This window comes from Sporosarcina sp. P13 (assembly GCF_002743055.1).
GTDB lineage: Bacteria > Bacillota > Bacilli > Bacillales_A > Planococcaceae > Sporosarcina.
Map to the genome: position 1 here is coordinate 1 of NZ_PDYM01000009.1, position 57,671 is coordinate 57,671.

Genomic DNA, 57,671 nt, shown 5'->3' on the forward strand with positions numbered 1-57,671 from the left:
AGGCGTACTTCGTTTCTGGCTCATTGCGGGAGCCATCCGCCAGCGCCGAAGTGGGTACAGTGATGATTACTTAACAAAATTCAGAAGCGGATCAAAGTGTCTAGAAATTACTGAATTCCTTACTAACTTCAACGTACTAAGCCACTTACTTCACCTCACCAAACGTAGGCGCCTTACAAGCGGTAGGCGGAGCAATAAGACGGATAGGCGTACTTCCTATCTGGCTTATTGCGGGAGCCATCCGCCAGCGCCGAAGTGGGTACAGTGACGAATTACTTCTTTACATACAGAAACGGACTGAAGTGTTTAGAACAAGGGACGGATATTCAACTCATTTTCAAGTTTTCCTTATTTCAGCTATACTAAGTACAGAAGGAACTTGAAGATAGGATGTGCCAAGATGAGTCAAGTAGTGATTGAGAAGTTAACCAAAACGGTTGGAGATAAAACATTATTTAAAAACGTGCAATTTACGATTTCTAGTGGAGAGAAAGTCGGATTAATTGGTATTAATGGTACAGGTAAATCAACTTTATTATCGATACTGGCAGGACAAGAAGATGCAGATACGCTTTCAATGGATCATCCAAATAAATATAGAATTGCTTTCTTGCCGCAGGAACCTGTTGTGAACCCTGAGTTAACCGTAATGGAAACGGTGTTTGAAAGTGATGCGCCGATTATTAAGCTAAACCTTGCGTATGAACATGCGCTCCAGGAACTTACAGTAAATTCTTCTGATCCACAATATCAAGAACGTTTCTCGCGTTTGCAAAATGAAATGGATGCGACGGACGGCTGGGATTTGAATGCGCAAGCTCGTACGATTCTGATGAAGCTTGGAATTGATATGTTTGACCGCAAGATGGGCGAACTTTCAGGTGGACAGAAAAAACGAGTGGCGCTTGCAAAAGTATTGATTGAGCCAGCGGATTTATTATTATTAGATGAGCCTACGAACCATCTCGATGTAGAATCGATTCGTTGGCTACAAGATTTTTTACTAAACGTACAAGGTGCTGTGATGTTCATCACGCATGATCGTTACTTTTTAGATCAAGTAGCTACCCATATATACGAGCTAGCGGATAAAACATTGTATTCGCATACTGGAAACTACGCGGATTATCTAGAATCTAAAGCGATGCGTTTAGAAATGGCTGCTTCATCTGAACAGAAAGACCGTAATCGTTACCGTAATGAGTTGAAGTGGATACGACGTGGTGCAAAAGCGCGTTCGACTAAACAAAAAGCTAGAATTGGTCGTTTTGAAGATCTTGAGGAAAAAGTGAAGCAGTCAGGCGATTCATTAGATTTCGAAATGGATTTGCAAACGACTCGTCTCGGCAAGAAAGTTCTGGAAATCCAAAATATTACGAAACGTTTTGGCGAGAAAGTCATATTGCATCCGTTCTCTGCGATTTTACAAGCGAAGGATCGTATTGCGATTATTGGACCGAATGGTGTCGGTAAAACGACGCTTCTCCACATGTTAGAAGGCTCGCTTACGCCTGATTCAGGTGAAATAGATACGGGATCGACTGTGAGAATTGCCCATTTCCATCAGCACACTCCGATTATGGATGAGAATAAGCGGATCATTGAATACATTCGTGAAACGTCCAATGATATAGAGACAGGTGCTGGTGAGCGTCTGTCTGCCACGCAAATGTTGGAGAGGTTTTTATTTCCATCCTCAGCCCACGGAACACCTATCGGGAAGCTCTCAGGTGGTGAACGGAAACGACTGTATTTATTGAAGCTATTAATGGAACAACCGAACGTGTTATTACTAGATGAGCCGACAAATGACTTGGACTTAGAGACGTTGTCTGTTCTTGAAGCATTCATTGATACATTTGCAGGTGTTGTCGTGACAATTTCACACGATCGCTTCTTCCTGGATCGTATTTCACGCAAACTTTGGGTGCTCGATGGATCGGGTGACGTACAAGTCTGGCTCGGTTTGTATTCGGATTTCTTAGAAGAAGCACCACAAAAGGAGCAGAAAGCAGCACCAATAGTTGAAGAGCAACCAGTGGAACAGCCGAAGCAGAAAAAGAAAATGACGTATGCTGAGAAAAAACAGTGGGAAACGATTGAAGCAGATATAGAAGCGATGGAAACAAAAATCTCGGAAACTGAGGAAGAAATGGCAGGCACAGGATCTGACTATGACCGACTTAGAGTGCTCGATGAACAGCTTGCAGAATTGAACAAAAAATATGAAGAACTAATTGAACATTGGTCTTATTTACAGGAACTAGCTGACTAACCTATTGGAGGAGATTTTCTTGAAAATAAAAATGATTGAACCTACACCAAGTCCGAACTCGATGAAAATCATTTTAGAAACAGCATTGCCTGACGGTACAAGTCATAATTATAAAAAGATAGATCAAGACCAAGCTTCTGAGCCTATTCGTTCGTTACTAGCCATCCAAGGCATAAAAGGCATTTACCATGTAATGGATTTCATGGCAGTAGAGCGAATCGGCAATGTCCCTTGGGAGTCCATTCTTGCTGAAGTGCGCGCTATTCTAAATGAAGAAGTCACTGAAGCAGAGACATCCGAAGAAATCCTACTAGATGAACATTACGGTGAAGTTTATGTTCATGTGCAAACGTACAAAGAAATACCGCTACAAGTAAAAGTGTTTAGCAGTGATTCGGAAAAGCGTTTCGGATTAAGCGAACGTTTTATCCAGGCAATGGAAATGGTTCATCATTCCGAGGTAGAAAACTATATTCTACTCAGAAAATGGGCAGACTACGGCATCCGTTATGGTGAACTGCAAGAAGTAGGAGAGCAAGTCGTGCAGGAACTAGAAGCCGCTTATCCAGAAAAACGGCTACACGAATTAGTAGAAAAAGCTGAACAAGCAGCTGACCAAACAAAAGTAAAAGGTCAGAAAGTGACACTTGATGAATTTGCGGTACCGGAATGGGAAAAACGATTCCAGTTACTAGACCAAATGCCAGACCCAGATGTTTCCGATTATCCTGTACTCACTCTTGCGCTTGAAGACGAAAAAATGTCGATCCGCAGATTGGCGACGGTATACCTTGGAATGATAGAAGACGAATCAGTCATTCCGTTTATCGAAAAAGCATTAGAAGACAAAAGTTGGGCAGTGCGTCGAACAGCAGCTGATTGCATGAGCGACCTCGGCTATGTAGGATTTGAATCAGCGGCTATTCGTATGCTGCAAGACAAAAACAAACTAGTCCGCTGGCGTGCGGCGATGTTCCTATACGAAACCGGAACAGAAAGCGCACTACCAGCCCTACACGCTGCTGAAAACGATAATGAATTCGAGGTCAAGCTTCAAGTGCGAATGGCTATCGCACGTATCGAAGAAGGCGAAGAAGCAAAAGGGTCCATCTGGCGTCAAATGACCGAGAGAAGTAAATAATCGTAGACAATAGACAATAGAAAGTACGTATAGGTGATTAACGAAGCGAAACAGTATCATCAATCTTTTTCATTTACTTTCACTATAAATTAAACAAAAAGAAACCTTTGAATCTAAAAAGATTCAAAGGTTTCTTTTATAATTCTTTTAATTTCGACATAAAGGATTGACAGAGTATAAGTACGGGTTTAGAATGAAGATAGAAATTCGGAAACGCATTCCGTTATTCGTAAAAGTGTAACTGCCACGATGGGGGTAGAAGAATGGAGGATGTTTGTGATGGTCAACAAAGTTATTATAAATACCGATGCACTTAGACCGGCATCTGAAGTAATGCAAATCCAAAGACTTGGCGTCATGCGCTCTACAAGTCTCAGCTTTTTACGTATTTTATGTCGCAAGATGATGCGTGAAGCCTGGAAGATTGAGCAGACCGCATTTGATTTAGACAAAGAAGGTTATGGAGAGGCTTTATATACTATTACTACCCCAAAAGGACAGTACACATTCGTTGCATTGTCCCGAGAAATTAGCGATGAGAATCGAAACGATCGCGTAATTTCAGAAAAGTGGGACGTTACATTTGCACTTTGCGAAGGAGATATTTCCGATAAAAAACTAAAACGAATGAAACAAGAACTACCAAAGCAAGAAATGGGTCGCGGAGATGTAACGGATCTCGTATGGTCCCGTGCAAATAAGAGTGAGCGTGTTTTTAACCACGTCGTGGAAGCGTTGTCAAAAGGCGAGCAACCAGAGTTAGAAATGCTTTATGATATCGGCTATTTATATAGAACGACTGCTGTTTACGGAAACGGCAAATTCGGTATCGCTCCTTATGAAAAGATGAAAGATAATCATACATTCAGCGGTGCGTTTTTAGCGCAAATGTTTGCAGTTTATATGCTACGTCATTTCAGTTTTGAAATGGTTGAACATATCGCACGTAACCGAAATCCACAAGCAGCTACATTGAACCCAGAAGTTAAAAAGCTATTGGGGACAGGGAATGCAACTGGACTTGGAATGGTACCTTACTTGATTTCGCATCCAAAGCTTTTGAATCAGTGGATTTGGATTCGTGAAGTAGCATTGGCACGTGCGAAGAAAAAGCATCCTTCAGTAGAAGACTGTCAGCGTTTAGTTGAAAATCTACAGCAAGTAGATACATTCTTTGAAGATGCACCGATTCCGAACATGCAAGTGTTTGAAAATCCAAGAGATTTGGCAAAAGAAATTGAAGAAATTTCAAGCCTAGTTCAGGAAGTTTGTTCAACTATCAACAATACCGAACAGCAAGAAAGAAGCGTTTGGTTCGACTTTACTGATAAAGTTCAAGAACGCTTTACTATAGAAGCACAGGAACTTATCAATTCTCAACTAATAGAATTATATCCAGACGTCATCACAGACCTGGAGCATCAGACAAATGCGGATGATGGGCTTCATCTAATACCAGAAATGTCCATCGGTGCATTACGTGAAATTATTGAAAATCAATATAAATGGGCATTCCAATATGATTTCACAGAACCAGATGAAAGATACTACTTCTGGTATCGCTCAGTAGAAAAAGAAGAACCAAGAATTGGTGAGCGTAACGTAGATCCAGGTGATGAGCTAGCGATGCCAATGAATATTGCAGAGCAAGTCCAACAGTTAGCCACGGAATTACAAGAGTGCGAAGATCATCAATTGGTTGCAGCATTCTTACTAAAGAAACCTGAATTACGTGGAATCGTTAGAAGAATTCAATCACTAGACGGACTAGAATATGGTGAAGTCCAGACCAATTTAACCGGTAAAGACTTGCTGCCAATCTATTTATTGCGCTGCAAGTTAGCAGTCTTCGGTGCAGAGCGTTTTGATCCTAAATCGAATCGATGGGTACGTATTACGTTATTCCAAGGAGCGCCACTAGTTGAGGAAATTGGAACAACTTCATTCCAAGATGATTGGTTCTATCCATTATTACCGAAAGCGGAGGAGATCAAATGACTATAGATATGAAAGATATGATAGTAATAGATGCATTAGAATTAAGTAACTGGGACCGTGATTTTGTTTTGATGCTACAAAAAGGCGGTGTCACTTGTGTGCATGCTTGCGTAGGTTTGTGGGAAAATGCGCGTGAGACATTGACCAAAGTATCGGACTGGCATCGTTTTTTTGCAGAACATAGCGATTTGGTCATGCCTGTAAAAACGGGTGCAGACATCGAAACAGCGAAGCGTATTGGAAAACTAGGTATTATCCTTGGTGCACAAAATACGTCCGCTCTTGAAGATGAATTAGGTTTAGTATCTGTTTTCAATGAGCTAGGCGTAAAAATCATGCAATTGACATATAACAATCAGAACTTAGTCGGTAGCAGCTGCTATGAAGAAACAGATCCAGGTCTTTCACGCTTCGGTAAGAACGTCATCTCCGAGATGAATCGTGTAGGAATGGTAATCGATTTATCACATGTTGGCACGAAGACGTCACTTGATACGTTAGCTATTTCTAGTCGTCCTGTAGCGATTACACATGCGAATGCGGATTGGATCTATCCAACAAAACGTAATAAATCAGAAGAAATCTTATCTGCTTTACGTGAAAATAAAGGTGTACTTGGTGTTTGTGCATATCCACACTTAATCAATGGCGCCAATACTACACTTGAAGAGTTCTGTGATATGATTGCACGCACAGCGGATTTCATGGGAATTGACCACGTAGGAATTGGAACAGATTTAACTCATAATATGTCCGTTGACTTCCTTGCGTGGATGCGTATGGGAAGATGGACACATGAAATTGATTATGGTGCAGGATCTAAAGATAGCCCAGGTTGGCCGGATTGGCCGGAATGGTTCCAGACACCATTGGATTTCCCAAATATCGCCAACGGATTAGCTGCTCGCGGTATGACGTATGATGAAGTTTCTAAAATTATGGGCGGCAACTGGCACCGGTTCTTTGCAGAAGGATTTAAGGCTGAGAAGGAGTTGGAGAAATGCGTGTCTCTCACTTAGAATTATATACCCATTGTAAAAAGATCTTCCAAGCGTGTGGAGTCCCTTATGGCTACGCGGAAGAAGGAGCTGAAACCGTAGCAAATGCGGAGTTCCTCGGTCTTTACGGCTTACAGCAATTGTCAGATGAATTGCCGAACTTACAAAGTGAATTCGAAGAGTTGGAAATATTGAAAGAGTCCGATCGAGTAACTGTTATAGATGGTGGTAAGCAGAGTGGTATGTTGCTTGGTAAGGCTTGTGCGGATTATGTGATTGCACGCCTACAAGATCAACCTTCAGCAGCAGTCTGCGTACGTGATGCGAGACCTTCTCGTGTACTCGTGCAACAAGCTATGTATATATCACGTAAGGGACTCGGAAGCATCATTGTCTATAAAAAACCAAGTCATTCTTCACTAATTATTTCTTCACCAAATTCTTCTTTCCCAATCATGATTCATAAGCGAGATAACGAAGATATTATGGAAGGGATTAATGAGGAACTAGGGTTGACAGGTGATGACAAACTAAAGTTACCGGCAGTGACTACGAGATTCTGCATATTTGGAACGACAAACATAGAAAAAGTGGATGAATTAATGGATACATTCCAGGACACTATAGATACGTCTTATATTTTAACGACAACAGATGATTTCGAACAAAGATGGGAATCGTCTTGGCAGTTCGGAACAGAGGTCAGTCGCGAACTTTGGATAGATCTGAACGAAATAGGCAAGCGTATGTTAGTAGAATCAACCGATCAATCGCGCGAACGCGGCGCAGGCGAAATGGCGTAATAACGAAATATAATAGCTGGAGGAGATTGTAAATGATGACAGTTAAAAACGAAGTTAAAGTATTGAAGAACTATATCAACGGTGAATGGGTGGAAACTTCAGGCACAGATATCCTTGAAATCAAAAACCCTGCAAATACAGATGAACTAGTTGTAACGGTTAAACAATCCAATGAACAGGATGCACAAGCGGCACTTACAGCAGCTGAACAGGCATTCCCGGCATGGAGCAAAACACCATCACCAGTTCGCGGAGAGTACCTATTTAAAATCGCAGAAATCATGCAAGCGGAAGCAGAGGAAATTGCGCGTATCATTGTAAAAGAAGAAGGTAAAACATACGGAGATGCGTTAAAAGAAGTTAATTACGCAGCAGGAATCGTTAAGTTCTACGCTGGCGAAGGCCGTCGTATGACAGGCCGCATCGTTGAATCTGATATGCCAGGTGTACAAATTGAATTGCATAAAGAAGCTCTAGGTGTTGTGTTAGTCGTAACGCCTTGGAACTTCCCACTATCTATTCCAGCGTGGAAGATCGCACCTGCAATTTTAGCTGGTAACACAGTTGTTTTGAAAGCATCTTCAGAAACACCATTAACAGCACAAAAGTTTGTTGAAATCGTAGAACGTGCGGGCGTTCCTGCAGGTGTTGTGAACCAATTAGTAGGACCTGGTCGTCTAGTAACAGATATGATCAGCCATCCAGCGGTTAAAGCAATCACGTTCACGGGATCAAACCGTGTAGGTAACTTAATCTATAAAGAAGCAGCAAAAGATATGAAGCGCGTATTGCTTGAAATGGGCGGTAAAAACCCACTACTTGTAATGGAAGACGCAGATGTAGATGCAGCAGTTCAACTAGCAGTAGCAGGTGGATATGGTCAAACAGGCCAAGCATGTACAGCAACTAGCCGTGTCCTTGTCCATAAAGACATTCGTCAAGAATTCACGGACAAATTAGTAGCAGCTTCTAAATTAATTAAAATCGGTAACGGTATGGATGAAGGCGTAACGATGGGACCTCAAGTGAGTGGTCCAGAGCGTCAGTCCACATTAGACTTGATCGAAGTAGCAAGAGCTGAAGGCGGAGAAATCCTAACAGGTGGCGGTATTCCTGTATTTGAAGGTTCGGATAAAGGATTCTTCGTAGAGCCTACAGTTATTGGTGGCGTGACAACAGACATGAGAATTGCACAAGAAGAAGTATTCGGTCCAGTGATCAGCATTATCGAAATTGAGTCAATTGATGAAGCGATTGAAGTAGCTAATGATATCGCATTCGGTCTATCCGCAGCGATTTGTACACGTAACTTAACGTATATGAACCGTGCATTAAGCGAAATCCAAGCGGGTATCGTCAAAGTCAATATGACAACGACAGGAACGTTTTTCCAAGCACCATTTGGCGGTTACAAGCAGTCAAGTACAGGAACGTACAAAGAACTTGGTAGCGAAGCAGTCGAGTTCTACTGCCAGAACAAAACGCGTTATATCAACAGCAACTAAGAACCGAAAAGAGGAAAGCTTGATCTTTCCTCTTCTTTTTACATTAATATATAACGTTAGGGGAGAGGATTGTTATGAAAAAGATAGCGGGAAAAGCACCTGAAGTATCTTCTACAGTAGTGCGTGCGATATCCGTCATCAATTACCTTAACGATGTATCTGGTCCTCAAGGAGTCAGTGATATTAGCAAGGGTTTGGGATTGTCTACGACGATTGTGCATCGATTGTTGACGACATTAAAAATTGAAGGCATGGTATTCCAAGATCCGCGTTCGAAGCTCTATTCTTTGGGTGCTATATTCTTAGACTATGCCAATAAAATATTGACGGAAGTGCCGATCTCGCCAGTTATTGAACCTTGGCTCATGTCACTGCGAAATGATACAGGTGAAACCGTGGGATTCTATATGCCCACTGGCCAAATGAGAATTTGTGTAATGGAGTATGAAAGTCAGCAAGAGATTAGACGTTCAGTAGGAATGGGAAATCGATTGCCCATACATGTTGGAGCGAGTGGTCGAGCGATTCTTGCCTTTCAATCGGCAGAGCTACAAGGGCGGGTATTAGCTACGTTGCCGCTTGATGAAAGAAAACGGTTAGAACAGTTGCTTGAAGACACAAGAGCGCAAGGATACGCAATAAATGAAGAAGAGATTACATCTAATGTAGCCGCATTATCGGCTCCGGTATTTGATAAGAAACGACGCGTCATTGGTGCATTATCCATATCGGGTCCATTATTCAGATGGAACCGCGATACGATGGAATCACATATAGCCGAACTATTGTCGGCAACTGAAGAAATTACAAACTCACTTTAATACAAAGGATGATTACAATGAGACCAGAAGATAAATTGAAAGAGCTAGGGTTAGAACTACCAGAAAAACGTGCAAAAGGTGGAAACTACATATCTTGCGTACGTACAGGAAATCTATTGTTTTTATCAGGATCCCTTTCTTACGATGTAATCGGTAAAGTAGGCGATACGTTAACGATCGAAGAAGGATACGCTGCTTCAAGACAAGCGATTCTATTTGCGTTGTCTACGATTAAAGAAGAAGTCGGTGAGCTGTCGAAAGTAAAGAAATTCGTTAAATTGCTTGGTATGATTAATACGGCATTCGACTTTACAGGACAAGCTAAAGTGATGAATGGTGCTTCTGATTTATTAGTGGAAGTGTTTGGAGAAGATGTAGGAGCACACGCACGGACAGCAGTAGGAATGATGTTACCTCGCGGAGCCGCTGTAGAAATTGACGTTATCGTGGAAGTGGAGTAATTTCTCCCCTTCTTCATCCGTTAAAAAGTAAGCGTTTACAATAATTGTCTCATTTAGGAGGTATGAATATGGGTAGATATGAATCAAAAACGGATCGTCCTGTCTTGGTAATCAGTGGCGGATTATTGGTCGCTTTTGTAATTGCTTCATTCGTTAATCTAGGGTTTGTGTCGGATATGGTGGACAAATCATTCGCTTTTTCAGTGAAATATTTCGGTGCGTTTTGGCAAATCTTATTATTGGGCACATTTTTAATTGCACTATTTTTAGCATTTTCTAAATATGGCAAGATCCGTTTAGGGGGTATGGAAAAGCCGGAGGTAGGCTATTTTAAATGGTTAGCTATGATTATGACGACGTTGCTAGCAGGCGGTGGTGTATTTTGGGCAGCTGCTGAGCCAATGTATCATTTTCTTGATCGTCCACCAACGTTTCCAGATGTGGTTTCGGGTACTGAGAGTGCAATTATTCCGGCATTTGCACAATCGTATTTACATTGGGGCTTTCTTGCCTGGTCGATTCTAGGAACATTAGGAACTATTGTCTTGATGTACGCGCATTATCAAAAAGGAATGCCGATGAAACCTCGTACATTACTGTATCCTTTGCTTGGTGAGAAAATCATGCGTAAAAGTGCTTTAGGTACAATCATAGATGCATTTTCTGTAATAGCAGTAGCAGCGGGTACAATCGGGCCGATTGGCTTTCTTGGTTTGCAGGCTGCTTATGGAATGGAAGCATTATACGGTGTGCCCAATACATTATTTACACAAGTCATGATAATTGTTGGTGTAGTAGTGATAGCGACGGTTTCAGCTGTGACTGGCCTGCGTAAAGGAATTCAGTTTCTAAGTAATTTAAATGTAATCATTACGTTAATTTTAATGGTTGCTTTATTACTAGTAGGACCAGGTGGTTTTATTATTAATACATTTATTTCAGCTAGTGGAGTACATATTCAGGAATTTATTGGATTGAGTACATTCCGCGGAGATTCAGCTTGGCTTGGTTCATGGACAATCTTTTTCTGGGGTTGGTTCTTAGGTTATGGACCGATGATGGCAATTTTTATCGCAACGATTACACGCGGACGTACGATTCGTGATTTAGTGTTAGCGGTATCTATTACAGCTCCGGTCGTAACAGCATTTTGGTTTACTGTTGTAGGGGGCACGGGGATCTTTTACGAAGTGGGTCAGCCTGGGGTTATTTCGGAAGCACTTAATGTTTCAGGAATGCCTGCTGCGATGGTCGCTATAACACAGCAACTACCATTTAGTTGGATGATTGCGCCACTTTTCTTATTAGTAACCATTTTATTTGTCGTCACAACAGCTGATTCGATGGCGTATACCATTTCAGTAGCTATTACAGGAGATGGTCATCCACCGAAAGTGATGCGCGTCTTTTGGGCTGTCATCATGGGGGCAGTTGCAATTGTATTATTAATGATTAGTGAAGGTGGAGTACAAGCGATTCAATCCTTTATTGTTGTAACAGCGATCCCTGTTTCCCTTTTGCTATTTCCTACTTTCTGGGCGGCTCCAAAAGCTGCGAAAATTATGTATGAAGTCCAATTTGGGCCAGAGGCAGAAAAAGAGGTAGTAATGGGAGAAGCTTTAGTTCAGCAATCAAGCTCAACTGAAAATGTATAATAGATCAATGGATGAACCTTGTCACTTCTGGCAAGGTTCTTTCATTGTGCAAAACTACCGTTGACAAGTTTATTCCTTGTCAACGGTAGTTTTTTTGTTTAAAACGGTAAGTTCTTCACTACTTTTTAGCAACTCTATGAAGACTTGTAATGCTTTCGTTTGAAAGGGGGAGTTCGTAACAATGGAGAAATTTCGTTTGAAAGGAGTACCTTTTACTGGCAATAGTGCTAAATCGCCGTAGTGAAGTACTTTTTGAATTGCCCATTGTGAGACCAGACTGATGCCGAGTCCTGCTTCGACTGATTCCTTAATGGGCTGTGTGCTACTAAATTGCATAATACGTGAGGGATAGAAGCCGGATTGAGAAAAGAATAGTTCTGAGGCTTCACGAGTTCCTGAACCTTCTTCTCTTAGCAACCACATGTCATTGGCCAATTCATCGATAGATATCCTATGGTTTTTCTGAACTAATGGGTGGTTGCGAGAGGCTATGATATACATCGCATCTTCCGCGAAGTCTTCGTTTTGCAACGGTTCGGCTTCTTTAAAGTGGCCTTCAATTAGTCCAACATCTAGCTGATGATTAATGACTAGCTCAGCAATCTCTGCTGTATTACCAATGGTTACTTCGGGCTCGATCGATGGATAGTCTGATACGAGTTTGGACAATATATGTGGAAGTACATATTCGCCGAATGTGTAACTTGCGCCTATTTTTAATGGACCACTAGCTTTATTTGTTAAATCATCGACTAAGTTTTGCATCTTAGAATACAAACCAACGATTTCTTTCGCATGATGATAGACGATTTCTCCCGCTTGATTGAGTCGAACATATTTATTGGTACGCTCTAGTAAGCGCACACCGATAGATTCTTCAAGTGAACGAATGTATTGACTGACTGCTGGTTGTGTCATATGCAGTTCTTCCGCCGCCCTAGAAAAGTTCTTTCTTTCAGCCACTGTAATGAATACTAGTAGTTGGTGATCCACTGAAGCAACCCCTCTTCTCGTATATATATTTACTTATCATACCTATTATAAATAATTATTTTTCTTATAGCTAGACTTTTCATATACTAGATACAGGAGGTGTTGTCATCGTGGCTTCTTCAAACGTGACTTCAGAACAACGAAAATCTTATCAAATGCCAAAAGGAACAGCCTGGATTGGTGGGGTAGCTTTTACATTTTTCATCGCCTTATTAGGATTCTTTTTAGCAAAAGTACCAGGCTTCAACCATATAGGTCAGTTGGCATGCGCCATTATTATTGCAGTTGCATACCGTCAAGTGTTCGGTTATCCCGAAGCTCTTCGCTCGGGAATTGCTTTTTCATCTAAACGTTTACTTCGAACAGCTATTATTTTATACGGATTGAAACTAAATATTGATACGGTGTTAAGTGATGGATTAGGCTTATTAGCGAGAGACGTGGGTGTTATTGCTTTTGCAATTTTTATGACCGTGTGGCTAGCAAAAGTATTTAAAGCCGATAAAAATATCTCTCTATTACTAGGTGTGGGAACGGGTGTCTGCGGAGCAGCCGCAATTGCGGCAGTCGCACCAATTGTAAAAGTAAAAGATGAAGATACTGCAATCGGTGTAGGCATCATCGCATTAATGGGTACGATTTTCGCCATTGGCTATACGATTCTTCGTCCCATTTTACCGCTTGACTCCATTGAATATGGAATGTGGGCAGGTATTAGTCTTCACGAAGTAGCGCACGTTGCGTTAGCGGGTGCGCCGGCAGGAGAAGATGGCTTGGCAATTGCCTTGCTTGCAAAGCTTGGCCGTGTATTCTTATTAGTTCCCCTTTGTTTTATTTTCATCTTTATTATGAAACGTAAGAACAAAGGAACGGAAGAAGGGAATGCTAAGATTGAATTCCCATGGTTCCTAGTAGGTTTTATTCTTCTAAGTATTCTTGGAAGTTATGTATTCGGTCACTCAATCCCTGTTTCAGATGGTGTGATGGAAGGGCTCTTCACATTAACGACTTGGTTATTAACAGCAGCTATGGTTGGATTAGGGCTAAATGTTAGCTTGAAAGACCTTCGTGAACGTGCAATGCGTCCGCTAGCAGCTATGACGATAACTTCTGTCTTGCTATCAGTTATTGCGTACTTTATTGTGTAAAAAAAATGATCAGGCGAAGGAGGAAGCTTTCTTCTTTGCCTGATTTTTTTCGCGAAATAACCTACTAACATACAAATGCCTAGTTGAAATTGCACTTTTATGTACACCTTGAATCTTCGCCAGCTAACCACTTGATAATTGACCATATGCAGATGAAAATTTTAACACTTGAATTTGTTCCAATGACAGCCGTTTTCGGGGAATCTACAGATGAACTTCCCATTGTCGGCCGACATCCTGCATAACCCCGAAAAACAAAATGGCGAAGATAAACATAATAACGACACTCATAACGGAATCGATACAACTCCCATAGAATTCACCGAATACAAAGGGGAAGGGCGTGTTAAAGGCGCTGAAAAGAAGGGAAGAGTACTAGCAGGAGGGATAAATGATGGAAATTTATACAATTGGTCATTCTACGCATACGAAAGAAGAGTTCCTGAAGTTACTGGATGATGCACATATTGAAAAGTTAATCGAGATCCGTGCTTTTCCGGGCAGTCGGAAGTTTCCTCATTTCCACGAGGATCAAATGAAGAAATGGCTTCCCGAAAATAATATTGACTATAAACATTGCACTAAACTAGGTGGTCGTAGAAGAAAGTCCAAAACAATTGACTCAGAAATTAATAGTGGTTGGAATAATCAATCCTTTCATAATTACGCGGATTTCACTTTGACGTCTGAATTTAAGGAAGGAATTGATAAATTAACTAATGAGGCAGCGAATCAGCGAATTGCGATTTGTTGTTCGGAACGTCATCCTGCTAGATGTCATCGCTTACTCATTAGTAATTGGCTTGTATCTTACAAATGGGAAGTCAAACATATCATTGACGGTCCGAAAGAGGAAACGATAATAGAAAATCATGAACTAGGGAAGTGGGGGGCTGAACCCAATATACGGGAGGATGGAAAAGTAACCTATCCACCAGAATCAAAAGAAAACTAGCCCACAAGTCGGGCTAGTTTATTCATAGAGCGTTTTTTCGTGCGAACCATCAGCATGAAATATAGACAAGACTCCATTGTGTTCAGTTGTATAATTCTTTGCTTTTTCTAACAACTTCTTTTTGGTATCTTCCTTTAGAATAATGTGGTCGCTAGAGGACTTTTTGAAAATCCATTCATTTTGCCTTGATTTCACTTCGTAATGGGTCCTGCCTTCACTTTTTCCTTCAATATATTCATGGGCTTGTGCAGTGGCAATCGAAATTGCACGACCCTCTTCATAGTTCTTGCGTAACAGTGCGTTTGCGATTTCAATTGCTTTTTCTCGAACTTTTGGATCTAGATTATTCATGGATGTAGGATAATCAGTTTTACTCCAAGACATGAAAGATCACCTCCTAATTCACAAATTCCCTTGTTCTTATTAAGTGAAACATTGTGGATAAAAGAAAGCTGGAACTTCATAAAAGGATTATACATAACCGACTATTCTAATACTAAATCAAGTTCTTCATGTATGTGCCTTGAGTTTAGATGAGCCTTATATCTACTAAAAATTAATAGTAGGTTTGAAAATATTCCTAGAACAACAGTATAGTGGGTAAGTAAATAAAAAAGAATAGTATACTATGACTTTGTATTTATTTTGTTTAGAATAGTTTGATTATTATACTAGAGAATGCTAGACTGAAATTGTTCGTCTGTACTTAGCGACTTAGTGTTCGTAACAAGTTGTTCTTTTCGTTTTGATCTCACTAGGTAATACCTATGAAGATAAATATTAAACTGAAGGAGTGAATGCATTGTCTCTATCCGTCAAGCAACTATTAGAGAACAAAGGTATTCAGGCTAAACCTGAGCATTTGGAGATCTTGGAAAGTCGCTGGAAGGGAATGCAAGCATTAAGAGGGAACTTGGAAAATATTAAAATTGAAGACGCTGATATAGGGCTTCGTAATATCCCAGGAGGCGATCATATTGGCTAAAGAATTGATTCAGAAATCTGTGGAAGAATTGGCACCTCTTTTGGAAAGCGGTTCACTATCACCAGTTGATCTGACGAAAGCTGTGTTGGATCATGCAGAAGAGACACAAGATACGATCAATGCCTATATGACGTTTTATCGGGATGAAGCAGAACAAGCTGCACGCGAAGCGGAAAAAGAAATTAAAGACGGGAACTATCGAGGCATGTATCACGGTATACCGATGGCCTTGAAAGATAACTTGTATTTTAAAAATAAAGTCACAACGATGTCATCAAAGATTCATAAGGATTTCATTCCAGAAGATGACGCAACAGTAGTAACTAAGCTAAGGGAAGCAGGCGTTATTTTCACAGGTAAACTTAGCATGCACGAATATGCATGGGGAATTACGAATAATAATCCCCACTATGGCGCGGTTAGAAACCCATGGGATACAAGCAAGATTCCAGGCGGTTCGAGTGGTGGGTCAGGAGCAGCAGTTTCCATAGGATCAAGTGTCGCATCACTTGGTACAGATACTGCAGGCTCTATCAGAATACCTTCGTCGATTTGCGGAATTGTTGGACTGAAACCTACACATGGAAGAGTTAGTAAATACGGCTGTTATCCATTAGCATGGTCATTGGATCATATCGGTCCTATGACGAAAACAATCAAGGATGCTGCAGGGATGATGGACATTATTTCTGGCTACGACGCAAAAGATCCGACATCTGTCGATACGCCAGTTGATTCCCATCTAAAGAAAATCAAAGGAAATGTAAAAGACTTAGTTATCGGTGTCAATGAAGAATATTTCTTCAAGGAAGTCGATAACGAAGTAGATCAAGTAGTGCGTGGAAATATCCAAGCACTTGTAGATCAAGGGGCTAAAGTAGAAGTTGTGAAAATACCTTCACTTAAGTACGCTGAATGGGCAGAATTGGTCACATCACTTTCCGAAGCATCAACGATTCACCACGAAGATATGTTGAAGAGACCACAAGACTTCGGGGATGATATCCGGATGTTGTTTGAACTTGGGGAACTTCCTTCAGCGGTCGATTATTTGCAAGCGCAGCAAGTTCGTCGTCAATTAAAACAGGAATTCCAGCAAGCATTCCAAAAGGTGGACGTACTCATTGCACCAACATTACCTGTAGTTGCTAGTACGATTGGTGATGATACAGTGGAATTAAATGGTAAGAAAGTAGATTTAATCGATAATATTATTCGCTTTACAGGACCGAGCAACTTAACAGGGTTGCCCGCGCTTTCTGTTCCTGGTGGATTTAAAGGTAATCTTCCCGTTGGAGTACAGATTATTGGACCTGCTTTTTCAGAAGCATTACTTTTAGATGTAGGGTATGCGATTGAACAAACGAATCCACTGAAAAATAAGAAACCACCTTTACTATCTAAAGTATAAAAATAAAAAACGCTATGATCAATCCATGATCATAGCGTTTTTTTTTGTATGTACTCGCTCTTCGACTAAGCGGTACAAAACATTCGACTTCTTTCTCGCTATCACAAACCCAGCTGCATCAAACTTCAACCCAAATCCATTTGTGCAATTGGTGTTACTACCAGTATAAACTTAAGCAAAGCAGAATAAACGTAAATCATCGAACTGTGAAAAATGTCATGTATCTGTAGTGTTTGCCATCAAAATGATATAAATTACAGCAACCTTACATGACGCTTTAAGTAGTTAATAATATGATAATTATCTGAATATTATGCGTATTATGTTCAGGAAATTTTACATTAGTTTAGAAATAAATATGGATGCAATTCCAAAATAAATTAGCAATGATAGAATATCATTAATTGTTGTAATAAGTGGACCAGAAGCTACAGCAGGATCCACTTTAAACTTATTCAAAATTAGCGGTATCACTGTGCCCGCAAGTGTACCGATTATCAAAGTAGCCACCAAAGAAGAACCAACGACTAACCCAAGCGTAAAGTTATCTTGCCACACATATGCGATGACTGAAATGACGACACCACAAACTACACCTAATATAATTCCTACTATCAATTCGCGTACTACTAAATGCAATGATTTTTTTATTGTCATTTCTTCAGATACTAATCCGCGAACGACGACAGCGAGAGACTGTGTACCTGTGTTACCAGTCATACCCGCAATCATGGGCATGAAAAAAGCAAGAGCCACGACAGCTTGAAGCGTATCTTCAAAACGTGAAATAATGCTTCCAGAAACTAGTCCAATGAATAGCAATAAAATCAACCAGGGAAGACGACGATAGGCTGCGACTAACGGTTTGGTATGAAAGTCTATAGATTTACCAGAAGCAAATAGCATTTCAATATCTTTATTAGCCTCTTTAACTACAAGGTCAAGTATTTCATCAGTTCGTATAATCCCAACTAATACATTGTCTTCATTCACAACCGGAAGAGATACGAAATCAAAACGCCCAATCATTTTTGCAACTTCACTTTGTTCGGTGGTTGCCGATACTTTGGCGATAGAAGTTTCCATTATATCTTTTACACAAGTATCCGTGTTAGCAAGCAATAAGTTTCTATAAGATAATACACCGACTAATTGTTTTTCATCATTAATAATATATACATAATTTAAATAGTGTGCAAAGTCTTCATAATGCTTTAATTTTTCTATAGTTTTCGCTACAGTATAAGATTGATGAATCCATACGTAACGTGTAATCATAATTCTTCCTGCCGAATCTTTTGGGAACTTTCTTTTGTGTTGGATATTATTTTTTTCCTCTTGTCGCATCTCTGCAATTAATTTTTCTACTTTTTTATCGGGAAGATCGGATAATAGATCGGATAAATCATCACTTTTCATCATATCTAATAACTCTGTAGAACGTGTAGGGCCGACGAGCTCAAGTACGCGTAATTGATCAGGTCGTGATAAAAATTGAAGCATTTCAATTAGCAAATTAGTATCTAGTACTTCTAAAAAGATCGTATGGCGCTTTCGAGGCAATCTACGATATTGTGCTGCAATATCAATGGGTTCTAATTCATTAATAGCTCGTTTCAAGGATTCCAAATTACCATCTTTGATTAGCTTGATCATTGCCCTAGAAATATCATCTTTATTTTTGGTCAATGGCATGCGGTGCACCCCTTATCGGTTTGGAACGTTTTATTATTCCTCCATAATATGTTGCGTGTCACGTTGATTTTTACTAATTACAGAAATCTCATCTGTAGTAAATTCTTGATGTTTTAAATCTTCAATAGCTACAATGGCTCCTCTATCCGTATCAAATGCTGCGACTACATATCTTTTTTTCATGAAAAACTCCTCCTTGTTCATAAATAGTGGATCCAATGGTGCCATACTAAATTTTTACCCATTATATCTTTGATAAAACGTTCAACTTTCCATTCGATCAGAGAAACTACTATTACTTAAATGCTAGTTATATCTAATGAAGTACCTAAACCTTCTAATAATTAAAATGAGATAAAAAACTTTTGTAACATAAGGCTTAGGGTTGTAATCGTTTTGACTGATAGCTGTAATATATCTGTAACAATAGATTGGTAAGATAAGGTTATTAAAACGTTAGGGGTGGCATATTGAAGAAGTTATTATTTTCGTTAACAGTAGCCATGTTAATCACAATATTCACAAGCGGAATGAATGAAACATCCGCAGCAACTTCAGTACATACAGTAAAGAAGGGTGACACTTTATATAAAATTTCGCAGCAACATAAAGTTTCTGTCACAAATATCAAGCAATGGAACAACTTAAAGTCTACGGTTATTTATCCAAATCAGAAATTACGTTTGGTAAAGTCGTCGAAAGTTGCAGCTAATACAGCAACTAAAACGCCGTCTCGTTCAAATGGAGCGAAGATTTCTAAAGAGTTTATGGTAAGTGCAACTGCTTATACTGCATATTGTAATGGTTGTTCAGGAATTACAAGAACAGGTTTGAACCTACGCAAGAATCCGGATCTAAAAGTAATCGCAGTGGATCCTAGAGTGATAAAATTGGGTACGAAAGTCCATGTTGAAGGGTATGGCTATGCTATTGCTGGTGATACTGGTGGTGCTATTAAAGGTAAAAAGATTGATGTATTCATTCCGAATAAATCACGTGCGTACCAATGGGGACGTAAAAACGTAAAAGTTAAAGTACTTAACTAAAAAAAGACCTCATCCTAACTAAACTAGGATGAGGTCTTTTATACGAAAATACAAACAAAAAAACATGAATCCTTTCAATCAAGCATTCATGTTTTATTTATATAAATGACACCACTTGATTTTTACCATTGTTCTTTGCCCGATAAAGAGCCAAGTCAGCCAAGTGGAATAAGTCTTTGAAACTTTTCACTTCTCGCATAACGTTATCACTCAGTCCAACGCTAATCGTAACTTTCGTCGGTATCTCTTTGGAATTTGAAGAGGTCTCTTCTACTTTCTTTACAAGAAGAGTGGCCTTGTTCTTAGCTTGATCTATCGAAATACCTTGCATCACCAGTACGAATTCATCACCACCGAAACGACCTAACAAATCTTCTTTTCGAATTTCTTCAGAACACACTCGCGCAAAGAGCTTAATCGCTTCATCACCTACTAAATGTCCGTGTGTATCATTAATAGCTTTCAAGTTGTCGATATCAAATACAATACAAACAATCGGCTCTTTCGTATCATAAGCATTTAAAATCCAGTAATTTGTCGTTTCTTCTAAAAACTTACGATTATAAACACCTGTTAAATAATCTATATTTTCACTCGTTTTATCCGCATATTTCTCCAATCGCATGTTCAATTCCAATGCAGTTTTTATCCAGTTCTTGTTTTCAAAATCATGTAGTAAATCAATATACTCTTTTTGGATAATTGCCAACTCATCAAACGTGCAAATATCTTCCGCTAATGCAATCCGTTTCTGCTGAATATCTCTTAAGAGAACATAGTCGTTACATAGTTCATATCGTTCTATAGCTAGTGTATAAAAATAAAGGGCTTTAGCCGTTTGTCCAAGTAATTCATAAAGCCGACCTTTTAGTATTTTGAAATATGCTTTTTCACGCGGGAATTTTCGTAGATGCTCGATGTCATTCAAATAGTCAATACTGGACATAGCTAGGTCAGCCTGTTTTAAATTAACGGCAGATTCAATGATATGCAAGTGAGCCCGAATGGTAAGGATTTTTCTTTCACTTGCATGTGTAACAGCGTATTCAAGAGCGCACTGAGCAGCATGTAGCGCCTCAGTAAATTGTTTCTGTTGGTTTAGAATGTAGCTCAAATTACTATAAGCCATACTTACATAAGTGAAATGATCTGTTTCTAAAGCAATCGACAATACATCTTCTATGAATTTTTTGCCTTGTTTAAAATCGGATGTAACTAAACTGATAAAATACTGTAAATAATAGGAACGCATCCAATCCTTTTTTGTACCATGGGATTGACAGTATTTATGGTGAGCTTCGATATGCAAAAATAGCTTTTCGACGTCTCCTATATAGGAATAAGAAACTGCGCACATATAATGAGCGAATAAAGCGGCCTTCCTATCTGAATGAAGTATTCCTTCATTTACCAAATCTTCCGCTTTACTAATGACTTCTTTATAGTTTCCGTCATCTCTCAACTGGCTAATAGTTTCATACAATATTTCCAAATTATTTGGATAGGTCATTTTAACACCTCCCTTTCAATCGATAACAATCACTGCTAGGACTAAAGATATATTTTTTGTCTTTTATTGAATATATTTCCATTATATCACATGCTGTTTATAAATATAATTGATTAGTAAATATATTAAGAATAGACAGGTAAATGATCACAGATTCTAGTTTTGTATACCTTGCAGAAATGATAGGTAAACGTACTATTAAAGATTCTGCATACCTTTCTTATATAGAGTATGATGATTTGATTTAACTAATTCTGATATCTTTAAAGGATTGCATAAAGTTATCAGGTTCCTCGATAATTTCAAATGTAAAAACGCCTTCATTTGTATGAAGATAGAAAAGTCCTGTTTGGCCTGAGAAGGGGCGATAGGACAAATCGAATACATGTTCAAGAAAGAATGTTCGGTTGGAGGTGGTGATACGATCTTGGTATAAACGTATGGAATGAAATGATTCGTGACAAGTTTGTTCTAAGCGGTCGACAACCCGTTGTATGGAGATGTAGGAAAGAGAATGGATTATCTGATTATCAAAGGTACTCATGAATACAACCCCCTATTTTCCAGTATTATACCATATATCAATTACACTAAAAAAGATAAGTGTCTCAGTTGGAAACTCAAGGGACACTTATCTTTTTCTTACATCTTGGATCAAGTGAAAAGCGGCTGCCAGAAACAAAAAGGTGAGCGCTCCCGCCATATCTAAATAGACATCTTGCATCGTTGCCGTTCGACCACCAGTGAAAGATTGATGCAATTCATCGGCACAAGCTAGGATGAGTGTAAGAAGGGCTGCGCCTAATAGACGTCCTTTCCGCTTTGGCCATAGCCAGTAAATGACAAGTGCTAAAAATCCGAACGTCAGGAAATGGGCGGTTTTTCGAATTAAAAACTCCACAAAATGATAGTAGCCACGCTCTTCAACAGATATTATACGATTCCAATAGGAAAACTCTAGGGAGGATAATGTGGTCTTACCAGGCTCGCCAGGTAGTATTTGTTTTAGTGTTGAAACAAGAGATTGTTGTTCATACGATTGACTTGATGAAATAGCCAAGCCAGTTAAAATTGTAAGCAATAAGAAAAGCACAAGTAATTTTTTCATATGTGGATTGTATCATGAATATGTGAAGACTATGATGATCAACAACTAAATTAGAAAGTTTTTTTGAAACGTAATAAAAATGGTCTATTTTATATCTGGCTCTGTGATGCTACTATAAAATACTGTAACATTACGGTAATCTGCAAATTGTATACTATTAAAATACAATGAAGATAGATGAAAAGGGTAGAATGCATTCTGTAGAATAAAGGGGTTGGGACATTACTAGAAAATAGGCCGTTCCCCTACACTCCCGTATCTTAAAAAAGATACGTTTATTAATGAGCAGATAAAAAGAAAAATGCATGAAGGAGAATTCCTTCATGCATTTTTGAGGTCTTGTCCCAGCCTCTTGTTCATTAGATTCTTCTAAAGCTATTGAATTTAGATTTCCAATAGGGGTTGCTCAAACTAACAACTTCTGATTTTTTTCCGCCAGCATGAACAAACTTATTATTACCGATATAAATTCCTACATGCGAAATTCCTTTGCGGTATGTATTGTGGAAGAAAACGAGGTCTCCAGGTCTTGGCGACTTAATTTTAGCTGATTGCTTATATTGGCCAGTCGTTGTTCTTGCAATTGACTTACCATTTTTCTTGAATGAATATTGAATGAACCCACTACAGTCAAACCCTCTTGTTGTTGTTCCACCGAAGCGGTAAGGAATACCTCTTAAGTTCATGGCCGTTTTAACAATACCTGACTTGCTTTTTTCGGGTGTAGATGATGCAACTGCTTTAGCAGTAGATTTCTTCAAAAGCGAACTAAGTACATACCCTTTTTTGCCATTGATTTTTACTTTGTACCATAGTTGTTTACCTGCATACTTTTGATGTGTCAAATTAACTCGTGTGCCTTTTTTTAACGTGAAGACTATTCTATGTGTAGTCCCCGCATCCGCACGGACATTTGTATTATGTGTTGTTATGTATACACCACTTTTTGCTGTTGCTTTACTAGCTGCATCAGCACTTCCTCCTGTAAAGCCCATAATCATAATTGTAGCCATCAAAATTGAAACAAACATCTTTTTCATACTGACTCTCCTTCAGAATAAATTATGTTGCTCTTAAACTATAAGTAACATCTTACATGACTAGTAAGGAGCTAAACATTACGTTCATATTAAGAAGAGATTACAAAATTCGACCATTGTAAACAAAATGTAATATTAGAAAGCCAGCAGTCCGTAGAGGATGCTGGCTTGGTTGTAAATTAACTAGTTGGAAAGTCACTTGGGGTTTCTTCGATGATAGGATTGGCTAATACAGAATCAGTAGTGTTGGAAGGGATTTCATAGTCTGTGATAGCATTCATTTTATTTGAAGCTGCTAAAACTTCTGGATGTGCAGGATTTTTCAACGGTTCGTATCCACCGTAAGAAGGCTCGGTTTCGTCAAAGTACCGTACTCGTTGTTTCGTATCTTGAATACTCGAGAAATTTGTGTAGAACGGTTTATCTTTTGAATAAACGCTGAATGCCCAGCCCTCATCTACATAAAGCAACATACCGCCATGCTGTACATCTTCGTAGTAGCGATTGATTTGTTCGTCATCCATCCCTACGCCATACATCATTTGCTTAATATGGTTTTCCCCAGTCAGGAATCCCATAAAACGATCTGCCCAAGAATCATATGCGGCATGCACATCAGCTGCAGTACGACTTCGTAACATAGTTATATCTGTTTCATTCTTTGCAATTACGTAAATGTTATCATCAAGGTAACCAGATAATTTAAGTTCTTCAATTTTATCAAGAAGATCCGAATCGTTATAAAACACACCTATAAATGTCTTATTGTTGATACCGTCCATTTCTTTGCCTCCTCTCATATCTTTAGTAGTTAGTATATCTACCATACCCCTTTGTCAACATGTAAAAACATGCTGGCAAAGGTTAGTGAATAAATAGATACCCAAAATATATCAGGCTGCCTATAGACACCTGAAGGTAAATAAAGTGTTCTGCTGCGGTTGTCGGAAAAAGTAATTTTTATCTAAATCCCTTCAAAGATGATTGTATACTTATTGAATTGATCCTACTGTACTGTTTGAAGATAGTAGGCGTTTTCATTTACAGCTAAAGATAAGCCCTTTTGTGCTAAGCTATAAGTTGTTAAAAAAAATATTTGAGATATACTATTGAAAATATATAGAAAGAAAGTGGGAAGTTCATTGGGAAAAAAAACTGCGATAATTCATTCAGCTATAGAAGTATTCCAAGAGCAGGGGATAGAGAAGACGAAGATCTCTGATATCGTCAAGCGTGCCGGAATTGCGCAAGGAACTTTTTACTTATACTTTCCATCAAAGCTAGCTTTGATGCCAGCTATCGCTGAAGTGATGGTCGCGAAAACGATGGAAATTGTGAAGCACACAGTGGATGAACGAGCAACATACCCAAAACAATTTGAACAAATGGTAGATGCTATATATGAAGTAAACAAAGAGTATTATGAGATATTGGCAGTCATTTATTCAGGATTAGCTTCCACAGAACATATTAAAGAATGGGAATCAGTCTACGCACCATTTTATCAATGGATTAGCGAAAAGCTTGAAGCAGCTAAAAAAGAAGGTGCTGTACGGCAGTCAATCAAACCAGAACGTACAGCGAAGATCATTATAGGTCTCATCGAATCCACTGCAGAACAAGTATTTTTATACGCACACCATGATGAAAGTGAAGCGGATCGTCAAAAGGAAGAAGTATTAGACTTTTTGACACATGCATTGCAGTTTCAAACGATAAAAAAGTAAACTTTAAAAAGCTAGCATAGCTAAATGTTAGCTTTTACGATAAAATGAATGACAGTCAGTCAAATGGACATGGAAATAAATTGGAGGAATTTATATGAGTAAAGCTTGGTTTTACGTAGCCTTAACAAGTTTCTTTGAATTAGTATGGATTTTTGGATTTAATACTGCTACTCACTGGTGGCATTGGATTTTCATTGTAGTGTTTATTTTTATAGACTTTCACTTTCTATCAAAAGCATGTGAAGGTTTGCCGACAGGGACTGTTTACGCGGTATTTGCCGGAATTGGAACGGTTGGTACTTCATTAATGGATGTTATGTTCTTCGGCGAACATATTAGTTTAGGAAAAGTATTCTTCATTTTCATATTAGTCATTGGTGTAGCAGGTTTGAAAGTTGCAGATGGACTTGATGAAAAGAAAGCGCGGAAAGGAGTGGAGGGCCATGGGGTGGATCTTGGTGTTGTTAGCAGCCCTAAGTGAGTTTGTTGGCGTTATCGGGTTAAAAAAATATAGTGAGAAGAAAAATGCTATAAATGCCTTATTATATTACGGCGGATTCGGATTAGCCTTCTTCTTACTCTATAATTCCTTCAAGTTTCTTCAAGTGAGTACAGCTTATGCAGTATGGATTGGTGTAGGCACTGCAGGCGCTGTAATAATTAACATGATTTTCTTCGGTGAATCAAAAAGTACAGGCCGAATCGTTAGCTTATGCTTAATCGTTTTTGGAGTTGTAGGGTTAAAAGCTCTATCTTAACCAAAAAAAACAAAACTAAAACCGCATGAAACCAAGGGTATATAACTTGGCTTCATGCGGCTTTTTATATTTATTGAGTTTTGTCCTAGCTTGATTAGCTGACTGGGTGTTTCATTCCTTACATAATCTCCTATCTATCAAATAGACCATCGTAATGTAAAGTACCTAAAAACTATTGTAAGGCGCTTGATCTTATTTCGAAAAGTATATAACACCGCGAATTAGTCCAATTAAAAAGGATATATCTGAGGAATCTCAGATATATCCGAAGTAACGAAAGAGAAGGCTAGTGAGATAGCTGCATCGATTCTAAGGCACGCTTCTGTATTTCTATTTCTAACAGTTTGATAAACTCTTGATTTAAATCGAGTCTTCGCGCTTGTTGGTAAGAATAGAGCAGCAAATGATCTGACAACTCAAGCATAGTAGAACCGCCTCCTTTGAACTGAATGTAATGCCTGCATCTTGTAGTAACTTCTCAAGATGTTATAAATGATATTACCAGATGCTTTTCAAAAGAACAATCGTTCGTGTTGTCCACATTGATAGTGGATAAGCTGTGAGTGGTTTGTGCATAGTACGGTGAAATGCCCATAGTTTGGGGTGGATAATGTGTATAGAGTTATAAACAAAAATACAATTGTCGGAAATTGTCGAAATGTTTAGTGTGAATTAGGTTCTATTGTTGAGAAATAGAAGCAACATGAAATTCGCAACTGGTCATCTCGATGAATTGTTACACTCTAATAGAAGGAAGTGTTTTTAAAGAGTAAAAATCCCACTTAGTAGTAAATAAATTGAATCTAAGTAAAGTAAAGTGATTTCCGGAAGATGGGAGTAGTTTGAATGCATTTACTTTAGAAAAGTCGTTTTCAGGTGTTAGAAATCTAAGAGGACTGATTCATAGTCTAAGATATGTTTTTTTGTTTTGTATCAACTATTGCAATTCAGACAAAAAAACTGCAAAGAAAATAAAAAAATTTCACTATCTTTGATATGCAATATATCGCGATATATCACGTTTGTAAGCGTGTTCACTAGTTTTCTGTTAGTCACAATTGCTTAAAAACTTTTAAAATACAGTTGACCTTTAATCTTATACAAGATATGATAACAACAACATAGTTCATAGCTGTGAAACATTTCACTAGCTAGTCAGAATATTCAATTGAGTGTGGTTTATATAATTTAGTAATTGATGGATTCAATTAGTTTAGGAGAGATTGCAATGAGAAGTGACATGATTAAAAAAGGAATCGATCGTGCACCACATCGTAGCTTATTATATGCAGCAGGTGTAAAAACTAAAGATATGCACAAACCATTTATAGGCGTATGTAATTCCTATATAGATATTATTCCAGGCCATGTGCATTTAAATAAATTTGCTGAAGTAGTAAAAGAAGCGATCTGGGAAGCGGGCGGTGTTCCGTTTGAATTTAACACGATTGGTGTTGATGATGGGATTGCGATGGGGCATATTGGTATGCGCTATTCACTTCCAAGTCGTGAACTGATTGCAGACTCTGCAGAAACAGTCATTAATGCACACTGGTTTGATGGTGTCTTCTATATACCCAACTGTGACAAGATCACACCAGGTATGTTGATGGCAGCAGTTCGTACGAACGTTCCTTCTGTATTCGTTTCAGGCGGACCGATGGAAGCAGGCGTATCCTCAACGGGTGAGACTCTTTCATTAACATCTGTATTTGAAGGTGTTGGAGCTTATAAGAGCGGGAAAATGACCGCTGAAGAACTGCTAGACATTGAAGAGAATGCATGTCCGTCATGTGGATCGTGTTCCGGAATGTTTACTGCAAACTCCATGAACTGTTTAATGGAAATGCTAGGAATGGCATTGCCAGGAAATGCGACAATTCTTGCCACTTCAAATGAACGTCATAAGCTCATCAAGAAGGCAGTAAAGCATTTAATGGATTGTATTGAAAACGATATTAAACCTCGCGATATTATTACGAAAGAAACAATAGATGATGCTTTCGCGCTTGATATGGCTATGGGTGGTTCGACTAATACCGTACTCCACACATTAGCAATCGCGCATGAAGCAGAAATTGATTATAATATTGAAGACGTAAACGAAGTAGCCAAACGGGTACCATATTTATCGAAAATCATGCCAGCATCTGATTATTCGATGCATGACATTCATCTAGCCGGTGGTGTGAGCGCAATTATCAATGAATTATGTAAAATTGACGGAGCGATTCACAAAGATCGTATTACAATCACAGGTCAGACGTTAGCAGAAGATGTCGCTGGACATGAAATTAAAAATACAGAAGTAATAAGAACGAAAGATAATCCATATAGTCCTGTTGGTGGTTTATCCATTCTCTTTGGTAACATTGCTCCTGAAGGTTCAGTCATTAAAGTCGGAGCAGTTGATCCTTCTATAAAAGAATTTAGGGGAGAAGCGATTGTCTTTGATTCACAGGAAGAAGCGCAAGAAAATATCGACAATGACACGGTGAAAGCAGGCCATGTAGTTGTTATTCGATATGAAGGACCACAAGGCGGACCGGGAATGCCAGAAATGTTGGCACCAACTTCTGCGATTATGGGTAAAGGGCTTGGTAAAGAAGTAGCTCTTATTACAGATGGCCGTTTCTCTGGAGCATCTCGAGGGATTTCAATCGGACATATTTCACCAGAAGCTGCAGCAGGCGGACCTATCGCACTTGTAGAAAACGGAGATATCATCGAAATCGATTTGACAAACCGTACAATCGAGTTAGTTGTATCCGATGAAGTACTTGCTGAACGACGCAAAGGATTAAAACCATTTGAACCGAAAATTAAAAAAGGGTATCTAGCTAGATATTCCAAACTAGTTACATCAGCCAGTACTGGCGGCGTAATGAAAATCTAATATATAAAACGTTGATGAGGTTAAAGTAGATAGAAACTTGTATTCACAGAGAGCCGGTGGTGCTGGAAGCCGGCAATACAACTATTTACGACATCCCCTCGGAGTGGACTGCTAAAAGGTACGCCGATTAGGTAGTCTCGGGCTCGGTATTAGGGCTCGTTATCAATGAAAAAGTTAAGTTTCGACTTACTTTTTCATAAGGTGACAATTGTCACGAACTAGGGTGGTACCATGAAAGCTTTTTCATCCCTATGTGAGGAATAAGAATTCTTTGCGTGGGATGAGAAGGTTTTTTTTTAGGGGAAAACGTCAGTGACCAATAGAAAGTTGAAAATTTCAAGGGGGAGTTCAGTATGAGTGCTGAAGTACAAGAAAAACAGACTGTAACTGCATCGATGCCTATGGATCAATCAAAAAAGAAGCCAGCAGATGGCTCTGCAATCTTAATCCAAGCGTTAAAAGAACAAAATGTAGAAGTGATTTTTGGATATCCTGGAGGAGCAGTTCTTCCGATCTATGATGCGCTATACAACGATCCGATTCCACACGTTTTAGCACGTCACGAGCAAGGGGCGATTCATGCAGCTGAAGGATATGCAAGAGTTTCCCGAAAAACAGGTGTAGTTATCGCGACGTCAGGACCTGGAGCGACGAACTTAGTAACGGGTATTACAGATGCAATGATGGATTCACTTCCACTAGTCGTTATTACAGGACAGGTTGCCAGTACAGTAATTGGTTCGGATGCGTTCCAAGAAGCTGATATCATCGGTATTACACAGCCAATCACGAAACATAATTACCAAGTGCAAGATGTATCGGAGCTACCACGCATTATTCGTGAAGCATTCCATATTGCATCAACGGGAAGACCAGGACCAGTAGTTGTCGATATTCCGAAAAACGTAGCGGTGGACGTCTTTGTACCTGTTGAAACAGAGAATAAAGAAGTGAATTTACCAGGTTATCAGCCAACTACGATGCCGAATTATATGCAAATTCAAAAAGCTGCGAAAGCTCTTTCTATCGCCAAAAAGCCAATGATTCTTGCGGGAGCAGGTGTTCTTCACGCAGGTGGTACGGAAGAATTGAAAAAATTTGTCGAAACTCATCGTATTCCTATAGTCAATACGTTGCTAGGTCTAGGAACAATTCATGGTGATCACGAATTGTTCTATGGAATGGCGGGTATGCACGGAACAGCAACGGCGAACTATGGATTGACTGAATGTGATGTATTGCTGAATATCGGAGCTCGATTCGATGATCGACTGACTGGGAATTTAGACCACTTCTTACCAAATGCTCGAGTGATTCATGTAGATATCGATCCAGCTGAAATTGGTAAGAACGTTCCGACTGAAATTCCAATTGTATCTGATGCTAAAGAAGCATTGCTCGCTTTGCTAAAAGCAGACTTCAAATCCCCCAACACAGAGGAATGGATAGAATACTTGGATAATTCATCTGAGAAGTATCCATTATGGTACAACAAAGATGAAAATGAGTTGTTACCACAACAAGCGTTGGAAATCGTTCATCGGGTAACAAAAGGTGATGCAATCGTCACTACGGACGTTGGTCAGCACCAAATGTGGGCAGCACAATACTATCGTTTCAATAACCCAGATAATTGGGTGACTTCTGGTGGACTAGGAACAATGGGCTTTGGTTTCCCAGCAGCTATTGGCGCACAGCTGGCTAGACCGAAGGAGACTGTAATTGCAGTAGTTGGAGATGCTGGCTTCCAGATGACAGCGCAAGAATTATCGTTACTTCAGGAAATGCGAATTCCGGTGAAAATCATTATTTTAAATAATGGCGCACTTGGAATGGTACGTCAGTGGCAGGAAACTTTCTATGAAGAACGTTATTCCCAGTCACTAGTTCCAGTACAACCTGACTTCCTTAAACTAGCAGAAGCTTTTGATATCAAAGGATACCGTATCCATACGCTAGAAGAAGCGGAACAAGTATTTGAAGAAGCGTTATTATCTGATGAACCTGTCTTGATCGACTGCCGGGTAAAACAAAAAGAAAATGTCTTCCCGATGGTTGCACCAGGTAAAGGTATACAAGATATGATTGGAGTGAGTCCACAGTGAAACGAATTATTACAGTAACAGTAATCAATCAGAGCGGCGTATTAAACCGTGTAACGGGACTTCTCATGAAACGCCAATTCAATATTGAAAGTATTACCGTCGGACCAACTGAACAACCGAATCGTTCCAAAATGACATTCCAAGTTCACGTGGAAGACGAAAACAAAATTGAACAACTTGTAAAACAGCTGCAAAAGCAGATTGATGTTATTACAGTTAAAGATATAACAGACAAAGCGATTGTGTTGCGTGAGCTAGCTTTAGTAAAGGTGATCTCACCACCGCAGATCCGTTCTGAAATGAATAGTATTGTTGAACCTTTCCGAGCAACAATTGTTGATTCCGGAAAGAATGTAGTAACGTACCAAGTAACGGGTGACCCAGATAAAATCGAGGCATTTATCGATTTGCTGAAACCATATGGCATCAAAGAATTAACACGAACTGGCGCAACGGCATTTGCCCGAGATATGCAAAAAGTTCAAGCACCACAGTTGTCGATCTTGAAACAATAATTTTACACACACACTTAGGAGGAAATTAAAATGACAAAAATGTATTACAACCAGGATATCAATGAAGGACTATTAGAAGGTAAAACAATTGCAATCATCGGGTACGGTTCACAAGGTCACGCACACGCTCGTAACTTGAAAGATTCTGGTTTCAACGTAGTAGTAGGAGTTCGTGCTGGTAAATCATTCGATCAAGCAAAAGCTGACGGACTAGAAGCACTATCTGTTAAAGAAGCATCTGAAAAAGCAGATTTGATTATGATCTTGCTTCCAGACGAAAACCAAAAAGCAGTTTACGATGCTGAAATTGAACCAGCTCTTGCAAAAGGAAAATCACTTGTATTCGCTCACGGTTTCAACGTACACTTCGGCGAAATCAAACCACCAGCTGACGTTGATGTATTCCTAGTAGCTCCTAAAGGACCAGGACACCTTGTACGCAGAACGTTTGAAGCAGGCGGCGGAGTTCCAGCACTATTTGCTATCTACCAAGACGTAACTGGTCAAGCTAAAGATATCGCTCTTGCATATGCAAAAGGTATCGGATCTGCACGTGGTGGCGTATTGGAAACAACTTTCGAAGAAGAAACTGTTACAGATCTATTCGGAGAGCAAGCAGTACTTTGTGGTGGATTGACTGCACTAGTAAAAGCTGGATTCGAAACACTTGTAGAAGCTGGATATCAGCCAGAACTAGCATATTTCGAAACATTGCATGAAACAAAGCTAATTGTTGACTTGATGTACGAAGGCGGAATGGCTGGAATGCGTTATTCAATCTCTGACACTGCAGAGTGGGGCGATTTCGTTTCTGGACCACGTGTTGTGGATGCAGATACAAAAGCACGCATGAAAGATATCCTTACAGACATTCAATCAGGTAAATTTGCTAAGGAATGGATCGAAGAAAACAAAAACGGTCGTCCGAAGTTCAATGCAATCGAAGAAGCAGAATCTAAGCACCAAATCGAAGTTGTTGGGCAAAAGCTTCGTTCTATGATGCCATTCATTAATGAAGGGGCTAAATCAAAAGAGGAAGAAGTGGTAGCGAGTGAGAAAAATTGATTTTTTCGATACAACTCTTCGCGACGGTGAGCAATCTGCAGGTATTAATCTAAATACAGTAGAAAAAATTGAGATCGCTCGTCAGCTAGAAAAACTTGGGGTAGCAGTTATTGAAGCAGGATTTCCTGCTTCATCCCCAGGCGATTTCGAAGCCGTTCAACGCATTGCCAATACTGTGAAAAATTCAACAGTTACAGGTCTTGCAAGAGCGATGAAGAGTGATATTGATATTTCATGGGAAGCATTACGTGGTGGAGAACAACCGCATATCCATGTATTTTTAGCAACATCACCAATTCATATGGAGTATAAATTAAAAAAATCTCCTGATGAAGTGATTACTAGTGCAGTGGATGCAGTTAAGTATGCAAAACAATATTTCCCTCTCGTTCAATGGTCAGCAGAAGATGCTTTCCGATCAGAACCTGAATTCCTAGTACGAATCATCAATCAAGTTATTGCAGCTGGAGCTACAACGATTAATATTCCAGATACTGTAGGTTATGCAACACCTGCAGAATACGGTGCTCTATTTAAATATTTGAAAGAGAACGTTACAGGAGTAGAAAAAGTAAAACTTTCAGCGCATTGTCATGATGATCTAGGAATGGCTGTTGCTAACTCAATCGCAGCAATTGAGAACGGTGCAGACCAAGTAGAATGTACAATTAACGGTATTGGTGAGCGTGCTGGAAATGCTTCTTTGGAAGAAATTGCAGTCGCTATGCATATTCGTAAAGACTTCTACAACATGGAAACGGGTATCAACTTACAAGAAATCAAGCGTTCAAGCCAATTGGTTAGTCGTTTGACAGGAGTTGTTATCCAGCCAAACAAAGCAGTTGTCGGTAAAAACGCATTTGCACATGAATCTGGTATCCACCAAGATGGCATGCTGAAAAACCGTCAAACATATGAAATCATTACACCTGAACTAATCGGTGAAGTGGATATGCCATTAGCACTTGGTAAACACTCAGGCCGTCATGCATTCAAGGATCGTGCAATTAGCATGGGCTTTGAACTAAATGATAAACAATTAAATGAAGCATTTGCTGACTTCAAAAAACTAGCAGACCGTAAAAAAGAAATTACAGAAGACGATTTGTTTGTACTCTTTACTGGACAACAATTAGCGGATACGGATACACCAATCTATGAATTGCATAATGTTCAAGTACAATATGGCACAAACAATATACCGACAGCTACAGTGACAGCGACTGTACCGAACGGTGAAACTGTAACAGTTGCTACTACTGGAGCAGGTTCTGTTGAGTCAATTTTCAATGCGTTAGAATTGGTCATCAAAGGCGAAGTACTTATTTTGGATTATCGTGTGACTTCGATTGGTAAAGGTCGCGATGCACTTGGCGAAGCAGTAGTGAACTTAAACTATAACGGACTTGAGTTGAAAGGCCGTGATGTTGCGCAAGATGTTTTAGAAGCATCAGCAAAAGCTTATTTAAACGCTATCAATCGTCAGTTGGTTCGTGAACGATTACGTAAACAAGAGTTACTTAATTAATAAGTAAGCAACAAAGGGACAGAGTATTCGATTGGATGATACGAGATTGATCAAGGGGGAGAAGTTCTATGGAAAAGAAAATAGCAGTATTACCCGGCGACGGCATAGGACCCGAGGTAGTAGCAGAGGCAGTTCGAGTGTTGGAGGTAATTGGTAGACGCTTTAACCATACATTCCATACTGAGTATGGATTAATTGGTGGAGCGGCTATTGATGAGAAAAATGATCCACTTCCAAAAGAGACAATTGAGTTATGTGAGTCAAGTGACGCCATTCTCTTAGGTGCAGTTGGAGGCCCGAAATGGGATCAAAATCCATCTGAATTACGGCCGGAAAAAGGGTTGCTTGCAATACGTAAACATTTTGATCTATTTGCAAACCTTCGTCCTGTTGCAGCTGTTCCTTCTTTGATCCAAGCTTCTCCTCTAAAAGAAGAGATCATCAAGGAAGTAGATATGATGATTGTTCGGGAATTAACTGGTGGATTATACTTCGGAAAACCGAGCCACCATACAGATCAATCTGCAGTGGATACGTTAGTGTATACGCGTGAAGAAATCGAACGCATTGTCGACAAAGGTTTCGAACTTGCCCGTGTACGTAAAGGCAAAGTAACTTCTGTGGACAAAGCGAATGTGCTCGAGTCTAGTAAGCTTTGGAGAAAAATCGTGGATGAGAAGAAAGCAGATTATCCAGATGTACAAGTGGAACATCAATTAGTCGATTCTGCTGCAATGAAACTTATCACGAATCCAGCGTATTTTGATGTCATTATTACTGAGAATATGTTTGGAGATATCTTAAGTGATGAAGCATCTGTTATTACAGGTTCACTTGGACTATTGCCTTCAGCAAGTGTTCGTTCCGACGGATTGGGCCTATACGAGCCCGTACACGGATCAGCTCCGGACGTGGCAGGACAAGGAATTGCCAATCCGGCAGCAACTATACTTTCAGTTGCGATGATGCTGAAGTATTCATTCGGATTAGAAACAGAAGCAACAGCTATAGAGAAAGCTGTTAATACAGTATTTGAAGAAGGCCATTTCACAGCAGATTTAGCAAGCAAAGACCAACGTCCATTATCTACGAAAGAATGGACAGATAAAATTATAGATGAACTAGATCTTCAGTTCGTATCCAACAGCATCATGTACTCGTATATATAATGAATAAAGGTAATGGCTTGGAAGGAGAAACTATTATGGCTAAAACAATTATAGAGAAGATATGGGATCAACATATAGTTTACGAAGAACAGGGAAAGCCAGATTTGCTTTATATCGATCTTCATTTAATACATGAAGTAACATCACCGCAAGCATTTGAGGGCTTACGTCTAGCGAATCGTAAAGTGCGAAGACCAGATCTTTGCTTTGCAACTATGGATCATAATGTTCCAACAAAAAACTTACCGGTTATTAACGACCCAATTGCAAAAAAACAAATAATGACGTTAGAAAAAAACTGTGAAGAGTTTGGTATTCAATTAGCAGATATGTCACATCCAGATCAGGGAATTGTTCATATTATCGGTCCGGAACTAGGATTAACACAGCCTGGTAAAACGATTGTTTGTGGGGATAGCCACACGTCTACACATGGAGCGTTTGGTGCAATTGCTTTTGGAATTGGAACGAGTGAAGTAGAGCACGTTTTGTCTACACAAACTCTATGGCAGAACAAACCAAAAACAATGGAAATTCGTGTAACTGGGAAAATTGGTTTTGGTGTAACGGCAAAAGATATTATCTTAGCAATCATCTCCAAATTCGGTATTGGTGTAGGAACTGGTCACATCGTAGAATATACAGGAGAAGCAATCCGTGGACTATCGATGGAAGAGCGCATGACAATTTGTAATATGTCGATTGAAGCAGGAGCTAAAGCAGGTTTAATTGGACCGGATGAAACGACGATTGAATACTTACGTGGTCGCCGATACGCTCCACAAGGTCAAGAGTTTGAAGAAGCAGCTGAACGTTGGCTTGCGTTAAACACTGACGAAGGCGCACAGTTTGATCAAGTATTGGAAATCAATGCAGAAGAAATCGAACCATTCGTTACGTGGGGAACAAATCCATCTATGGGTTCTGGCATCTCTGCTAAAATTCCAACAACTGCTGATTATACGTCTGAAACTGAGAAGTCTGGACTTCGTTCGGCTTTAGAGTATATGGGCTTAGAAGAAGGTCAACCGTTAACATCAATCGATATTCAGCATGTCTTTATCGGTTCATGTACGAATGCTCGCTTAAGTGACTTGCAGGCAGCAGCTGATGTAGTGAATGGGAAGAAAGTTCATCCTTCAGTGACAGCAATTGTAGTTCCAGGTTCACGTACGGTGAAAAAACAAGCCGAAGACATTGGTCTGGATCAAATTTTCATAGATGCAGGATTCGAGTGGAGAGAATCGGGATGCAGTATGTGTCTTGCAATGAATGATGACGTTGTACCAGCTGGAGAACGCTGTGCATCGACTTCAAACCGAAACTTTGAAGGGCGCCAAGGTGCTGGAGCTCGCACGCATCTAGTCAGCCCATCAATGGCTGCAGCCGCTGCTATTGCCGGACATTTCGTAGATGTACGCAAAATCAGTGCAGCTGTGCATAATTGAGGAGGGTATATAGATGGAACCGATTAATAAAATAGTGAGTGTTCTTACACCATTAGATAAAAATAATGTAGATACAGACCAAATCATTTCAAAAGAGTTTTTGAAGCGAATTGAACGTACAGGTTTTGGCGAGTTTTTATTCTATCACTGGCGCTTTAATGCGGATGGCTCAAAGAATGAAGATTTTGTGTTAAACGATCCACGCTTTGATGGTTCAACAATTCTTGTAGCACATGATAATTTCGGTTGTGGTTCATCGCGTGAACACGCACCGTGGGCTATTCTTGACTATGGTTTTCGTGTTGTTATTGCACCAAGCTTTGCAGACATTTTCCATAACAACTGTTTCAAAAATGGAATCTTGCCTATTAAATTAACTGTTGCTGAAGTGGATGAATTTTTAGCTAAAGGTAAAAATGCTCCATACCAATTGACGGTTAACTTAGAAGAGCAAACAGTTTCAGGAGAAGATGGTACAGTCTATAGCTTCGATATAGATCCATATTATAAAAAGATGTTGCTTAACGGTTGGGACGAAATTTCATTAACATTCCAATATGAAGATCAAATTGCTGCGTACGAAAAGCAGCGTGCATAATATAGAAGGTTGTCCAGGAAGTCATTGAAAAATGCCTTTCTGTGACAGCCTTTTCCTATTTCCCCAAAAAGTATTTGAAACTTTTTTCTTTAATCTACGTCTATAGGCTGCGTAGTTGCCGGGAGGATATTTATATACGTTTTGATTGTGTTCTTATGCTATAATTAGCGAGGGGTTATACATACTACGACAAAGAAATACAGTAAATGGAGTTGAATTTTTAACGTGGTGATTTCAGCAAAAACAAACAATAGCATTATACTCTTTTCTATTATAGTTGCCCTATTAGTGTATCTTAACTTTCCCTTACTTACTGCACAAGCAGAAGTGCAAAATCAGCGGTTTTCCGATGTCAGCAATGAATTTTGGGCTAAAGATGAAGTGACTCGCCTAGTAGATGAGGGAATTATCAATGGCTACCAAGATCTACAATTCCGCCCAGGTGTTAGTATTGTCCGTGGGCAAGCGGCTAATCTATTAACGGTTGCGTTAGATTTACCAGATGCCCCTTATCAGCCGATTTTCAAAGATGTAAGCTCAAAATCTTCAAATTTACGTGGAGCGATGGCTACTTATCAAGCGGGAATTTTTGGCGGTAAACCCGATGGCACGTTTGGAACTAGCGATAACTTAACGAGAGAACAAATGGCAAGTGTATTGGTTAAGGCATTTAAATTAAAAGATACCGGAGAAGAAGTTCGTTTTACGGATGATAATAAAATTAGTGAATCGCATAAGTATGGTGTAAAAGTTCTGATGCAACATAAAATTACAACAGGTAAAGAAGATGGTTCATTTGCTCCTAAAGACCCTGTAACTCGAGGATCATTTGTAGTGTTTTTACATAGAGCGATGATCCAGACGGGTATGTTAGATGAGAAAGAATCAATCAAATTCAATAAACCACAAACAACAGGAAAATTTGAACCGATACGATTTGAACAGAAGCTTGTAAAAGTTCCATTATCAGACAATAGTCAAACGTTCTTACGTTCAAATAATTATTTGCAGTTAAGTGCACAACGCGTAAAGCAGCATGCGCATGCTACAGACCGGATCTACATTTATGGTGTGAGTGATATGAAAAATACGAGAGTGACCGTAACAAAACGTGAATTGCCAAATGGTGACTATTTTGTGTTTGTCGAGTTACGAAACCCTGACCGAATGCCGATCCGTGTAGATTTAGTGCAAGTGGAAGAAAATATCGAATCGATGCGTTTAGAGTCTTATAGTAAATATCCGATAAAAAAAGACATTGATGAAACGTTCGGTTTCGATATTGCTACTTCACCAATTGGTGTACTTGAAACGATAACCTCTCAAGGTACGGGTCAACAGATGATTGCGAAATCGTATCGTTCACGTGAATTAGAGATGAGATACCCTAACGGTGCAACGAGTCATACACGTGAGTTACAAGAAGAGAGAGATTCTTATAGCAATATTTTGATGGGTTCAAATCGCGTATCCATTTATCAGCTATACTCACGTGGCTATGATGTAGTCGATCAATGGTATTTAGCATCTGCGGAGAAATTATTCTCTACGAATGAACGGATGGATGCGTGGATACGTGAATCCGTTACGTATTATAAGAAACGTAATAAGTGGTACACAGCGAATGGTCCGTATAATAAAATGGCGACTACAATTGAACCAATGCCCGCTTCAGGCAGGGGATATGGTCGGAATTTATTGTTAGTGAAAGAAGATCGTGTCATGCTTCTTTATAATCAAACACAAGAACGATTTTATGAAGATATACTCCATAACGCATTCACGAACTTAACAATTTTTAGAGGGAGTAAACCGTATTGGGAAACCGAAGTGACGAGTACGTATTTGAAACACTTGTATAACATTACGGCACCATTCGTTGATACACGCTTTAATGAACAAATTGCATTATTCCTCTATAATGGTGGAAATGCATTTGGACATAAAGATTATAATGAGGGCTTGAAAAATTACGCAAATTTACTCGTACAGCAGCATAAGAGCGGCAATGTCAGTGCGTTGTCAAGTACAGCCTACTATATTCCTGATTATTTTCCAACGAGACAGCAAGTTCGAACACATACTTCCATGAACCACTTGCTTGGTGGGATGAATATCCTGTTGTTGGCATACCAAGAATTTAAGAACCCTGTCTATTTAGAGAACGCCAGCGCTATTGAAAAGGCGATTCGGACAGAAGAGAAGAAGTGGATTCGGAGTGACGGTGATATTTGGTACAAACGTGCACCGGATGGACAGTTTATTGGAAGAGATTATGTTCATTTAACATTGGAAGATTTGATTCATTCGTATGAAATGTGGTCAAAAGTAGACCAATCAAAAGCCAAAGTCTTTGAGCGAATGATTCGTTCAAAAGCAGGTTATTTGAATAAGACGAAACAAGGCTACACAACGAAGATTAAAGTAGGTTTACAGCGAATCAATATGTCTAACTTACTTCCAGCAGGTAAGGAACATACAGACGCATTGTAATACTAAAAACACCATCTCTGCTAGTGGAGATGGTGTTTTTCTGTTACTTACTTTATTTGATTACAGTGACGAGATTAGAATGGATCCAACCATAACGTTCGGCGGGTTTCATGTATTCTGGGTTGGTGTCGGCCAGTACTTTGTACCACACATAGCCATCTTCGTCTTTTGCACGGTCTAGGATTACGAGAGGATAACCGAATGCGGACATTTCACCCGGATGTTTAGCTTTATATGCAAATAAAATATTATTGCGTTTGTTTGATGTAGGGCTTGTCCGTATATTGACATTCGTTGTGCCGGTATACGAAATAAATGCAAGTTCTGCTTGATTCGCATCTTTATTGCCTAGGAATTGATCAATTCTCCACATATGTCCGGCAATTTTGCTCCCCCAGTATGGATCAGAGGCGTATCTCATATTGAAACCAACTGCCTTGTTTCCAGGAGCGGCTCCATTCGCATAAGCACCAAACGGATTGGCGTAATTCAAATTGATATATCGAGTAATGAATGCATCGACACTTTTCGTAGGATTTTGATAGAATTCACCTTTTTCTGGCGAAGAATCAAATACGCGAATGCCGAAAATATTATTTTTGTTTTGTGCATTGGCACTCATACCAAAATCACTTTCATGAATGGCAGTGGCTAAAATGAACATAGCATTAACATTGTGTAACTCTTCCATCTTTTTAGCATACGAACCAAGTCCGATGAGTTTTGACTTTGTTTTTGCCGCCTTATAACGTGCGATACCTGTTTTTTCTCTAGCATCTAACGCATTCATGATAAAAAGATTTAATTCTGCTGCTGTATAAGAAGAAGGTTTACGCACGGATTGGAATTGGAAGTATGGATAGTAGGTTACCGCTTGTCCGTTTCCTTGCTCTTTAAAATGAACACCGTCGTTACTTGTATACGTCTGTCCTTTTTTCATAGTAGGGGAAGCAGGTCCCACAGTATACGCTGTATATCTTCCGGAATATTGTTTACTCTTCGTATCGAATGTTCGGTAGTACGGGTAATGTACGAGTAGGCCGTCGTTCGTTACTATGTAGTAGCTTGAGCCTTTAGACAGTTGTGTCGGCACCAAGTCGACTTCTGCATGTTTTGCGTAATATGTATATCCACCTACTCCTACAACTACACGTTCATCACTACTTCCGATATACTCCAGTTCATGTCCTTTTTGAACATATGTCACTTCATTTTTCAATGCGGTGTCACTATAAAGGGACGTGTATTGCTTTGGATTTTCCGCAGCAAACACTTGTCCAGACTTCATTTTGATTATTTTATTGTTGATTGAAATGGTTTGGATCACAGATGATGCATTGTAAGCAGCTAATGCATTCGCAAAACTGCTATAGGCATCGTTTGTAACATGTAGTTGGCTGTTTGAAATGGTACTAACCTTATGTACTTTTGGATTTTCATTATCCACTATAGGAGGCACTGGAACAGGTGATCCACTTTGGTTAGTAACTGCGAACATTCTATATAAGAACGCTGATGCATGGGCAATTGTTGCATTGCTTTTTGGCTTGAAATAACCGTTGTCTCCTCGAATAATATGTAAATTAGACGCAGCCGATACAGCTCCGACAAAATTCGATGAGATACTCTTACTATCCTTAAACGGGACGAGTGTTGAATTAACGCTAATATCCAAGTAGCGGAATGCCTTAAAAATCATACCTGCCATTTGCTGTCTAGTAATCTGTTGACTCGGCTTGAATGTACCGTCTGGATAACCACCTAAAATACCAGCACCCGCCGCATTTTGAATTTCAATCGTACGTGACTGGTTCGCATGTAAATCTTTAAATGTGTACTTCGTCGATACGGGCAGTGCAAGGGATCGCGCTAGGTAAGAAGCGAACTCTCCTCGTGTGATCGCTCGATTCGGATAAACATTTCCTTTCGCATCAGTTTGGATGACGCCTTTATTGACCCAAAATGTCAGTTCCTCTTTCATTTGATGGCCGCTGAAATCATTGGCACTTGCAACTGACGTGAACAATGGAGAAACTAGTAGAAGCAACAATAGAAATGATGCAATCCATCTTTTCAACTCAAAACCCCCTCTATAAATATACTATAATTGTATCAGAAAGTAGCGGGCTTAGTAAGTTGCGTTTGTCATATTGGCAGATTCATACCATAAGGAGATTCAATCCTCTAGCCTTTAAAAAAAATGGATGAATTCGAAAAGATGCAACGAAAGCTTTCACAATTCTGTCCTAGATAGTGATATAATGCAACAAGGAACACGCAAGCGCAGAAAGGGTTTTAAAGTCTAATGAATAAATGGATTCAGCGATTGGAAAAACAATCTACAAGTACATTACTGATTGCAGTAGCAGTTATGACGATTGCTTTGCTGCTGCCTTCGAAAATAGCATTACTCGGAACGGCCTTATTTTTTGTCATATTCGCGTTTTTACAACCGCAGCAGAGTCTTCTGTTCTTGGTGATCTACGTCAATATCCGACCATTTTTAATAGAAGTAAATAGTGGACTAAAATTGATAGGAGATTTAATCATTTTTGTAGTATTTGCGTGGACGCTGTTTCAGTACAGACGCAATATTCGCGCGTTATTTACGTTTAAATGGTTTGAATGGAGTTTCTTTGCTTTCATTCTATTTGGATCGATTATAGGTCTACTCAATGATGTAACGCCTACAGCGATAATCTTCCAAATTCGTACATTCATCATAATGTATTTGTTGTATTATATTATTGCTAGAATGACACTTACAAATCAATGGTTGAAAGATCTTGCATGGGTGACTGTGTGGACGAATATTGTTATGTCGCTTCATGGATTAGTTGAGAAACTATCATTACGCCAATTTCTTTTACCAGAAGAGTGGAAGTATAAAGTGCTATCCGCTACAAACTTTGTACGTATTTACGGATTGGCGGGTAATCCAAACTCGTTGGCCTTGTCTTTATTCTTCGGTATCGTGGGCCTTATTTACTTACAGCATATTTACAAGGACAATAAATACAAGTGGACTTTCCGGGTGTTGCTCGTTCTATTCCTAGGAATTCTTGTATTGACCTATTCTAGAGGTACTTGGATTTCAGCATTGATTTTCGGTGTGGTGTTCATCGTTATGACGAGAAAATGGTATTTACTAAAACGTCTAGTGGTAGCGGGTGTCACATCTATAATCTTAATTTATTATCCGGTAAACTTCGCTGTGCAATATGTGCAGGAACTAAGTGTTGAGGATAAAGTTCAGACGCCAACTACTGGTAGTATTGGAGGGCGTTTCGGTGAGACGTTCGATGAGAAGAACTTAGCGCTGATGACGGAAAGTGGTCGATTCTTTTATATTCGAAAAGGCTTTGAGATTTTTAGCGATCATCCTGTAACAGGAACTGGATTCGGTTCGTTTGGTGGTTCCGCCACACTCTCGTACGGTTCTCCAATCTATGATCATTACGGTATCAGTTCGGATATCTATGGCGGGAAGTATTTCTATTCAGATAATCAGTACATTCAAGTCATTACGGAAACGGGAGTGATCGGTGTCCTCATCTTCGCCCTGTTCTTACTGAGTATGCTGTGGTCCTTCTGGAAAGCACGAAAGACGAATTTCGGTGCCTTTATGATCGCCCTATGGTTTTCCACAGGCGTCTCAGGTATGTACTATAATATTTGGGAACTGAAGATGTACACCTTGTTCTACTTCATCTTACTAGGTGCATTTGTCGCGTTTTCAAAACTTCAAGAACAACAATCCAAAACTACGAACGGATAACCTCCGTTCGTAGTTTTTTCTTATGATGAAATGTGACGGAGTGGGAAGGTTACCGTTTCACTGCGCTCCAGGCGGACGCGTTCTGGAGGGCCCGCGATGAGCCAACCTTCGCTACGCTCATTGGTTGTCTCACCTGTCGGGCTGATCCTCCCAGAGTCGCCGCCTTACACTACGCTTCACTAGTGTATTCGCCTTTAGTAAGTGAGGGGTATTTTCAGCTCTTGACTTAGGTTTTTCATTTGAACTTAAAAAGTAAAGAAACAGATACCTAGTTACTTGAAAACTACAATCAATTCTAAAATTAATTATAGTCTTAGTGTAGGATTGAAGCGGAAGAAGGGGCGACTCCGGGAGGATCAGCGTGCGCCTTGAGATCCCGCAGGTAGCGCTAGCGGACGAGGAAGCTCAAGCCACGCCCTCCGGAACGCGTCCCCTTCTGTAGCGAAAATCCCGGACCACTCATCAAATCCTAAATTGCAGCTTCTTCTTTTTTACTTTTCTCGTTCAAACGACAGATAGTAATCCTATGATCGGTTTGGTAGACTATATAGTGATATAGAAAAGAAAAGGTGGAGTTGCTTTATCAAACAAAGTAGTTTGCTGTCACGAACCAAGCGGAAAGTTGCAATCACTGCGATGTCTGCAGCGATGTTGCTATCTTTGCCGTTAGGTGCATCAGCCAGCACAAAAACTGTCGCTAGTTACCCAGTTTCCTCAGGCGTTAATTATTCCCACTATACATATTCAGCAAGTAGCCATATCAATCATCTCTCAATCAACCTAAGTGATCCTTACACAAAGTTGAAAATGGGCGTGCCTTCGCCTTTATCGAAAACAGCTCCTACATTGACACTCGCAAACCGCGATTCAAGAGAAGGTCATCGTGTCGTAGGCGCTGTCAATGCGTCTTTCTTTGACATGAAAACCGGCATGCCGATGTACTTACTTTCGGAAGGAAATGAAATCGTCAACGGTGGTGTAATCTCTAGTTCTAACGCTTACTATGTGAGTCACCCAATCGCTTTCGGCGTAACGAGCAATGGTTTAGCAGAAATCGATAATTTTAACCTAGGTATTGAAATAGGTGCAAAAGGTAATGTCTATCAAATGACAGGTATCAATCGTGAACGTCAAGCAGATGAGACGATTATCTTTACGCCACAGCATGATAAGAATAGTACAGGCTCCAATGAATTCGGGATTGAAATCGTCGTGGAAACGAATGCACCTGTAACGTCTACTCATTACGGACAACAGCTTCAAGGAAAAGTCGTTAACGTACGAGGTTATGGGGATAAGCAATCAGTAGCAATTCCTCCAAATGGTTTTGTTTTATCAGTCCACGGTAAGAAAGGCTTGGATCGCTTCAAATCTCTTACTGTTGGAGATGATGTGTCCTTAACATTATCCATTGATGATCAATGGAAAGACTCTGAGTTTATGATGGCAAGTGGCCCGATGCTTGTAAAAGATGGAAAACGGCATATTACGATGGATACAACGAATTGGCGCGCAACTGCTCTCACAGCTAGAACCGCTATAGCTATTAGTAAAGATAAGAAGCAAGTACATTTAGTAACAGTGGATTCACGTGCAGGTTATAGCAATGGTATGACGCTTACTCAATTTGCTAATTATTTAGTATCCCAGGGGTATGACCGCGCGTTAAACTTTGATGGTGGCGGTTCGACCACGATGGGAATCCGGAACTACGGAAGTAATACGGTAGTACTAGCCAATCGAACTACGAATTCTAGTCAACGAAATATCTCGGCCATTGTAGAAGCGATCAGCACAGCACCGACTGGGGAAGCGAATATACTTAATGTATCCCGTCAGCAAGTGGGCGAGATGCTAGTAGGAGCAACAGCTGACTTAAAAATTAATCACGTACTCGATGCGTACTACAATCCAATCGTTCCTAATTCATCACAAATAGTCACTACGTCTTCCAACGGTACAGTGGAAGGTACTGGTTTGACGTATAAAGCGGTTAAAGCTGGAGTCGATCGCATCCAAGTGAGCTATGGACGTGCGCAACAGTCATTCCCGGTTACAGTAGTAGATCAGCCAGCTAAGTTAGTAGTTAAATCGTCAGCTACTAGTGTGAAGCCAGGGGAGAGCATTACGTTTTCAGCTACACCTGAAGATGCGACGGGTCAACCGATCATTTACCAGTCAAGTCAATTACTTTGGAGTGTAGAAGATGAAGAGATTGGTTCAATCACTTCTAGTGGAACGTTTACAGCTAGCAAACCTGGAATAACAGAAGTCCGTGCCACGCTAGGAACAAAAGTAATCGCGGTTCCAATTGAAGTGAAATCGATAGAGGCGCCTAATCCGACACCGCCAACGGGTGGAGATATTGGTCAAATTATAGACTTCTTCAAAGATGTACCCTTATCGTATCCATATGCTACAGAAATTTATTTCTTACGTAACAAACAAGTGATTACGGGGGATACTGATGGAAACTTCAATCCAAGAAATACATTGTCTAGGGAACATGCTGCAGTCATTTTAAGTCGTGCGTTTAATCTTCCACCTGTCGAAGAAGCTCGACAAAGTTTCAGTGATGTTCCTAAATCGCATCGCTACTATAATGAAATCAGTGCGATTGCTAATGCAAATATCGTAGGAGGCTATTCGGATGGGACATTTAACCCGAAAGGACAGTTAACCCGTTCACAAATGGCGATGATTTTAGTAAAAGCTTATAAACTTGAAGGAGAATCGGTCAATAAATTCAAAGATGTCTCTCCGCAGCATGGTGCATATAAGCAAATTCATATTTTGGCAAACTATGGAATTACAACTGGTAATGAAAAGGGCGAGTTTATGCCTGGTACTCCAGTAAATCGTGCACAATTCAGTGCGTTCCTCTATAGAAGTATGCACTTGTAAGCTGTAGATGAAGGAGGTTTTCAAATCAAACGTATATGATTTGAGGGCCTCTCTTTCGTTTACATACAATAAAAAAGATCAGTCTGCTATACTTGTAGCAAATGATTTGAAAAGGATGTATGAACAGTGAAAATAGGGATTGTAGGAAACTATGGGAATGACAATAACGGTGATGAAGCTATTTTACTGAGTATCATTTCGCAGGTGACATCGGTGTTCCAAGTTCCAAGTGATGCGATCACGGTATTCAGTAATAATCCAAAGCAAACCGCGCAACGCTACCAAGTGATGAGTGCACCTTTGTATTATAAAAAAGGAAATGCAGTTAAAACGTTTGGAGCGACGTATTTGCAAAATAAAAAGATCGTTAAAACATTCGACTTGTTGATCATTGGCGGTGGCGGGATCTTAATGGACTTATATAAACGTGAAGCGCCTTTATACGGATCTTATGCAATGATGGCTAAAAGTTCAGGTGTACCTTATGTGATCTATGGTTGTGGAGCTGGTCCACTGAGCAGTGATTTAGGGAAGTGGTTTATTCGTTATATGAGTAAGCATGCGCATAGTATTTCCGTACGTGATCCAGAATCAGCAGAACTGTTAAAATCTGTAGGCGTAAAAAAGTCCATTGAGGTAATAGGAGACCCCGCATTTTCATTGAAAAAGGAACGTAGTACTACAGCAGACCGTCCATTGAAAATCGGTGTAACAGCTGTACCTTATTATCATGGAGGGTACTGGCCGGAAAGCAAGGAAGAAATTTATCAGCTTTATATAGAAGGAATGGCAAAAAATCTGGATGCTTTAGCAGCTAAACAACCTGTTGAGATCACCTTTTTTGCGACTAAGTTTCCGCAAGATGCAGATGTCACGAAAGATATTCAAAAGTTAATGAAAGAGTCTGCTAGTACAACTGTTATCGATCGCAATTTATTGCCTGAAGACTTACTAGAGATTACCGCTTCACAAGATCTAGTCATTGGTACTCGATTGCATTCATTGATTTTGGCTACTTGTACCGCAACGCCGGTCATCGCAGTTTGCTATCACCATAAAGTGAACGACTTTATGAAGCTTGCCAATTTGGAACATGTAGCGATTCCGATTGGTGAAATGCATGAAGCAACAGATCATTTTTCTAAAGCTTATGAATGGTTAACAGCAGATTGGAAAAGTACATGTGAACAGACCGAAAAACTTTCCGCTACATTATACGATGAAGCTATAAAAGGGACACGTCAGTTTACGGAAGCTATAAAAAAACACGTGTGAGACATTTTTCGTCTCACACGTGTTTTTTATTTAAAATCCTAAAAGGGATCGTACATCATTCATATACGTTTGGCTAACGGGCAGTTCTGTGCCATCGACCAATGTAATGACTAAATTTGATGAAAAGTCTCTAGAGATCTTTTCAATGCAATTCATGTTAATAATGTAGGAACGATGGATACGTAAGAAAAACTTTGGTAACCGAAGATGCAAGTCTTTTAGCGTAAAGCCAATATTATATTGCTCACCAGCTGTGTAAAACCATGTTTTCTTATGGAGGCTTTCAATATAAGTTACTTGATCTACAGGGATAGGGAACCATTCATCTTCCTTCTTTCCTGTAAGAAATTGTAGCTGATCCCTTTTTAGCACATGAAAGTTTGGCGGCAGGATTATGATTAAGGCGCCTGGTTCATCTTTTACGTCTATAGGATAACCAATTCCGAAGTACGACATGCCATACAATGTATTATCCATTACTACTTCAACTTTACGTCGTTCTTTAATTGTAGCTTCCGCAATACTTCCAGTTTGGATATTCTGTCCTTCCTTCAAATGAATATCATGCATGCCTGGATCATAATAAATATACCGATCTGCAATGGCAATGGCGATGGAAGCATCTTTAGGAACCCAATCTTCTAGAATCGTAGCATATTGATGTAGAACTTTTTTAGAAATATCGTTGTTCTCCATATTTTTGCATAATCTCCTCTGTATATAGTTACCTTCCAATCTTTAACCTTTTCATCCATTCTACCATTCTTTCATCCTCTTAAAAAGCCTTTTTGTCAAAATGGACTGACAATTCCGACGTACTGTTATATAGTAATACCTAACGAAGATAGCTGTTATGAAACAGGTTGTAACAGTTAGCCGTTGAAAAATTGGGAAGGTGTGAAGATAATGTCAACAAGACAAGAACAAATTGCACAACTGGAAAAAAGCTGGGCCGAGGATAGCCGTTGGAAAGGGATCAAACGTAACTACACTGCTGAAGATGTAGTTAAACTACGAGGTTCACTTCTAATTCAAAATACACTAGCTGAAAAAGGTGCTGCTCGCCTTTGGAAATCTCTTCATGAAGAAGATTTCGTCAATGCACTAGGTGCGTTAACAGGTAACCAAGCAGTTCAACAAGTTAAAGCTGGTCTACAAGCAATCTACCTAAGCGGTTGGCAAGTTGCTGCTGATGCAAACCTTGCGGGACAAATGTATCCTGACCAAAGTTTATATCCAGCAAACTCTGTACCTGCAGTTGTTAAGCGCATCAACCAAGCACTTCAACGTGCTGACCAAATCGACCATGCGGAAGGCCGTGAAGATGGGTTTGACTGGTTTGCTCCAATCGTTGCGGACATGGAAGCTGGTTTCGGCGGTCCATTGAACGTGTTTGAATTGATGAAAGGCATGATCGAAGCAGGTGCTGCTGGTGTTCACTTGGAAGACCAATTAGCTTCTGAAAAGAAATGTGGACACTTGGGTGGTAAAGTACTACTTCCTACACAAAACGCAGTACGCAACCTATCTGCTGCACGTCTAGCTGCTGACGTTCTTGGCGTTGACACAGTAATCATCGCTCGTACAGACGCTGATGCTGCTGATATGGTTACTAGCGACATTGATCCAGTAGATGCAGAATTCCTAACAGGAGAGCGTACACCTGAAGGTTTCTACAAATCTAAGCCAGGTATCAAACAAGCAATCGCACGTGGACTTGCGTACGCTGAGTATGCTGACCTAGTATGGTGTGAAACTTCTCACCCATCACTTGAAGAAGCTCAAGAATTTGCTGATGCAATTCACGCGAAATACCCTGAAAAAATGCTTGCATATAACTGTTCGCCTTCATTTAACTGGAAAGCGAACTTGGATGATGCAACAATCGAGAAGTACCAGGTTGAGCTTGGTAAAATGGGTTATAAGTTCCAGTTCGTAACACTTGCTGGTTTCCACACATTGAACCACAGCATGTTCGAATTGGCTCATGGCTACAAGACTCGCGGCATGGGCGCTTACTCAGAGCTTCAGCAAGCTGAGTTCGATAACGAAGTTAAAGGATACACTGCTACACGTCACCAACGTGAAGTTGGAACAGGTTACTTCGATGAAGTCGCACAAGTTATCTCTGAAGGTCAATCTTCAACAACTGCTATGTCTGGTTCAACTGAAACAGCACAGTTCTAATACTAGTTTTATAGCGTTACCGAATGTGACCTTGGGGAGAAAGTCACACTCGTTTTAACAAAGGGGTATTTATATGATAATGGGACCACCTCATCTTCCAGTAGATGTCGTGATAAGTAGAAGGAAATTGGATGAAAGTCCAATTTCCTTCTTTTCTTTTATTTGAAAATTTTTTCTATTGTGGCTAGTATAGTAGATACACAGAGGAATAAAAGGAGGAACGAAATGATGAAAAACGAAGAGATGTTATTAATTCCGGGACCTACTCCTGTAGTAGATTCCATTTATGATGCAATGGCGAGCGAAACGCGATCTCACACAGATCCACGTTTTGTGAAAATCTATAAGCATACAATTGATCAAACGAGAGAAATATTTAATACGACCGGGGAAGTTTTTGTCGTGGCGGGTTCAGGTACAATCGCGATGGAAATGGCTATTGTTAACACGATTGCAGAAGGAGAGAGTCTTCTCATCGTAAGTCATGGCTATTTTGGCGATCGTTTCATCAAGTTAGGACAAGCGTTTGGAATTCAAGTAGATGTACTACAAGCTGAATGGGGCCAGCAAGTATCTCCAGAAGACCTTGATCGCAAACTTTCAGAAGGAAATTATAAAGCAGTTACTGTAACGCATGCAGATACATCTACAGGAGTTGCTGCTGACTTGGATGCAATTGTGCCAGTTATCAAGAAGCATGGTGCATTAGTAATCGTAGATGGTGTCTGTGCGTCTACAGCAATGGAAGAGGATATGAGCAAGGAATACGGTGGGGAGGGCAATACACTCGACATCGTTTTGACAGGTTCCCAAAAAGCGATTGGCGTGCCTCCGGGTCTAGCGCTTGTGGCATTTAATCAAAAAGCACTTGATGCACGTGCGGCAATGGAAAGAGTACAAGCCTATTACTGTGATATTTATAATTGGATTCCAGTCATGCATGATCCATCGAAATACTTTGCAACACCTGCAGTGAACTTGATCTATGCTTTAGAAGAGGGACTGCGCATTGTTTTAGAAGAAGGAATGGAAAAACGTATCGCAAGACATATAGCATTTGGACGTGCTGTACGTCAAAGCTTGGCTGTCTACGGTATGAAAGCTTTAGCATCAGAAGAAGTAGCAGCACCTACATTGAGCTGTATTCTATATCCAGAGGGTGTGGATGATGCGAAGTTCCGTGCGGCAATGGCAGACAAAGGAACAATCTTGTCTGGTTCATTAGCACATTTGGCAGGCAAAGCGTTCCGTATCGGACATATGGGGAACTCTACAGCAGATATGCTAGAGAAAGCGGTCATGCAAATTGGTGAAACGTTAAACGAAATGGGTCATCAAGTAGATATTTCCAAAGCACAAGCGGTATTTTTAAGTGAGGTTAAGCAGATAACCGTATAAATTATAAAGTCGCCACGGGAAGATTTCTTCCCAGAGCGACTTTTTAATTTCTCTGTTCTCTTTACATGTTTCGTATTATGGATTTAGTAAATTCTAGCCACTTCAATCCGCTTCTTTTATATAGAGAAGCAATTCGTCACTGAACCCACTTCGGCGCTGGCGGATGGCTCCCGCAATAAGCCAGAAAGGAAGACCGCCTCTCTGTCTTATTGCTACGCCTACCGCTTGTAAGGCGCCTGCGTTTGGTAAGGAGAGGTAAGTAGCATAGTTTTTTGAAGTTAGTAATAGATTCAGTAAGTTCTAGCCACTTTAATCCGCATCTGTATGTAGGGGAGTAATTCATCACTGTACTCACTTCGGCGCTGGCGGATGGCTCCCACAATAAGCCAGATAGGAAGTGCACCTATCCGTCTTATTGCTACGCCTACCGCTTGTAAGGCGCCTGCGTTTTGTGAAGAGAAGTATGTAACATAGTACTTTAAAGTTTAAAAGTGAATGTTACTATGTATCAAAGACTACTAAAACTACACTGTACTCAATAGCGTAGGCACAACTGCGGGGTCAGCCGAAGCCATGAGACAACTAGCGCGTCCTTCGCTAGCTGGCTCATGGCGGGAGGCAATCCCCCACGTGCCGAAGCGATGATAGAAAACCGACCTTTACTAACTTCAGTATCGAAAAAAAGTCGAGCAACGCCCCAACACAAAGTGATTTTCCTACGTACAGAAACCCATCCAACCTACCTTGCACTCAAAAAGCGAAGGCACAACTGCGGGGTCAGCCGAAGCGGTGATAGGAAACCGAACTTTACTAACTTCAGTATCGAAAAAAAGTCGAGCAACGCCCCAACACAAAGTGATTTTCCTACGTACAGAAACCCATCCAACCTACCTTGCACTCAAAAAGCGAAGGCACAACTGCGGGGTCAGCCGAAACAAAGAGACAGCTAGCGTCCTTTGCTAGTTGGCTCTTTGTGGGAGGCAATCCCCCACGTGCCGAAGCGATGATAGAAAACCGACCTGCACTACCTTCAGCACCGTGAATAAGTCGAGCAACGACACAACACAAAATGGTTTTCCTACGTACAGAAGCCTACTAAAACTACACTGCACTCAAAAAGCGAAGGCACAACTGCGGGGTCAGCCGAAGCCATGAGACAACTAGCGCGTCCTTCGCTAGCTGGCTCCTGGCGGGAGGCAATCCCCCACGTGCCGAAGCGGTAATAGAAAACTGACCTGCACTACCTTCAGTACCGTAAAAAAGTCGAGCAACGACACAAATAACCCCTCTCAAGATCAAAACCTTGAAAGGGGGGGGGAGTGCATTACTGCTTGTAATAATATTGGTATAGCCCTTGATAAATCGCATCCGCATAAATATTAGCATACGTTTCACTAGTCAGCTTCTTATAATCATCAGCATTTGACAAGAAACCAAGCTCAACAAGAACAGCTGCGACATTATTATTACGTATCACGTAGAAACGACTATCCTTCACGCCGCGATCAACCATATTTGCCTTCTGTACAATATTACGCTGAATGAAAGTTGCTAAATCGCGACTTTCAGTAGCATTCACATTACTAGAAGAATCATAAAACGTTTCCGTACCTTTTGCAGTAAAACCTGCTGCATTCACATGAATCGATACAAAGGCTTCTGCATAATTACTTTTAGCGAAATTTGTACGTTCCTCCAACGAATAATACTTATCCGTAGAACGTGTCATTAATACTTTCGCACCTGCACTTCTCAACTTTGCTTCTAACTTCTTTGAAACATTTAATGTGATCGTTTTTTCTGTTTGACTACTCTTGACTGTACCCGGGTCGTGTCCACCATGTCCAGCATCTACAACGATGACTCGATCTCGTAATGGGTTGCCTGTTTGGTTCAGCAGCTTAAGATACGTTTTATGGACATAACCTGTTGTACTACCCATACGAATTTTTGCCCAGTAACCTGAGATAGAAAGGACTTCAACTTTCTGTCCAATCTTAAGCGATGCTACTAATGGTGCGCTTGAGTTGCCCGCTGAACGTACATTCAAATTAGTAACAGTCACTTTACCCATCAATTTAGCTGAAGGAGTAGGTGTTGGCGGTTCTGGCTTAGGCGGTATAGGTGCTGGTTTATCTGAGTCTAAATTAGTAGTTGTATAGTATTCGTGAATATATCCTTCAACACCAGCTATATTTACTTTCAACCACACGCCTGTACTACCGATTACTTCTACAAGTGTACCGTTAGGCAATGCGTCGATAATTTTAGATGATGCAGAAGGAGCACTGCGTACATTCAATGGATCTTTGTCGTCGCCTGTTTTAACCTTTACATATTTGACACTTGATTGTTGATCAGGAGCTTTTACTTTAAGTGCAAACTGCTTATCCAATGCGCGTGCTACGAACAAAGCGAAGTGAGAACGAATGAGTTTTTCTTGAGGTAAGAACTTTTTGTTGTCACCTTGTGTAATACCTGCATAATACAGTCCATTAATTCGTTCTGCATACTTATGATTGGAGACATCTGTTAACACTAAAGGCTTTTGAGCTGTGACTTTTTCTGATAATTTAAACGCAACAGATAGTGCGTAGGCCATTTCCTCGCGTTTAATCTCTTCGTTTGGATTGAAGCGACCATTGCTGTTTAAAATAAAGAAACCTTTTTGAAGAGCAATATTAGCATACTTGTATTGTTCACTAGCGGGATCTAGCCCAACAATTTTCATATTAATTAGAGGGACATTTTGATTACCTGTCGCAATAACAAGCATTTTCGCGACGTGTGAACGTCTTAACTTGTCTCTCGGATTAAAATTAATAGATTTATTAACAATACCTTTATTTGCTATGTAGTGAACTTCCTTAAAGTATTCCCGCTCGGCAGGGACGTCGGAAAATTTGAAGCTTGCTAATGACTGAAGAGGTGAGAGTATTAAGATGGTTAGCAACAATAGAATAGTAGTTGCCCATTTGAAATAATTCATGAGTTCCTCCTTAAATATAGTTTATTACAAGACCCATAGGTTCATTTTACCAATGTTGAAAAGTGAATACTAGTCGTTTTCTCTACTATTCATAAATTAATAACTTCTGCGAATTTGATTCTTAATAACCAAAAAATCGAATGCTCTAGGAGAACATTCGAAAAGAAGGTTATTTAGTAATACGATTCATGAAAGCATGTAGGTGTTTACTAGACACTTTATCATTTAAGCCAAATGTTCCATCGCCATATCCACTTGTAATATTGTGATAGTAAAGAATGTTGATATATTCAGTGGCCCAGTGGTTGGCCGGTACATCTTTAAAATTTGCGATAGCTGATCCACGCAAGCCAAAAGCTCTAACTAATATTTTAGCCATTTGTGCGCGAGTTAATTCTTTGTTTGGGTTGAAATTTCCTTGGAAACCTGAAAAGATATTTGCTTCTGCAACTGCTAAAATCGCATGGTAATGTGGATTTGATTCATCGACATCTTTAAATGTCAAGTTACCTGTCGTTTGCTCTAGCCCAAGTGCATCCGCAAGTTCTTGTGCAACTTCTGCACGTGTAGCATAAATAACTTCTCTAACAGGAGCTGCTGCTGCGAATTGTGATTCAGCTTTACTAGTTTCATTGTCTATAGTGGGTTTGTTATTATTTTCAGTAGTGAAGTCAGTCACACGACGAGCACCAATATAGCGGCTTTTCCAATAGTATGGATCATCCAGGGAAGATACCATTACACCTTTACTTACAGAAGCGTGTATGAAGTTATTAGAACCTATGTAAATCCCAACGTGTGAAACACCACGACCTGATGTATTGAAGAAAACTAAATCCCCTACTACTAGGTTGCTTTTTGAAACTGGTGTACCTATAGCCATTTGTTGGCCCGTTGTTCGCGGCAATGAGACGCCTTCTTTTTTGAATACATATTGTGTATATCCTGAACAATCAAAAGCATTTGGAGTTGTCCCACCTAATAGATAAGGTGTCCCTAAATAGTTACGCGCAGTGCTTATTAATGACGTTGGTGAGTTTGCGGACGCAAAATCTGGTGCAATTGATAAGAATAAAAAACTTGCCAAGACCAGAGACATTAGACGTTTCATGCTGTTCTCAAATTCCCCTTTCGCACAATCAACTGCTGTGCTTAGTAATCTAGGAATATATTAGCATTTATAAACATGATATTTGTTACAGTTATATTACAAGAGCATTACACGGGATAATATAATTGAAATGTTAGTACAAACACCTATAAACTAATTTGAATAGGTAAAAGGTATAGAATAGCCAGTTAAGTGTTGTTGCGACTTTCTATCTGCTATGATTATGGTATAATCATTCAACGTAATAAAGAGCTGACCTGTTAAAGGAAAAAGCTATAAAGGATGGTAACTAGTGACTAAAGTTGTAGTGTTTAGCAATATGTATCCTTCTGAACAACACCCTACATACGGGATATTCGTGAAGAATCAAGTAGAATTACTAAAAAATAATGGCTTTGACGTGAAAGTCATTGCTATTCATGAACCAGGAAAAGGGAAGTTTGAAAAAATAACGAAGTATCTTTCATGGGGGATGCATTCGTTAATTTATTTAATGAAGAAGAAAAAGTCCATTAGTATCACGCATGCGCATTATGCGTTTCCGACGGGCATGATTTCGTTACTAGGGAAGAAGTTTTTTAACATTCCGTATGTCGTGACTGTTCACGGTGGGGATCTCGATAAAATGGCGAAAAAGAGTGCGCGCATTGCGAAATACACAAAACGTATTTTGCAAGAAGCATCTCAAGTGATAGCGGTAGGTGAAAAGCTACGCAATGATGTAATAGAAGTGTATGGTGTATCTCCGCAAAATGTCGAGGTCATGAGTATGGGGGTCGATACGAACGTCTTTAAACCGATGGGGCGGGAAGACGTTCGACTTTTATTAAACGTACCGCTAAATGAACGCGTGCTTATTTATGTAGGAAATGTTATTGAAGCAAAAGGCGTTATGGAATTACTAGATGCGTATGAACGACTGAGGGAAACGCATGATGATCTTCTACTCTATATAATAGGGTCACAAAAAGATCAACGTTTTGTTGGGTTGGTGAAAGAGAAGATTGAAAGCAAAGGCGTGTCAGGTATAGAGTTTAGAGAGCCGGTAAGCCAACTGGAACTCGCGAAGTGGATGTCAGCAACAGATGTATTAGTATTGCCGTCGTACCATGAGGGGTTTGGTCTAGTGGCGCTAGAGGCACTTTCATCAGGTGCGAAGGTAGTTGCAACAAATGTCGGTGGTCTTCCTTACTTATTAAAAGATGGTGCAGGTGTGCTAGTTGAACCGCGTGATCCAGAAATGCTTGCGGAAGGTTTAGCACAAGCGCTTGTCAATGAAGTATCACGTTCACAACATGAAACCATACAGCAAGTGATCCAGCAACATTCTTCTGAAGTAATCGTCAAGAGATTGAGTGATATCTACCAGCGGAATGGAAAGGGAACTGCGAAATGAGTAAGTTATTTAAGATTATCGGTGCTGTTGCGGTCATCAATATTGTTGCTAGACTCTTCGGTTTTGGAAGAGAAGTAGTTATCGGTATTCAGTATGGCACTTCGACTGTTGCTGATGCGATTGCAACGGCGTATACAATACCTAACTTCATTTACTTAGTACTTGGAGGAGCGTTGACGACAGCGTTCATATCAGTCTATCATTCATCTAAAATGGATAAGGAATTATTTGTACGGAAAGCATTCACGACAGTTGTTCTTTCGGGGACGGTTGTTACGTTACTGATTGTGTTATTGACTAATCCGATTTTGAATCTATTTTTTAAAGATTTAAGTGGCGAAGATTACACATTGGTTAGAAATCTCTTCTTATGGATGATGCCGTCCTCTATTGTCTTGGTCATGTCTACGTGGATGAGTGGTCTACTCAACATTAATGATCGTTTTCAGTTATCTAGTCTTGCAATCCTCTTGTATAACGCTTCGTTTGTGGCGATAGGTTTCTTATTGACCAAATGGCTTGGTCCAGAGTCCTATGGTGTCGGCGCGATGGTCAGTGCGTTGTTAATGGGTGGATTTTTATATTGGGGTATAAAGCGGGCGGACCTTTCTTCATTGAAACCTTCATTTGGCATGACAACAGATATTAAAAAGTTATGGTGGCTCGCATTGCCTATTTTATTTGGTGGAGCGTCGTTGCAATTCTACTATATTATTCACCGAATTGCGGCAGATGGATTAGGGGAAGGGGCTATTTCTTCTATTAATTATGCATCCAAGCTGA

Annotated in this window: 47 protein-coding genes and 1 other annotated feature (1 of these 48 running past the window's edge); of the genes, 33 read left to right on the forward strand and 14 right to left on the reverse strand. The window is 39.9% G+C overall.

Annotated features, from left to right (window positions below; translation table 11 throughout):
* The first annotated feature begins 400 nt into the window (after positions 1 to 400).
* The 9 genes from CSV79_RS06415 (at position 401) to CSV79_RS06455 (ending at position 11,657) form a co-directional block, all read left to right on the forward strand.
* Complete coding sequence (locus CSV79_RS06415; protein WP_099688218.1) at positions 401 to 2,275, forward strand: ABC-F family ATP-binding cassette domain-containing protein; 1,875 nt, start codon at positions 401 to 403, stop codon at positions 2,273 to 2,275.
* A 19-nt stretch (positions 2,276 to 2,294) separates the two neighbouring features.
* A complete protein-coding gene (locus CSV79_RS06420; RefSeq protein WP_099688219.1) occupies positions 2,295 to 3,416 on the forward strand; it encodes a virulence factor in 1,122 nt (373 codons plus the stop codon).
* Between the two features lie 279 nt (positions 3,417 to 3,695).
* Positions 3,696 to 5,414 (forward strand): hypothetical protein, encoded by a 1,719-nt coding sequence (locus tag CSV79_RS06425; protein ID WP_099688220.1) that lies wholly within the window; start codon positions 3,696 to 3,698, stop codon positions 5,412 to 5,414.
* Entirely contained in the window at positions 5,411 to 6,433 is a 1,023-nt protein-coding gene (locus tag CSV79_RS06430; RefSeq protein ID WP_099688221.1) for a membrane dipeptidase, read from the forward strand. The genes CSV79_RS06425 and CSV79_RS06430 overlap by 4 nt, the downstream gene beginning before the upstream one ends.
* Positions 6,415 to 7,215 (forward strand): DUF3726 domain-containing protein, encoded by an 801-nt coding sequence (locus CSV79_RS06435; protein ID WP_099688222.1) that lies wholly within the window; start codon positions 6,415 to 6,417, stop codon positions 7,213 to 7,215. The genes CSV79_RS06430 and CSV79_RS06435 overlap by 19 nt, the downstream gene beginning before the upstream one ends.
* A 32-nt stretch (positions 7,216 to 7,247) precedes the next feature.
* On the forward strand, positions 7,248 to 8,720 hold the full coding sequence (locus CSV79_RS06440) for an aldehyde dehydrogenase family protein (RefSeq protein WP_233201385.1): 1,473 nt from the start codon (positions 7,248 to 7,250) through the stop codon (positions 8,718 to 8,720).
* Positions 8,721 to 8,794: 74 nt separating this feature from the next.
* Complete coding sequence (locus CSV79_RS06445) at positions 8,795 to 9,541, forward strand: IclR family transcriptional regulator (RefSeq protein ID WP_099688223.1); 747 nt, start codon at positions 8,795 to 8,797, stop codon at positions 9,539 to 9,541.
* Positions 9,542 to 9,558: 17 nt separating this feature from the next.
* Entirely contained in the window at positions 9,559 to 10,002 is a 444-nt protein-coding gene (locus CSV79_RS06450; RefSeq protein WP_099688224.1) for a RidA family protein, read from the forward strand.
* A 68-nt stretch (positions 10,003 to 10,070) separates the two neighbouring features.
* Positions 10,071 to 11,657, forward strand: coding sequence for a BCCT family transporter (locus CSV79_RS06455; protein WP_099688225.1), 1,587 nt, complete (start codon positions 10,071 to 10,073; stop codon positions 11,655 to 11,657).
* A 69-nt stretch (positions 11,658 to 11,726) separates the two neighbouring features.
* Here the strand turns inward: CSV79_RS06455 and CSV79_RS06460 are convergent, their stop codons facing one another.
* The gene (locus tag CSV79_RS06460; RefSeq protein WP_099688226.1) at positions 11,727 to 12,650 is read right to left on the reverse strand and encodes a LysR family transcriptional regulator; all 924 of its coding nucleotides are present in this window, start codon (positions 12,648 to 12,650) and stop codon (positions 11,727 to 11,729) included.
* A gap of 155 nt (positions 12,651 to 12,805) precedes the next feature.
* Between CSV79_RS06460 and CSV79_RS06465 the strand changes: the two genes are divergently transcribed.
* Both CSV79_RS06465 and CSV79_RS06470 read left to right on the forward strand, forming a co-directional pair.
* Entirely contained in the window at positions 12,806 to 13,798 is a 993-nt protein-coding gene (locus CSV79_RS06465) for a YeiH family protein (RefSeq protein WP_099688293.1), read from the forward strand.
* A 391-nt stretch (positions 13,799 to 14,189) separates the two neighbouring features.
* A complete protein-coding gene (locus CSV79_RS06470; RefSeq protein WP_369824930.1) occupies positions 14,190 to 14,753 on the forward strand; it encodes a DUF488 domain-containing protein in 564 nt (187 codons plus the stop codon).
* An 18-nt stretch (positions 14,754 to 14,771) separates the two neighbouring features.
* Here CSV79_RS06470 and CSV79_RS06475 read toward each other — a convergent pair whose 3' ends face one another.
* A complete protein-coding gene (locus tag CSV79_RS06475) occupies positions 14,772 to 15,137 on the reverse strand; it encodes a DUF2188 domain-containing protein (RefSeq protein ID WP_099688228.1) in 366 nt (121 codons plus the stop codon).
* Positions 15,138 to 15,546: 409 nt separating this feature from the next.
* On the opposite strand from CSV79_RS06475, the gene CSV79_RS06480 reads away from it, so the two are divergent.
* Together CSV79_RS06480 and CSV79_RS06485 are read left to right on the forward strand one after the other, a co-directional pair.
* Positions 15,547 to 15,738: a hypothetical protein gene (locus CSV79_RS06480; RefSeq protein ID WP_233201386.1), complete on the forward strand. Its 192-nt coding sequence runs from the start codon at positions 15,547 to 15,549 to the stop codon at positions 15,736 to 15,738.
* Positions 15,731 to 17,149 carry an amidase gene (locus CSV79_RS06485; RefSeq protein WP_099688230.1) on the forward strand — a complete coding sequence of 473 codons (1,419 nt, stop codon included), beginning with the start codon at positions 15,731 to 15,733 and terminating at the stop codon, positions 17,147 to 17,149. Before CSV79_RS06480 ends, CSV79_RS06485 begins: the two co-directional genes overlap by 8 nt.
* Before the next feature lie 336 nt (positions 17,150 to 17,485).
* On the opposite strand, the gene mgtE is transcribed toward CSV79_RS06485, so the two are convergent.
* Entirely contained in the window at positions 17,486 to 18,844 is a 1,359-nt protein-coding gene (gene mgtE, locus CSV79_RS06490) for a magnesium transporter (protein ID WP_099688231.1), read from the reverse strand.
* Between the two features lie 33 nt (positions 18,845 to 18,877).
* Positions 18,878 to 19,027, reverse strand: coding sequence for a general stress protein (locus CSV79_RS16760; protein WP_158232483.1), 150 nt, complete (start codon positions 19,025 to 19,027; stop codon positions 18,878 to 18,880).
* A gap of 287 nt (positions 19,028 to 19,314) precedes the next feature.
* Between CSV79_RS16760 and CSV79_RS06495 the strand changes: the two genes are divergently transcribed.
* Complete coding sequence (locus CSV79_RS06495) at positions 19,315 to 19,890, forward strand: 3D domain-containing protein (RefSeq protein WP_099688232.1); 576 nt, start codon at positions 19,315 to 19,317, stop codon at positions 19,888 to 19,890.
* A 97-nt stretch (positions 19,891 to 19,987) separates the two neighbouring features.
* Here the strand turns inward: CSV79_RS06495 and CSV79_RS06500 are convergent, their stop codons facing one another.
* The 5 genes from CSV79_RS06500 to CSV79_RS06520 form a co-directional block, all read right to left on the reverse strand.
* Positions 19,988 to 21,400, reverse strand: coding sequence for a GGDEF domain-containing protein (locus CSV79_RS06500; RefSeq protein ID WP_099688233.1), 1,413 nt, complete (start codon positions 21,398 to 21,400; stop codon positions 19,988 to 19,990).
* Positions 21,401 to 21,644: 244 nt separating this feature from the next.
* Positions 21,645 to 21,944, reverse strand: a complete 300-nt coding sequence (locus tag CSV79_RS06505; RefSeq protein ID WP_099688234.1) for a hypothetical protein — start codon at positions 21,942 to 21,944, stop codon at positions 21,645 to 21,647.
* An 87-nt stretch (positions 21,945 to 22,031) separates the two neighbouring features.
* Complete coding sequence (locus tag CSV79_RS06510; protein ID WP_099688235.1) at positions 22,032 to 22,508, reverse strand: VanZ family protein; 477 nt, start codon at positions 22,506 to 22,508, stop codon at positions 22,032 to 22,034.
* 359 nt (positions 22,509 to 22,867) lie between these two features.
* The gene (locus CSV79_RS06515) at positions 22,868 to 23,548 is read right to left on the reverse strand and encodes a C40 family peptidase (RefSeq protein WP_099688236.1); all 681 of its coding nucleotides are present in this window, start codon (positions 23,546 to 23,548) and stop codon (positions 22,868 to 22,870) included.
* A gap of 179 nt (positions 23,549 to 23,727) precedes the next feature.
* On the reverse strand, positions 23,728 to 24,330 hold the full coding sequence (locus tag CSV79_RS06520) for a YflT domain-containing protein (protein WP_158232484.1): 603 nt from the start codon (positions 24,328 to 24,330) through the stop codon (positions 23,728 to 23,730).
* A gap of 360 nt (positions 24,331 to 24,690) precedes the next feature.
* Here CSV79_RS06520 and CSV79_RS06525 point away from each other — a divergent pair, with 360 nt between their 5' ends.
* The 3 genes from CSV79_RS06525 (at position 24,691) to CSV79_RS06535 (ending at position 26,033) form a co-directional block, all read left to right on the forward strand.
* The gene (locus tag CSV79_RS06525; protein ID WP_099688238.1) at positions 24,691 to 25,275 is read left to right on the forward strand and encodes a TetR/AcrR family transcriptional regulator; all 585 of its coding nucleotides are present in this window, start codon (positions 24,691 to 24,693) and stop codon (positions 25,273 to 25,275) included.
* Positions 25,276 to 25,369: 94 nt separating this feature from the next.
* The gene (locus CSV79_RS06530; RefSeq protein ID WP_099688239.1) at positions 25,370 to 25,756 is read left to right on the forward strand and encodes a DMT family transporter; all 387 of its coding nucleotides are present in this window, start codon (positions 25,370 to 25,372) and stop codon (positions 25,754 to 25,756) included.
* Positions 25,719 to 26,033: a DMT family transporter gene (locus CSV79_RS06535; RefSeq protein WP_099688240.1), complete on the forward strand. Its 315-nt coding sequence runs from the start codon at positions 25,719 to 25,721 to the stop codon at positions 26,031 to 26,033. The genes CSV79_RS06530 and CSV79_RS06535 overlap by 38 nt, the downstream gene beginning before the upstream one ends.
* 286 nt (positions 26,034 to 26,319) lie before the next feature.
* Here the strand turns inward: CSV79_RS06535 and sda are convergent, their stop codons facing one another.
* The gene (sda, locus tag CSV79_RS06540; protein ID WP_099688241.1) at positions 26,320 to 26,457 is read right to left on the reverse strand and encodes a sporulation histidine kinase inhibitor Sda; all 138 of its coding nucleotides are present in this window, start codon (positions 26,455 to 26,457) and stop codon (positions 26,320 to 26,322) included.
* 804 nt (positions 26,458 to 27,261) lie between these two features.
* Between sda and ilvD the strand changes: the two genes are divergently transcribed.
* The 9 genes from ilvD (at position 27,262) to CSV79_RS06585 (ending at position 39,850) form a co-directional block, all read left to right on the forward strand.
* Positions 27,262 to 28,929 carry a dihydroxy-acid dehydratase gene (gene ilvD, locus CSV79_RS06545; RefSeq protein ID WP_099688242.1) on the forward strand — a complete coding sequence of 556 codons (1,668 nt, stop codon included), beginning with the start codon at positions 27,262 to 27,264 and terminating at the stop codon, positions 28,927 to 28,929.
* Positions 28,930 to 28,931: 2 nt separating this feature from the next.
* Positions 28,932 to 29,183, forward strand: a binding site (T-box leader).
* A 99-nt stretch (positions 29,184 to 29,282) separates the two neighbouring features.
* Positions 29,283 to 31,034, forward strand: a complete 1,752-nt coding sequence (gene ilvB / locus CSV79_RS06550; protein ID WP_099688243.1) for a biosynthetic-type acetolactate synthase large subunit — start codon at positions 29,283 to 29,285, stop codon at positions 31,032 to 31,034.
* Complete coding sequence (gene ilvN, locus CSV79_RS06555) at positions 31,031 to 31,549, forward strand: acetolactate synthase small subunit (RefSeq protein ID WP_009765916.1); 519 nt, start codon at positions 31,031 to 31,033, stop codon at positions 31,547 to 31,549. Before ilvB ends, ilvN begins: the two co-directional genes overlap by 4 nt.
* A gap of 30 nt (positions 31,550 to 31,579) precedes the next feature.
* Positions 31,580 to 32,614: a ketol-acid reductoisomerase gene (gene ilvC / locus CSV79_RS06560; protein ID WP_099688244.1), complete on the forward strand. Its 1,035-nt coding sequence runs from the start codon at positions 31,580 to 31,582 to the stop codon at positions 32,612 to 32,614.
* Positions 32,601 to 34,142: a 2-isopropylmalate synthase gene (locus tag CSV79_RS06565; protein ID WP_099688245.1), complete on the forward strand. Its 1,542-nt coding sequence runs from the start codon at positions 32,601 to 32,603 to the stop codon at positions 34,140 to 34,142. The genes ilvC and CSV79_RS06565 overlap by 14 nt, the downstream gene beginning before the upstream one ends.
* 68 nt (positions 34,143 to 34,210) lie before the next feature.
* Positions 34,211 to 35,311, forward strand: coding sequence for a 3-isopropylmalate dehydrogenase (gene leuB / locus CSV79_RS06570; RefSeq protein ID WP_099688246.1), 1,101 nt, complete (start codon positions 34,211 to 34,213; stop codon positions 35,309 to 35,311).
* 35 nt (positions 35,312 to 35,346) lie between these two features.
* Positions 35,347 to 36,759 carry a 3-isopropylmalate dehydratase large subunit gene (gene leuC / locus CSV79_RS06575; RefSeq protein ID WP_099688247.1) on the forward strand — a complete coding sequence of 471 codons (1,413 nt, stop codon included), beginning with the start codon at positions 35,347 to 35,349 and terminating at the stop codon, positions 36,757 to 36,759.
* A gap of 13 nt (positions 36,760 to 36,772) precedes the next feature.
* A complete protein-coding gene (leuD, locus tag CSV79_RS06580) occupies positions 36,773 to 37,357 on the forward strand; it encodes a 3-isopropylmalate dehydratase small subunit (RefSeq protein WP_099688248.1) in 585 nt (194 codons plus the stop codon).
* Between the two features lie 288 nt (positions 37,358 to 37,645).
* Positions 37,646 to 39,850: an S-layer homology domain-containing protein gene (locus tag CSV79_RS06585; RefSeq protein ID WP_099688294.1), complete on the forward strand. Its 2,205-nt coding sequence runs from the start codon at positions 37,646 to 37,648 to the stop codon at positions 39,848 to 39,850.
* 52 nt (positions 39,851 to 39,902) lie between these two features.
* Here CSV79_RS06585 and CSV79_RS06590 read toward each other — a convergent pair whose 3' ends face one another.
* Positions 39,903 to 41,927, reverse strand: coding sequence for an S-layer homology domain-containing protein (locus CSV79_RS06590; RefSeq protein ID WP_099688249.1), 2,025 nt, complete (start codon positions 41,925 to 41,927; stop codon positions 39,903 to 39,905).
* Positions 41,928 to 42,155: 228 nt separating this feature from the next.
* Here CSV79_RS06590 and CSV79_RS06595 point away from each other — a divergent pair, with 228 nt between their 5' ends.
* The 3 genes from CSV79_RS06595 (at position 42,156) to CSV79_RS06605 (ending at position 47,807) form a co-directional block, all read left to right on the forward strand.
* Positions 42,156 to 43,628 (forward strand): O-antigen ligase family protein, encoded by a 1,473-nt coding sequence (locus tag CSV79_RS06595; protein WP_099688250.1) that lies wholly within the window; start codon positions 42,156 to 42,158, stop codon positions 43,626 to 43,628.
* Positions 43,629 to 44,225: 597 nt separating this feature from the next.
* Positions 44,226 to 46,532, forward strand: a complete 2,307-nt coding sequence (locus CSV79_RS06600) for an S-layer homology domain-containing protein (protein ID WP_099688251.1) — start codon at positions 44,226 to 44,228, stop codon at positions 46,530 to 46,532.
* Between the two features lie 126 nt (positions 46,533 to 46,658).
* On the forward strand, positions 46,659 to 47,807 hold the full coding sequence (locus CSV79_RS06605) for a polysaccharide pyruvyl transferase family protein (RefSeq protein ID WP_099688252.1): 1,149 nt from the start codon (positions 46,659 to 46,661) through the stop codon (positions 47,805 to 47,807).
* A 30-nt stretch (positions 47,808 to 47,837) separates the two neighbouring features.
* Here CSV79_RS06605 and CSV79_RS06610 read toward each other — a convergent pair whose 3' ends face one another.
* A complete protein-coding gene (locus CSV79_RS06610) occupies positions 47,838 to 48,503 on the reverse strand; it encodes a LytTR family DNA-binding domain-containing protein (protein WP_099688253.1) in 666 nt (221 codons plus the stop codon).
* Positions 48,504 to 48,713: 210 nt separating this feature from the next.
* On the opposite strand from CSV79_RS06610, the gene aceA reads away from it, so the two are divergent.
* Both aceA and CSV79_RS06620 read left to right on the forward strand, forming a co-directional pair.
* The gene (aceA, locus tag CSV79_RS06615) at positions 48,714 to 49,994 is read left to right on the forward strand and encodes an isocitrate lyase (RefSeq protein ID WP_099688254.1); all 1,281 of its coding nucleotides are present in this window, start codon (positions 48,714 to 48,716) and stop codon (positions 49,992 to 49,994) included.
* A gap of 228 nt (positions 49,995 to 50,222) precedes the next feature.
* Positions 50,223 to 51,392 carry a pyridoxal-phosphate-dependent aminotransferase family protein gene (locus tag CSV79_RS06620; RefSeq protein WP_099688295.1) on the forward strand — a complete coding sequence of 390 codons (1,170 nt, stop codon included), beginning with the start codon at positions 50,223 to 50,225 and terminating at the stop codon, positions 51,390 to 51,392.
* A 1,324-nt stretch (positions 51,393 to 52,716) separates the two neighbouring features.
* Here the strand turns inward: CSV79_RS06620 and CSV79_RS06625 are convergent.
* Entirely contained in the window at positions 52,717 to 54,381 is a 1,665-nt protein-coding gene (locus CSV79_RS06625; protein ID WP_099688255.1) for an N-acetylmuramoyl-L-alanine amidase, read from the reverse strand.
* A 169-nt stretch (positions 54,382 to 54,550) separates the two neighbouring features.
* Positions 54,551 to 55,492: a C40 family peptidase gene (locus tag CSV79_RS06630; protein ID WP_099688256.1), complete on the reverse strand. Its 942-nt coding sequence runs from the start codon at positions 55,490 to 55,492 to the stop codon at positions 54,551 to 54,553.
* Between the two features lie 292 nt (positions 55,493 to 55,784).
* On the opposite strand from CSV79_RS06630, the gene CSV79_RS06635 reads away from it, so the two are divergent.
* Positions 55,785 to 56,888, forward strand: a complete 1,104-nt coding sequence (locus CSV79_RS06635) for a glycosyltransferase (protein ID WP_099688257.1) — start codon at positions 55,785 to 55,787, stop codon at positions 56,886 to 56,888.
* Positions 56,885 to 57,671, forward strand: the 5' portion of a protein-coding gene (gene murJ, locus CSV79_RS06640) for a murein biosynthesis integral membrane protein MurJ (RefSeq protein ID WP_099688258.1). Its footprint extends 497 nt past the window's final position; 787 of the gene's 1,284 nt are visible here — the first part of the coding sequence; it begins with the start codon at positions 56,885 to 56,887; the stop codon falls past the right edge of the window. The genes CSV79_RS06635 and murJ overlap by 4 nt, the downstream gene beginning before the upstream one ends.

Bases quoted from the DNA above. Each gene is read 5' to 3' on its own strand.
- CSV79_RS06415 (WP_099688218.1), top strand. From the start codon at position 401: ATGAGTCAAGTAGTGATTGAGAAGTTAACCAAAACGGTTGGAGATAAA.
- CSV79_RS06425 (WP_099688220.1), top strand. From the start codon at position 3,696: ATGGTCAACAAAGTTATTATAAATACCGATGCACTTAGACCGGCATCT.
- CSV79_RS06430 (WP_099688221.1), top strand. From the start codon at position 5,411: ATGACTATAGATATGAAAGATATGATAGTAATAGATGCATTAGAATTA.
- CSV79_RS06435 (WP_099688222.1), top strand. From the start codon at position 6,415: ATGCGTGTCTCTCACTTAGAATTATATACCCATTGTAAAAAGATCTTC.
- CSV79_RS06440 (WP_233201385.1), top strand. From the start codon at position 7,248: ATGATGACAGTTAAAAACGAAGTTAAAGTATTGAAGAACTATATCAAC.
- CSV79_RS06445 (WP_099688223.1), top strand. From the start codon at position 8,795: ATGAAAAAGATAGCGGGAAAAGCACCTGAAGTATCTTCTACAGTAGTG.
- CSV79_RS06450 (WP_099688224.1), top strand. From the start codon at position 9,559: ATGAGACCAGAAGATAAATTGAAAGAGCTAGGGTTAGAACTACCAGAA.
- CSV79_RS06455 (WP_099688225.1), top strand. From the start codon at position 10,071: ATGGGTAGATATGAATCAAAAACGGATCGTCCTGTCTTGGTAATCAGT.
- CSV79_RS06465 (WP_099688293.1), top strand. From the start codon at position 12,806: ATGCCAAAAGGAACAGCCTGGATTGGTGGGGTAGCTTTTACATTTTTC.
- CSV79_RS06470 (WP_369824930.1), top strand. From the start codon at position 14,190: ATGATGGAAATTTATACAATTGGTCATTCTACGCATACGAAAGAAGAG.
- CSV79_RS06475 (WP_099688228.1), bottom strand. From the start codon at position 15,137: ATGTCTTGGAGTAAAACTGATTATCCTACATCCATGAATAATCTAGAT.
- mgtE (WP_099688231.1), bottom strand. From the start codon at position 18,844: ATGCCATTGACCAAAAATAAAGATGATATTTCTAGGGCAATGATCAAG.
- CSV79_RS16760 (WP_158232483.1), bottom strand. From the start codon at position 19,027: ATGAAAAAAAGATATGTAGTCGCAGCATTTGATACGGATAGAGGAGCC.
- CSV79_RS06500 (WP_099688233.1), bottom strand. From the start codon at position 21,400: ATGACCTATCCAAATAATTTGGAAATATTGTATGAAACTATTAGCCAG.
- CSV79_RS06505 (WP_099688234.1), bottom strand. From the start codon at position 21,944: ATGAGTACCTTTGATAATCAGATAATCCATTCTCTTTCCTACATCTCC.
- CSV79_RS06510 (WP_099688235.1), bottom strand. From the start codon at position 22,508: ATGAAAAAATTACTTGTGCTTTTCTTATTGCTTACAATTTTAACTGGC.
- CSV79_RS06515 (WP_099688236.1), bottom strand. From the start codon at position 23,548: ATGAAAAAGATGTTTGTTTCAATTTTGATGGCTACAATTATGATTATG.
- CSV79_RS06520 (WP_158232484.1), bottom strand. From the start codon at position 24,330: ATGGACGGTATCAACAATAAGACATTTATAGGTGTGTTTTATAACGAT.
- CSV79_RS06530 (WP_099688239.1), top strand. From the start codon at position 25,370: ATGAGTAAAGCTTGGTTTTACGTAGCCTTAACAAGTTTCTTTGAATTA.
- CSV79_RS06535 (WP_099688240.1), top strand. From the start codon at position 25,719: ATGGGGTGGATCTTGGTGTTGTTAGCAGCCCTAAGTGAGTTTGTTGGC.
- sda (WP_099688241.1), bottom strand. From the start codon at position 26,457: ATGCTTGAGTTGTCAGATCATTTGCTGCTCTATTCTTACCAACAAGCG.
- ilvD (WP_099688242.1), top strand. From the start codon at position 27,262: ATGAGAAGTGACATGATTAAAAAAGGAATCGATCGTGCACCACATCGT.
- ilvB (WP_099688243.1), top strand. From the start codon at position 29,283: ATGAGTGCTGAAGTACAAGAAAAACAGACTGTAACTGCATCGATGCCT.
- ilvC (WP_099688244.1), top strand. From the start codon at position 31,580: ATGACAAAAATGTATTACAACCAGGATATCAATGAAGGACTATTAGAA.
- leuB (WP_099688246.1), top strand. From the start codon at position 34,211: ATGGAAAAGAAAATAGCAGTATTACCCGGCGACGGCATAGGACCCGAG.
- leuC (WP_099688247.1), top strand. From the start codon at position 35,347: ATGGCTAAAACAATTATAGAGAAGATATGGGATCAACATATAGTTTAC.
- leuD (WP_099688248.1), top strand. From the start codon at position 36,773: ATGGAACCGATTAATAAAATAGTGAGTGTTCTTACACCATTAGATAAA.
- CSV79_RS06595 (WP_099688250.1), top strand. From the start codon at position 42,156: ATGAATAAATGGATTCAGCGATTGGAAAAACAATCTACAAGTACATTA.
- CSV79_RS06610 (WP_099688253.1), bottom strand. From the start codon at position 48,503: ATGGAGAACAACGATATTTCTAAAAAAGTTCTACATCAATATGCTACG.
- aceA (WP_099688254.1), top strand. From the start codon at position 48,714: ATGTCAACAAGACAAGAACAAATTGCACAACTGGAAAAAAGCTGGGCC.
- CSV79_RS06620 (WP_099688295.1), top strand. From the start codon at position 50,223: ATGAAAAACGAAGAGATGTTATTAATTCCGGGACCTACTCCTGTAGTA.
- CSV79_RS06625 (WP_099688255.1), bottom strand. From the start codon at position 54,381: ATGAATTATTTCAAATGGGCAACTACTATTCTATTGTTGCTAACCATC.
- CSV79_RS06630 (WP_099688256.1), bottom strand. From the start codon at position 55,492: ATGAAACGTCTAATGTCTCTGGTCTTGGCAAGTTTTTTATTCTTATCA.